The following is a 56,628-nucleotide window of genomic DNA, read 5'->3' as shown; positions in this document are numbered from 1 at the left end:
AAAGTGACGCGCTGATCGTTGCTGCAGCCGCGGACAAAGCCAAAGGCATTATCAACGCGAAGGTGCTGGAAGCGCTGGGCGCGCAGGGGTTTTTGATCAACGTGGCGCGGGGCAGCCTGGTCAATGAGCCGGACCTTGTTGCAGCGCTGGAAGCGGGATCAATTGCTGGCGCGGGGCTGGATGTGTTCGCAGACGAGCCCCACGTGCCGGATGCCCTGTTCGCCCTGAAAACCGTGGTCCTGCAACCCCACCGCGCCAGCGCCACCGTTCAGACCCGCACGCGGATGGGTGAGATGGTGCTGGCAAGTCTGGCGGATGGCCTGGCGGGGAAAGTGCCGGTGGGGAGTGTGGTTTGAAGGGCATGATTGACTAAGCTGAAGCGCGTTCCTCGCGAAGCCGGTATTCCAGCTGCCATAGATGCAGCAGATGTTCCTGCCTCTTCGCGAGCAAGCTCGCTCCCACATGATGTGCGTCATACCCAAGAATCCTGGGTTAGATCACGGCCTTGCGGGAGTGAGCTTGCTCACGAAGATGGCTTTCCAGCCGCTGGATATTCAGCGGATGGTCCTCTCTCTTCGCGAGCAAGCTCGCTCCCACAGGATCGGCGCCATACCCGAGAATTCTGGGTAGATCACGGACTTGTGGGAGTGAGCTTGCTCACGAAGATGGCATTTCAGCCGCTGAAAAATCAGCGGTTGTACCCGCTTCTTCGCCAGCGAGCTCCCGAAAGGGTAGTGTCAAAACGCCCCCGACTCAACCGACAGCTCAGCCACCAGAAAATCAATAAACGCCCGGGTCTTCATAGGCACCCGCCGGGACGAGGGATACACCGCGTTGACCGTAATCGCCGGCGCTTCCCAATCGCACAGCACCGGCACCAAGCGCCCATCCGCCACCGCGCGCTCGACGATAAAGTTGGGCAGCAGCGCGATGCCCATTCCCGCCACGGCCGCCTGCGCCAGGATGTCACCGTTGTTCGCGTGTAATGGCCCGCTCACCGTCACCCGCTGGGTTTCCTTGCCGTTGCACAACTGCAAACTCACGCCGCTCTGCAGATAGCCGTAGCTCAGGCACTTATGGTGTGCCAGATCCTTCGGCGTTTGCGGCGTGCCTTCGCGCGCCAGGTAATCGGGCGAGGCCACCATGATCCTCGGCGCCGGCGCGAGTGAGCGCGCGATCATTGATGAGTCCGGCAGGCTGGCAATACGAATGGTCACGTCGAAACCGCCCTTGACCGGATCCACCTGCTGATCGCTCAACACCACTTGCAGCTCGACGTTCGGATGCAATTCGTTGAAGCGCGGAATTAGCGGCCCCAGACGACTCAGCCCGAACGACATCGGCGCGTTGACCCGCAACACGCCGCGTATCTCACCCATGCCGGTCCGCGCCCGTTGCTCGGCTTCGTCCAGCGAAGCGATGACATCCCGACACGCGTCGTAGTACTCGGCGCCCGCTTCCGTCAGATGCAGGCTGCGCGTGGTGCGCTGCAGCAACTGCACGCCGATGGCCTCTTCCAGCGCCTGAATCTGCTTACTGATTTTCGAGCGCGGCACATCCAGCGCGCGAGCTGCTGCGGCAAAGCCGTTGGCGCCCACCGTCGCGACAAACGCGCGCATGCATTCGATACGATCCATGACCGTCCCTGAATTGGAAACAATGAGTCCCGATTCTATGGGATTGTTCCTTAAGCAGCCAATCCGTAAATTCACTCCCAAGCCAGCCGCCAAGCAACCAGCGCAGCGGCTAATCCATATCGAACTCACTGCTGACTACTAAGGAATCTACCCATGTCCATTCGCGAACTGCTGAACCCAACCAACGCTGCGCTGATCCTGATCGACCACCAGCCGCAAATGGCTTTCGGCGTTCAGTCGATCGACCGCCAGACGCTGAAGAACAACACCGTCGGCTTGGCCAAAGCCGCCAAGATCTTCAACGTGCCGACCATCTACACCTCAGTCGAAACCAAAAGCTTCAGCGGCTTCATCTGGCCTGAATTGCTGGCGGTGTTCCCGGATCAGCAGCCGATCGAGCGCACCTCGATGAACTCGTGGGAAGACAAGAAACTGGTGGAAGCGGTCAAGGCGACCGGCCGCAAGAAGCTGATCATCGCAGCGCTGTGGACCGAGGTCTGCCTGAACTTCCCGACGCTGGACGCATTGGCGGAAGGCTACGAGGTGTACATCGTCACTGACGCTTCCGGCGGCACAACCAAAGAAGCCCACGACATGTCGGTGCAGCGAATGATTCAGGCAGGCGCAGTGCCGGTGACCTGGCAGCAGGTGCTGCTCGAATTCCAGCGCGACTGGGCTCACAAGGAAACCTACGAAGCGGTCATGGAACTGGTCCTGGAACACAGCGGGGCCTACGGCATGGGCGTCGACTACGCCTACACCATGGTTCACGGCGCGCCGCAGCGTAAGTTGGGCTAAAACCCTCGGCCACAAAAAAAGCTTCGCGATTAAGGTCGCGAAGCTTTTTTCGTTTTTGCGATTTAATGCGGGTCGCGGGCCATCCGGCCACTGAGTTAAATCAATGCTGACGAGGGTCGAGGTCACCTGAAAACAGTTCGTCTTCAGCGTCCGGCGCCACCGGAATCGCATGTTCTTCCGACGCCCAGGCGCCCAGGTCGATCAGCTTGCAACGGTCCGAACAGAATGGCCGGAATTTACTCTCCGGCGTCCACTCCACGGGCGCTCCGCAGGTTGGGCAATCGACGGTCATTGGTTGGCTCATCATTGGCCTCCACGCAAAGTTAAATAAAAGTGATGCAGACGCTCGACTTCGCTTTTCAGCCAGGCCGGGTCACGGTCATTGACGATCACATCATCGGCCCTGCCCAAGCGCTCATCGCGACTGGCTTGCGCCTTGAGAATCGCCCGCACCTGCTCCTCGTTGGTCTTGTCGCGCAACACCGTGCGCTCGATCTGCACCGATTCCGGCACATCAATGACCAACACCCGCTGCACCATCTGGTGCTGAGAAGTCTCCAGCAACAACGGCGACACCAGAATTGCATAAGCCGATTCAGCGCGCGCCAGGTACTGACGGATCTCCTCGCGGATTAGCGGATGCAGCAGGCTTTCGAGCCAGACCCGCTGCTGCGGATCCTTGAAAATCAGCTCGCGCAACGCTGAGCGATTCAGCGTGCCATCGGCCTGCAACACGCTGGCGCCGAAGTGCTCGGCAATCTGCGTCAGGGCAGGGCGCCCGGGTTCGACGACCCAGCGTGCAGCGTTATCGGCGTCCACCAAATGCACGCCGAGATCGACGAAGCATTGAGCGGCCGCACTCTTGCCGCTGCCGATGCCACCGGTGAGGCCCAGAATCCAGGGTTTTGACGCAGGAGAAGTCATCTGAAACCGGCGATCTGCAAATACGAAGTGGTTATTTGATCACCCCAGAGCAAAGCGATCCACCCCGCGAGCGCCAGATAAGGACCGAAGGGGATCGGCGTGCTGGTTTCGACATTGCGCAAACGCAGCAGAATCAGGCCCAACACCGCCCCGACAATCGACGACAACAGAATCGTCAGCGGCAAAATCTGCCACCCGCTCCACGCGCCAAGCATGGCCAGCAACTTGAAATCGCCGTAGCCCATGCCTTCCTTGCCGGTGATCAGCTTGAACAGCCAGAACACACACCACAACACCAGATACCCCGCGACCGCGCCCCACAGCGCATCGGTCAGCGACGTGAACAGCCCAAACGCATTCACGATCAGGCCCAGCCACAACAGCGGCAACACGATGGCGTCCGGCAGAAGCTGGTGATCGGCGTCGATCAGACTCATCGATAGCAGGCCCCACGTCAGCACCAGCATCGCACCTGCCTGCCAGCCGAAACCGAAATGCCAGGCGATAAAGGCTGAGAGTAAGCCGCACGCCAGTTCAACCAGCGGGTAACGCTTGCTGATGGGGGCTTTGCACTGGGAACACTTGCCGCCCAGGAACAGGTAGCTCACGACCGGAATGTTTTCCCATGCGCGGATTTTGTGTGAGCAGTGCGGGCAGCGGGAGTGGGGGAGGATGAGGTTGAAGGTTTCTGGTTGCGGCTCGGGGGGGAGGTCGAGCATTTCCCGGGATTGGGTTTTCCAGTCGCGGATCATCATTTTTGGGAGACGGTAGACGACTACGTTGAGGAAGCTGCCGACTAGCAGGCCGAGGATGAGCGTGCATAAAACGAAGGCCAGCGGAGAGCTGGCCAGGAGGTCGAGGAGGGGCATGGTTAGACGACTTGTCCGAGCTGGAAAATGGGGAGATACATGGCGATTACCAAGCCGCCAACGATCACGCCAAGCACTGCCATGATCATAGGCTCCATCAGCGAGGTAAGGCTGTCGACCATGTTATCGACCTCATCCTCGTAATACGTCGCGACCTTGTCGAGCATCGAGTCGAGGGCGCCCGACTCCTCTCCAATGGCCGTCATCTGCACTGCCAGCATGGGGAAGACCCCGGTGCTGCGCATTGAGAAGTTGAGCTGCATGCCGGTGGAGACGTCTTGTTTGACTTTGTTCACTGCGTTCTTGAAAACAACGTTGCCAGTGGCGCCTGCGACTGAGTCCAACGCTTCAACCAGCGGGACGCCCGCTGCAAATGTGGTTGAAAGTGTACGGGCGAATCGTGCGACCGCTGACTTGTACAAAAGCGGTCCAATAATGGGCATTTTCAGTAACAACCGATCGATCCAATTCCGGAATCTTTCAGACTTTTTGTGAGCATTTTTGAACGCCAATACCACTGCTACCAGGCCGATCAGGAATATGTACCAATAGCTTTGAAGCGCCTCGGAAAGGCCGATCACCATTAACGTAAATGCCGGAAGTTTTGCACCGAAGCCTGCGAACACTGACTGGAACTGTGGAACTACCTTGATTAACAGGATCGCACTTACTATAAGCGCGACGATAACTACCGCAATCGGATACGTCATCGCTTTTTTGATCTTGGCCTTTAGGTATTCTGTTTTCTCTTTATAGGTAGCGACGCGATCTAAAAGTGACTCAAGCGCACCTGCTTGCTCTCCCGCGTCCACCAGATTGCAAAACAGGTCGTCAAAATATAAAGGCTTCTGCCGCAACGCTGCTGCGAAGCTGTGGCCAGCCGCGACCTCCTGTTTTACGTCGTCTATGAGCTTGCGCATATTTGGGTTGTCAGATCCCTCGCTGATGATGTCAAAGGACTGCAACAGCGGCACGCCTGCCTTCATCATCGTCGCCATCTGACGGCTGAAAAATGCGATGTGCAATGGCTTGATCTTTTTACCCGAACCAAAAATCGAGACAGCTTTTTTCTTCACCCTTGTTGGGTTGATGCCTTGTTTTCGGAGCTGCGCCTTAACCAACGCTGGGTTGTGCCCGTTGATTTCGCCTTTCTGCTTGGTGCCTTTTTTATCGATACCTTCCCAAGTGTAAACGCTGACTTTTACTACTTTGGTTGCCATGCTCAATCCTTGGTCACCCGGTTGACTTCCTCAAGGCTGGTCATACCTTGCATCGCCTTCATCAGGCCTGATGTACGCAAATCGTTAAAGCCATCCTTACGCATTTGCTCGGAGATCTCGATGGAATTTCCCTCCCCCATAATGATTCGCTCAAGGGCCGGAGTGCTTTTAACAACCTCATAGATGCCGACCCGGCCTTTGTAGCCGCCGTTGCACTGTTCGCAGCCTACCGGTGAGTAAAGCTTAAACGAGCCGATTTTCGACTCCGGGAAACCTTCCGAAATCAAAGTTTCGCGCGGGATGTCAATTTCCTTTTTGCATAGAGGACAGAGCTTCCTCGCGAGCCGCTGTGCGATGATCAGATTAATAGCAGTCGCAATGTTGAAAGCTGCGACACCCATATGGTGAAGACGCGTAAGTGTTTCCGCAGCGCTGTTGGTGTGTAATGTCGACAAAACCATGTGGCCAGTTTGCGATGCTTTGATCGCGATTTCAGCGGTTTCTAGGTCACGAATCTCCCCAACCATGATGACGTCGGGATCTTGCCGTAGAAATGCACGTAGCGCTTGAGAAAAATCCATGCCATGACGCGGGTTAACGTTGACCTGGTTGATACCCTCCAAGTTGATTTCGACAGGATCCTCAGCGGTGGATATATTTATGTCGGCCGTGTTGAGAATGTTAAGGCCTGTGTAAAGCGAGACAGTTTTTCCGGAGCCCGTTGGACCCGTGACCAAGATCATCCCCTGCGGTTTGCTCAATGCCTCCAGATAAAGCGCTTTCTGCTCAGGTTCATATCCGAGCGCATCGATCCCCATCTGGGCGCTTGTAGGGTCCAGGATCCGCATCACAATCTTCTCGCCCCACAGTGTGGGCAAGGTATTAACTCGAAAGTCGATAGCGCGGTTCTTGGAAATTCTAAGTTTGATCCGGCCATCCTGAGGTCTGCGACGCTCGGAAATATCCAGGCTCGCCATGACTTTGAGGCGGGCGGCAATTCGGGCAGCCAGGTGGATCGGCGGCTTTGCCACTTCGTGAAGAATGCCATCCGTGCGAAGCCTTACACGGAAGATTTTTTCGTAGGGTTCGAAATGCAGGTCGGATGAGCCAAGACGGATGGCATCCATCAACATTTTGTTCACGAAACGGACGACGGGTGCGTCGTCTGCATCCTGGCCGCCAATAGCCGTTTCTTTGCTTTCATCAACGGCTTCAATTTCGAGGCCCAAGTCCACGTCGGCCAAGTCTCCCATGCCATTGTGGGAGTCAAAAAACCTTTCGATTGCAGCTGTGAGCTTGTCGTCTTCAACCAAGATTGCCTCGGTCGTTAAGCCGGTGCTGAACTGAATGTCGGTTATTGCCTGATGATTGGTCGGGTCCGATATGCCGACAAACAGCTTGTTACCTCTGCGCCAAATCGGCAGAGCGCAGTGTTGACGGATGAGTTTCTCGCTTATTAGGCCCCTGGGTTGGCTTTCCTTGTCGAGATTGCTGAGGTCAAAAAAGGGAACTCCGAACTCTTCTGACGCAAGCTCGGCCAGCGTTAAGCTTTTGACCAGTTTGTTCTGTACCAAATAGCTCACCAGTGACACTTTATCCCGGCGAGCCTGCTGATACGCTTGCTGCGCAGCTTTTTCATTCAGGAGTTCAGCGAGGACAAGCTGTTTAGCCAAACCTGTAAGCACGACATCTGTCATTACAACCACCACACCCAGTCAGTGGATGATTTATAGCGCAGTCAGGCTTGAGTTCCAAATGCCTGGATGCAGAGTGACGTAAATTGTCATCTTCTGCGCCCCGTCGACATCTGCACGGAGGCTGATACCACCCGCTTGCGGATTAAGCCGGTCGCGCGATGTGGCACGGGTTGTGCTGTGTAACCAGTGAGCGGCACCTAATTGACGATCGGAGAAGTACGTTATGAATTCGCAGAAAGGTTTTACCCTTATCGAACTGATGATTGTGGTAGCAATCATTGGCATTCTGGCTGCAATTGCGCTGCCGGCCTATCAAAACTACACCACCAAGGCTAGATACTCTGAGGTCATCTCAATCGCTGAAGGCTACAAAACCGCCGTCTCTGTCTGTGCCCAGTCTCTTGGTACTCTCACGGGCTGCGCATTGAATTCGAACGGCATTCCCGATACCACAGCCACCACCTACGTCGCTAGTGTTGCTGTATCCAACGTCGGTGCGATCACCGTTACTCCCAAGGCTGCTGGTGGTCTTACTGCAGCGGCAACTTACGTTCTTACACCGACGTTGAATGCCGCCACTGGATCGATGACATGGGCGGTTAGCGGTGGCTGTACTACGTCGACACCTGCTTTGTGTACTGCCAGCAGCGGTACGTAGGATCTGTCGTAACGAAGGCGCTCCGGCGCCTTTTTTTTCGCTCACATTGCCGTTTTGGTTATCGATGGGTAATTACTTTTTTTCTGACTGGCTTAAACCTCGATGGTTTCTAACGTGCTTTGGGCTCCTGTTGTTGATCCCCGCCATTATCTTTCCGATTTCGGGTCATGACTGGCAACGGGTTGCCCTTTTTACGACCTCAACAATATGTTTTTTAAAGCTTGCAAGCCGCTCTGGAGCTCAGCTTTTTCTGTTGCCTTTCAGCGCCCGGGCGCGCTGTGTGGGCGGAGGGATTCTGGTTCTAGGGATCTTTTCAGCGTTGCTTTCTCACCATGCAGGCTGGGCGTTTGTGGAAGTCGCTCTCCTAATAACGTGCTGCTGCATCGGCATCGCTATCGCATTTGAAAGACGTGACCTAGGCGTGAAATTCGACGAGATTCTGATTTCACTTGTCGTGTTGTTGTGTGCAGTTAAGAGTATGCAGTTCATCGCTGGAGCAACTGCTGCGTTTACTAATGGCGTAGGCATACTGGATACGACGCTACTTTTCGAAGGCTTCTCAAATCGCCGTACGTACGGCCATCTTCAGACGTTTACCCTCCCGCTCTTGGCATTCCCGTTACTTAGCAAATCCATTAGCAACCGTCAAAGAAGTTGTTTGATCGCGTTGCTGATCTGCTGGTGGGTGATCGCCATAGCTGGCGGTACCCGTGGCACCTGGCTGGGCATGGGCGCAGCTGGGCTTGCTTTGTGTTTCTGCGGCCCATCGGGGCGCAGGTGGGTTGGCTGGCAAGCTGCGACAGCTCTTGTGGGATGCTTGTTCTACTGGTTGATTTTCAGCGAACTGTCGTCTTATCTGGGTATTCAGACCCTAAATCCCGCTGGTGAAAGGCTCACCACGAACCTTTCGGCGCGGGAGATAATCTGGCAGCAGGCGGTGAGTATGATAGAAACAAGGCCGCTGCTTGGCTTTGGGCCAATGCAATTCGCCGACATCGCTAATCCAATTGCAGCTCATCCTCATCAAAGCGTTCTTCAATGGGCCAGTGAATGGGGTATTCCATCGGCGCTTCTTTTGGGATGGCTTGTTCTCAAGGGGCTCAACGCTACAGTCAGTCTCATCCAGAGCACGGTACATTCCACCGAGCCCGTGAATCAGCTACGCATTTGTCTATTTGCAAGTCTTGTAGGCGCTCTTGCTCAATCCATGGTCGACGGCATTATCGTTATGCCGTACTCACAGTTGTGGCTGTGCACAGTCATTGGGTGGTTAGTCGGACTCCACCGGTGGCAACCTCTGGCTTCACCGGTAAACACGACTTACCTTAGATGCTCGCTTGCTGCGATGGGCGGGGCAGTGGTCTTTCTGGGTTTCGTAGTGGCATCCGATGTGCCCCTGCTCAAGACTAATCGTCAGCTTTACCAATCCGAGTTCGGCGGGCATTTTCAGCCTCGTTTTTGGATGCAGGGCGTGATTGCCGATACGTCGGCACAGCAGTTGCTGCACGATGAGAGTCCTGATAAGTTTTCCTCAAAGCCGAAATAGCTCAGTCGGTAGAGCAGCGCACTCGTAACGCGAAGGTCGTAGGTTCGATTCCTATTTTCGGCACCATCTCTCATCAGCGGTCACACGGAAGCCCAAACCTCAACAAGCATAGGCATCAACCTGAGCATCACTACGGTCTCGCGACCTTCCTGCGCAGTTATAAAGAAAGGTCGGTTCGTGTTACCTCCATCACTTTGCTTCATCTCTCTCATTTGCCCGACTCGCCGGTATCACGGTTCCTTCCAGAAGGTGTACGTGCAATGGAGCTAGCGCCGAGAGCCGCATTCATCAAGCAGGTTGCGCCTCTGGCGATGCAGTGGGGCGTTACCGTTTACTCCGCAGCAGTCTCCTTGGGCCTTTCGGTCTTGTTCGCGCGCAGTATGGGATCGAGCTCGTTTGGGCATTACACCTACATCTATGTGCTAGTGACTGTTCTTGTGCTGATGCAGGACGCGGGGTTCAACGTCCTTCTGATGCGAGAGCGTGCGTCGCCATCCGCTGCTCTAAGCACACGTTATTTAGAGCTGCCAAGCACGGCGCTGATGCACCTGCTGGTAACCACTTCAGTTTTCATGTTGCTGGCTGGCGCACTGCATCTCTGGGTAGACGGGCCTGCTCTCATGGCCGGCATCTTTTGCTTCGCCATGATCACTCTCACGCAATGGCAGTCCTCCTGGTTCAAGGGGGCCGGGAATTTTGAACGAGATGCCCAGTTTCTGTTTTATGGCAGGACCGTAAGCGCCTTGCTTGTACTTGGGTCGGTGCTCATCGCTGGCGCTGCTCCGATGTCGATTTTTTTCGCGTGGGGGCTTGGTCTTGGGCTGACGCTCGGATGCCATTTCAAGCACTTTCCTCCATTGCGGCGAATTGAGTGGAAGGTTCCGGTTTGGGCCTATCGCAGCTCGGTCAGTTTCTTCGCGGTTGGTCTTGCTTCCACTCTCTATCACCACATCGACATCGTTATTCTCCGGCACCTGTTGGGAGAGGTGCCTGCGACTGGTCAGTATGCGGTAGCAACACGGATTCAAGACGGCCTGATGGCGCTGGCTACGCCGGTGGCTCTGATGCTGTTTCGGAGGATGAGAATACTGGCAGTGGATGGCGAAGAGGGAAGTCGATTCAGCCGCAACTCAGTGGTTGGAGCGGCGTTCGTCGGTTTGCTTTTGGCGGTGGGCGGATGGGTACTTGGCCCTTGGGTAGTAGGCCTCTTGTTCGGAAGCGATTACTCGGATGGGGCCCACACCATCATTCGTCTGCTGTTCACCGGACTGATTTTTGCGCTGCCGAACTATGTAATGGAACAGCATGCCATCGCCACCCAGCAGGAGCGCTGGTTTGCCAAAAGCTTGATTATCGCCGTCACGGTGAATGTCGCGCTGAACTTCATATTGATTCCAGTCATGGGCGTTGATGGCGCGGCCCTTGCAACTCTCTTAACAGAGATCTGCCTTTGCATAGCTCTTTGCTGTCGGCTGCGACGTACGTTGTTCAACTAGTTATTCCCAGTTGGTGAAGTCCTCCTAAGGTATGCGCGACGCGTGGACCACATCCGACCTTAAATGCGGTGGGACAGAAAGAGGGTGAATCGCATACAGATTCATATGGACGTATCGCCGCTTAGTTTAAAGGAGGCAGCGGGGGCGTAACCGGTGTATAGTGCGCTCTGTTAGCTGAATCAAGGACGAGCCAATGGATGAGTTTTGCGATACGAGGTCCAATAGTAGCCCGACATGGGGGCTTCTTGATGTTTTGAGGTGGAAGGTTGTTCCAGAGGCTTTAGGTGGCGGTCGGGACTATATACAGCGGTTTAAAGATGCCTGGGTAGTCCACAATAAGCTAATCATCAAGGCGGTTGCGCTTAAATACGCACTTCCCGTCGAACTTGTGGCTGGGGTTTGCTGGATTGAAACCGGTGGTGATCCCAACTTTATTGATAGAGTGGCTTTTGAGGTGCGTGCGTTCGATCACATTGGTAATTTTTCAACTGTGATTACGAATCAGCCGTCAAAAACTAGCTTTGGATGGGTAAGCATTCAACTTAAAACCGCTGCGTTGACAATAGGCTTGGATCCAGAGCGGATGGATGTAAGCCAATTACGGAGTTTGTCTTATTGTCTTGAACGCGATGTGTATAACATTGACTTGGCTGCCAAGCATCTCCGAATGCTTGCCGATCACGATGGTTTTACTTCCATTGGGTTAGATGAGGTCAGAGTAATTGGTGCTCGCTACAATAGAGGCATGGCTCTGTCGTTAGATAAAATAAAAGACAACACTAGATACGGAGACTTCATCGTAAAAAACTGGCTTCGTTTTAGTCAGCTTATGATGTGAACATTATGAATATAAATAGAAATGTATTGCGCGTGATTTTATATTTTCTCTTTTTCGTTCTCTTGTTCATGTTCGCGTTATTTCATGGGTCCAAGTATGACTGGATGGACTCGCTAGACCCTGCGCAAAGCCCCGCAGGCGGCTTGGTGGAAGATGATTCTAGCAATCGTTCAGTTTTCCGGGGTGTGATTCTGGCGCTGGTAATAGGAGTGCAGTTAGTTATAGTTTCTAGATGCTCTAAGCTGGAAGCAGCGCTGACAACAGCATTGCTAGTTTTGACAGTCATAGCCTTCTGGTAATGTGAAGGTCCGCCAACGCCATTGGCGGACCTTTGCGCCGATTTTCTCAGAGGCTATCGCTGATATGTTTATGCGAAGGCTTTATTCGCTGTTCGGTCCCAGCCACCGGATACGATGCCTGCACTTCCTCCATCAACCCGTCGTTGTTGTGTATATTCGAATTTGATACGTCCGTAATTTAGGGTTATGGCTTCTACAGGCAGGCCTGCAAGTTCGGCGCCTTGACCACTTACGGTAGATATCAAGACTTCTTCTAAAACAATGTCCAGATACTTGAATTTTTCAGCACCTGCCCGGTGTATGCGAATAGTTACATGTTCGATGTGCGACCCTCTGCAACACAGTTCGAATAATTTGGGTGTGGCCCGGTCAATGTACTTGGTAACGCGAAAGTCTCCTAAGCTGACGCCTCCTGCGGATGCGCCGCCATTCGAGCTGGCAGACTGACTGATTGACTGGATAGCGTCGTAGTGATACGAGAGTAGCTCGACCCAACCCTTGTGATCAGCATCAAGCGACTCTCCTTCAATACCGTTTACCTGCATGAATGCGTCGAATGACATATTAGCTTCCTGCTCTTGACTGTTGGAGGGGGAATGCTAACTTATGATCCGCACCATTGCCAGTCATGTGACCGCACCCAGTTCAAAGCCCTTGTAAGAAAGTGAGCGTGCCCCTCAGTCTGCGAAATCACATTGCAGTCGTCTCGCAGATATCACTGTGAGGCCTACGTCGCGCTATTGGCGGGGGAATGCCGCTCAATTAGAAGTCAGCTAGCCGAATAGTTAATTTCGCGGGGTTGAGGCAACTGATTCGAATTTTCAATCAATCTGGTTATCTGAATTGGCTTCGTGACAGTGAAGTGAGATGTCGCAGTGGGCGAAACTCCGTTCGAGACGATATTGCTCTGTGTTGAGATGCCGGCTTGATTGAACGACGGCACAACCCGGTCTTGAAGACCGGGCGTTTTTGTACCAACATCCATACCATCCCGCCAGTCAACAAATCCCCGGCGGAATCCCGTCCTTATTGAAATCCTTCAACCGCTCCTTCTCCTCCTCAGTCGAGTGAGCCGGAACGTCTTCTTCAGGTTCGACAGGTTGCTTCTCGTCAGCCATCGTCATTTCCTCATTCGTCTAATCAACAATCCGATCTCAAGAACCTCGAGCTCCTAACAAGCAGAGCCCGAGCACCCGTCGCAGTTCAACCTTTAAGACGCTGCCACAACATCAGAGGCTCAGTCGCATCGACAAATCCACCGCCTTCACATCTTTAGTCAGCGTCCCAATGGAAATGTAATCAACCCCAGTCTCGGCTACGGTGCGCAACGTCGCGTCAGTCACACCCCCGCTGGCCTCCAGCTTGGCGCGACCCGCCGTGAGGCGCACAGCCTCGCGCATGTCGTCCAGGCTCAGTTCATCAAGCATGATGATGTCAGCGCCACCGTCGAGGGCCTGTTTGAGTTCGTCGAGGCTCTCCACTTCGATTTCCACGGGCTTGCCCGGCGCGATTTTGTGCGCGGCCGTGATGGCTTCCGCAATGCCGCCACACGCGGCGATGTGGTTTTCCTTGATCAGGAAGGCGTCGAACAAGCCGATGCGGTGGTTATGACAGCCGCCGCAGGTGACGGCATATTTCTGCGCCATTCTCAGGCCCGGTAGGGTCTTGCGGGTGTCGAGCAGTTTGACCTGAGTGTCGGCGACCATGTCAGCGTAGTGCTGCGCGCGGGTGGCAACGCCTGACAGCAGCTGCAGAAAGTTGAGCGCGCTGCGTTCGCCCGTCAGCAAGGAGCGGGCGGGACCTTCCAGGTGAAACAGCGCTTGATTGGGCTGCACGCGATCGCCGTCGACGATCTGCCAATGCACGGCGACGCGCGGATCAAGCTGACGGAAAACAGCATCGACCCACGCCGTGCCGGCAATCACGGCAGCGTCCCGGGAAATGACGGTGGCTTTGGCCAGTCGCTCCGCCGGAATCAGCTGCGCGGTGATGTCGCCACTGCCCACATCCTCCAGCAACGCACGGCGCACGTTGGCTTCGATTTCGGCAGTGAGGGCGTCAAGACGTAGGTTTGGCATATCAGGCTCCACGGACTAAGTGCGCCGAGTATATGGCAGACGCGTGTACCAACCTACGTACGCCAGGTGTCCACTCGAATGCATAACCTGCACTTTGTCGGTTTTTTCCTCGCTTATGCGACAGATTGTGATTTTGATGGTCTATCGCTGCACATGTCCCTTCGCCGCCTTCTATTATTCCAATTAAGGCGAAGAGTCCGCTGGCGAGCGGCCCAGATTTACCTGATACTTTCGCCTTGTATTTGACGTCATAGCGTTGACGTTAGCCTGCAACATCCCAAGGGATAAAATTTTGAGATCCGTCCGAATGGAGTCGAGTCTTCCTTCGCTGCGGGGTGTAGCTGTTGTTAAAGCAGTTGTGTCGACGGTGTGAAGGAGTCCTTGATGCAGAACGACGGTAACAAAGTGGTGCCCTTGAAGGCAGGTGCGGATCATCCCGGTTCTTCGCCTGTCGCTCGGCTGCCCGTCGTTCTGCTTCAAGTTCGTGACCGGGCCGCCCAGCAACTGAAGGAAAGCCTGCAGACGCTGTTCGACAATGCCGACGACACGCTTTTCGAAATGGCCGACCGTGCTCACAACAACGCTGAGCAGAACATCTTTTTTGAAGCCATGCGCGACTTGCGTTTGAAGCGCAAAAGCATCGAGCGCAATTTCCTCGACAAGTTCTTTGAAGCATTCCTGCGCCTGGGCCAGTACGAAGTGGCCGAGCCCCCGATGCCCGAGCCCGTTTCCTACGACAAGCTTGCACTGGTCCATAACGATGATCTCGAACGCACAGTTGCGGTTGACGCGATGGTGGTCAAGGTCATGAGTCGCGACGGTATCGCCCTCGGTCAGCTGACCACACGTTTGAACGTACTCATCCCCCAGCCGTTGACCGACGAGACCAATCCGTTGGGCCCGACGCTGCTGTGCGACTATTTCCTGCAAGCCGGGCGCAGTCTGGGCGTTGAAATCAAGGTGAAGCTGATCATTCTCAAGCTGTTTGAGAAGTACGCCTTGAGCAACGCCGATCAGCTTTATGAGGAAGCCAACCAGTTGTTAATTTCCGCAGGTGTATTGCCGGAATTGAAGGCATTGCCGTCCCGCCGCTCGACTGATCGTATTGCCAGCGTGCCGCTTTCGAGCGAAGCCGTGCGTGCCGACAACGCCGCCATCCTGCAGGCGACCGAAAGCCTCGATAAAAGCGTGCAGGACGTGTTTTCCGCGCTGCAGGGGTTACTGGTGCACGTGCGTGGTCATCTGACGCCGCGCCCTGATTCGGTGACCGATGCGCGCCCAATTTCCAGCCAGGACTTGCTGCGTCTACTGTCCCACTTGCAACAGTACGTCCCGAAAGTTGAGGAGAGCGACGATTTCGATCTGCGCGCTCAGCTTGAGCAGTTGATCAGCCGGGTCAGCGCGAGAAGCGGTAAGTTTCGCGTCGTCGGCACAATGGATGAGGACGTTATCAACCTCATCTCGATGCTGTTTGAGTTCATCCTCGACGACCGCAACCTGCCGAGTTCGCTGCGTGCGTTGATCGGTCGTTTGCAGATTCCGATGCTCAAGGTTGCGGTCATCGACAAGAGTTTCTTCAGCCGTGGCAGCCACCCTGCGCGCCGGCTGCTGAACGAAATCGCCTCTGCAGCGCTTGGCTGGGGTGGTCGCGATGACACCCAGCGCGACTCGCTCTACGCCCGCATCGATCAGATCGTCCAGCGCCTGCTCCACGATTTTGTCGATGACCCGGCGATCTTCACTGAACTGCTGGTGGATTTCCTGGCCTTTACCAGTGACGAGCGTCGTCGCAGCGAACTCCTTGAGCAGCGCACCCGTGACGCCGAACAAGGCCGCGCATTGGCCGAGTTGGCCCGGCAGCGCGTGCAGCAGGCGTTGAACGATCGCCTGCTCGGCAAGACCCTGCCGCAGGTGGTTGTTCGCCTGTTGCAGGAGGCCTGGAGCAAGGTCCTGTTGCTGACGTGCCTGAAGCACGGTGATCAGTCGAGCGAGTGGGCTTCAGGCCTCCAGGCCATGGACGATCTGATCTGGAGCGTCGAGCCCCATGATGAGCCGGAAGCGCGACAGCGTTTGCTCGAGCTGGTGCCGGGGCTGCTGAAGTCCCTGCGCGACGGCTTGAGCAGCGCCGCTTTTGATCCGTTTGCCACCAGCGAATTCTTCAGTCAGCTCGAAGTGTTGCACGTACAGGCGTTCAGCCATGTAGCGCGGACGCCAAAAGGTGATGCGGAAGGCGATCAGCCGCAGTCCGCTAACGGCCCCACGATGATGGCGGTGGTGGAGGAGATCGTGCTGGTTGGGCCGGGCGAGCAAATTCAGAACGAACCGTCGACGCAGCTGCCTGCTGACGACGAAGGTTTGTTGCAGGTCGAAAAGCTTCGTCTGGGAAGTTGGGTAGAGATCCAGGAAGACGAATCCCACAAGCTGCGTTGCAAGCTGGCGGCGATCGTCGAGCCGAGCGGGCGCTACGTGTTCGTCAATCGCACCGGCATGAAGGTCCTTGAGAAAACCCGTATGGGCCTTGCGGTGGAATTCCGTCGCGGCACGATTCGTGTTCTCGACGATGCCCTGCTGTTCGACCGCGCGCTGGAGTCGGTGCTAGGTAATCTGCGCAAGCTCAAGGGCTAAGCGCCAGATAGGTCCTACGACTTCTGCCTGCGAATCTGCGTGACCTCCAGGCTGATTCGCCATCCACATCCTTTCCAGTCGCGGGCATACTGCGCGCTGTCGTTTCACGCCCTAAGGACTTCCCATGCATCTGGACCCTGCCACCGGCTGGTGCCACGGCGCGCAACACTGCCCTTCACCCAATTTCAATGCCCGGCCGGAAAACGAAATCTCGTTGCTGGTCATCCACAACATCAGTCTGCCGCCCGCGCAGTTCAAGACCGGCAAGGTCCAGGCGTTCTTCCAGAACCGGCTGGACGTCACAGAACACCCTTACTTTGAAGGCATCGCCGAGCTGCGGGTCTCTGCGCATTTCCTGATTGAGCGCGACGGCGAGGTGACACAATTCGTATCGTGCCTCGACCGTGCCTGGCATGCGGGTGTGTCGGTGTTCGAGGGGCGCGAGACGTGCAATGATTTTTCCGTTGGCATCGAGCTTGAAGGCACTGATGATCAACCCTTCACCGACGTGCAATATGAGGCGTTGATCGAGCTGACCCGCCAGTTGCAGACGGCTTGGCCGGCGATTACGACGCAACGCATATGCGGTCACAGCGACATCGCGCCGGGGCGCAAGACCGATCCGGGTCCGTGTTTTGACTGGGCGCGGTTTCGTGCCGCCTTGGACGTTTGAAGTGAGGAACAGCTAATGAGTTTTCTGGTTTTGCTACTGGCGGTCTGGGTCGAGAAGTTCTCGGCCCTGCGCCAGCGTATTCAGCGCGACGGGCCATGGCTCACTCAATTGAGCCGGCTGGAATCCAACCCACGCTCGGCCAAACGGCCGTGGTGGATTTTGATGGTGACGGTTGTGCTGCCTTTGGTGGTCCTCGCCCTGGTATTGGTGATTGTCGGCTCGGTGGCCTATGGCTGGCTCGCGTTGCCGATCCATTTGCTGGTGCTGATTTACAGCCTGGGCCGTGGCGACGTCAAAGCCACACTCGGCTCATTTCGGGACGCCTGCCGTCGGGGCGATCAGGAAGCAGCGGTTCTGGTTGCCGAACGTGACCTGGGTGTCCGGGCCGAGAATGAAGAGCAGCTATTGGGCGGAGCTCAAACGTACCTGCTGTGGCAGATTTATCAGGGCTTCTTCACGGTGATTTTCTGGTATTTCGTGCTCGGTCCGGTCGCTGCGTTGGCGTACCGCTTGCTGGCGCTTGCCTCGGAACACGGCAAGACCCCGGCGCTGGTCGAACGCGCGACCCAGGCAAGGCATGCATTTGACTGGGTGCCTGTGCGCTTGCTGGCGGCCAGCTTTGCACTGGTGGGCAACTTCGTCGCGGTCAGCCGCGTGATGCTGAGCGAATTGCTCAACTGGAACATCAGCGCCTCGCGCCTCATCAGCAAAGTCGGCTGCGTCGCCGGCGAGGTCCCCGCGCCAGTGGTGGGCGTCGAGGGCGTCAATAGCCTGGATGTATTGTGGGAGTTGCTCATTCGCTCGGCCATCGTCTGGTACGTCGGCTTTGCGCTGATCACGCTGTTTGTTTAAAGCCGTGCCAGATTCTCCGTTTACCCGGCAGCTGCGCAGTCGCGCAGCCAACGCCGCTTAGGTGGGATTTAGCAAGCTGGCTCCCATGGTTCGATTGGCCTCCAAATTAGCGTCTGCAAAGTGAGGCCATTCAATCCCTGATCATGAAAAATGATCTTCATGGCCTAGATGCTATTCGTCATCCGGTTGATATAGATCAATGCCCCTCTTATTTCTGACGCTATCCTCTTTTGCCTCCGGTTAGATGCCGCCATCCCTCTGAACTATCAGTTCTTTCCAACGTTATTCAACCTTCCAAAACCATAACTAGCCCAAGCAAAGATGGCTTGTCGCCAGCAACTAGCGGCCGGCTGTTTCTTGATTAACAAGAATCCTTTGCTATAGCTAAACCCTCTCACTTCTTCCAAATAGGGCAACGGAATGTCAGTCGCTAAGAAAATGAGCGTGGGTCAGCTCACGATGTTGACTGCGGTCAACATGCTGGGATCCGGCATTGTGTTGTTGCCCACCAAACTCGCCGAGGTCGGCGGCATTTCCATTCTTTCGTGGCTAATCACGGCCACCGGGTCGCTGGCTCTGGCCTACGCTTTCGCGCGGTGCGGCATGCTCAGTCGCAAGACCGGCGGCATGGGCGGTTACGCGGAATATACGTTCGGCAAGTCGGGTAACTACATCACCAACTACACCTACGGTTTGTCTTTGTTGATTGCCAACGTGGCCATCAGTACCACCGCAGTTGGATATATTCAGACGCTGTTCGATATCAAGTTGGGTTCGCTTGAAGTCGGTCTCGCCACCATCGCGCTGTTATGGATCACCACGTTCGCCAACTTCGGCGGCGCGAGTATTACCGGCAAGATTGGCGCAGTAACCGTATGGGGCGTTATTGCGCCCGTCGTGCTGGTTTCGACCATTGGCTGGTTCTGGTTTGAGAGCAGCACCTATGCGGCAGGATGGAACCCCCACGACAAGACCTGGTACGAGGCCGCGGGCGCTTCGGTGGCGATTACCTTGTGGGCGTTCCTCGGTCTGGAGTCGGCGTGCGCCAACGGTGATGCAGTGGAAAACCCCGAGAAGAACGTGCCCATCGCAGTGCTCGGTGGGACCCTCGGCGCAGCGGTGATCTACATCGTGTCGACCAACGTCATCGCCGGCATCGTCGACAACGCGGAACTGGTTTCTTCAACCGCGCCGTTCGGGCTGGTGTTCGCCAAGATGTTTAACCCCATGGTCGGCGACATCATCATGGGGCTCATGGTCCTCGCGTGCATCGGCTCGCTCTTGGGCTGGCAGTTCACGGTGGCACAGGTGTTCAAAAGCTCGGCGGACACCGGATACTTCCTGCCGATCTTCGCCAAAGCCAACAAGTACGGAGTGCCGATCATCAGCATGTTGATCCTGCTGGCGATCCAGACCGCTCTGGCGCTGTTGACCATCAGCCCCGACCTGGCCAAGCAATTCGACACCCTGGTCAATCTTGCAGTGGTCACCAATCTGGTGCCGTACATCCTGTCGATGGCGACGCTGATGACCCTGCAAAAGGTCTCCAACGTGCCGCCGCAAAAAGCCCTCATCACAAACATCGTGGCCGGCATCGCGACCGCGTACAGCTATCTGGCGCTGTACAGCTCCGGCGCCGAAGCGTTGATGCTTGGCGGGGTGGCGACCATCGTCGGCTACACCCTGTTCGGTTACGTCAACACCCGCCTGATCCGGCTCGAAGCGCTGAACAACAGCGTACCCACCCAGACCGTCGCGGCGCAGCACATCGTCGGCGAGCCGATCCCCGTCAATAACCTGAAGATGGCCAACCTGGAGACTCGACCATGAGCGACAACAGACACTTGCTGGGCATGCTGGCGCTGCTGGTCAGCAGCCAGCCCGACAAACGCAGCGTGTTCGGCCGGGCCCTGATCCAGTTGATCAGCGACGTGGAAGACCGCGCCATCAGCGTGCTGACCTCCGAAAGCCTGAGCGATGCGAAGTCGATCCTCAGCTCCGATCCGGCGATCCAGTGTGTGTTGCTCAGTTGGGAAATGGACAGCAGCGACGACCACAAGGAATGCATCGATCTGCTCACCACCTTGCGTGAGCGCAACACCCGTGTGCCGGTGTTTCTGATCAGCGATCGCAGCACGGCGTCGAGTGTGCCGTTGATCGTCATGCAGCACGCCGATGACTTCATCTGGCTGCCCGAAGACACCAGCCGCTTCCTCAGCGGACGCATCATGGCGGCCATCGAACGCTATCGTCAGGCGGTGTTGCCACCGATGTTCGGCGCGCTGCTGAAGTTCGCCCGCAGCTACGAATATTCCTGGCACACCCCGGGCCACGCTGGCGGCACGGCGTTTCTGAAGAGCACCGCAGGCCGCGCGTTTTACGAGTTTTTCGGCGAGAACCTGCTGCGCTCGGACCTGTCGATTTCCGTCGGCGAACTGGGCTCGTTGCTCGACCACAGCGGCCCGATCGGCCAAGGCGAGCGTTATGCGGCAAAGGTGTTCGGCGCCCACCGCACGTACTACGTGACCAACGGCTCCTCAATGTCCAATCGCGTGATCCTGATGGCCAGCGTGACCCGCGACCAGATCGCCTTGTGCGACCGCAACTGTCACAAGTCCGCCGAGCACGCGATGACGCTGTCCGGTGCGATCCCGACCTACCTGGTTCCGACGCGCAACCGCTTCGGCATCATCGGCCCGATCCTGCCGCGGACCTTGAGCGCCGAGAGCGTCAAAGCCGCCATCGCCAGCAACCCGCTGGTCAAAAGCCACATCGACCCGACGCCGGTGCATGCCATCGTCACCAACTCCACGTACGACGGCCTGACCTATAACGTCACCCGCGTCGAAGAGCTGCTGGGGCAGAGCGTTGACCGGCTGCATTTCGACGAAGCCTGGTACGGCTATGCGCGGTTCAACCCGCTGTACAAGGACCGCTTCGCCATGCACGGCCGCCCGGAGGATCACGATCCGTCCAAGCCCACCGTGTTCGCCACGCAGTCGACCCACAAGCTGCTCGCGGCGCTGTCCCAGGCCTCAATGATTCATGTCCGTAACGGCCGCAACCCGATTCCCCACGGGCGGTTCAACGAGTCCTACATGATGCACGCGTCGACTTCGCCCAATTACGCGATCATGGCGTCGTGCGATGTCAGCTCGGCAATGATGGAAGCGCCAAGTGGCCAGATTCTGACCAACGAATCCATCGAAGAAGCCGTCGCGTTCCGTCAGGTCATTTCGCGCATGCAGACCGACATGCTGAGCCAGGACGACTGGTTTTTTTCCTGCTGGCAGCCGCCTACAGTGCAGGTCGAGGCCACGGCGATTGCGTTTCACGAAGTCGATCCGGTGCGGCTCAAGACCGATCCGAATTGCTGGGTCTTGCACCCCAACGAGGTGTGGCACGGCTTCGGCGACATCGAGGACGGCTACTGCATGCTCGACCCGATCAAGGTGTCCATCCTCAGCCCGGGCATGGGCGACGACGGCAACCTGATGGACTTCGGCATTCCGGCCTGTGTGCTCAGCGCTTATCTGGGTCATCAGGGCATCGTCGTCGAGAAGACCACGGACTTCACCATCCTTTTCCTGTTCTCCATCGGCATCACCAAGGGCAAGTGGGGCACGCTGGTGAACGCGTTGCTCGACTTCAAACGCGACTACGACAACAACCTGGAACTGGAGCTTTGCCTGCCCGAATTGCTGGCCGCGAATCAGCAGCGCTATGCCGGCATGGGGCTGAAAGATCTGGCGGAAGACATCTTTGCCGCGATGAAAGAGACCAAGACCACGGCGGCCATGTCGAAGGCGTTCGGCACGTTACCCAAGGCGGAATTCAGCCCGGTGGAAGCGTACGAGAAGTTGGTCAAGAACGAGGTGGAGCAGGTCACTTTGGAGGAGGCCGCCGGGCGTATTGCCGCGACGGGCATCGTGCCTTATCCGCCAGGCATCCCGCTGCTGATGCCTGGGGAAAACGCAGGGCCTGCGGACGGGCCGTTGCTGGCCTATCTTCGGGCGCTGGAAAGCTTCGATCGGTCGTTCCCCGGCTTCACCCATGACACCCACGGGATTGAAAGCGAAGCGGGGGTTTATCGAATGCTGGTGTTGAAATAGCTTCAGCGCTGAAGGAGGTGGGCCGGCTGGCGCACCTCCGGCTCAGTTGCTCTGCGCCTTTTGCAGCGCTTGCTGTGTCAGCGCCACACACTCACGCCCGCCATCGTCGTTGTGCCGCGCCAAGGCCGCTTCGGCGCGGTGCACGGTGGTGTCGATATCGTTTTTCACGGCGTCGCTGAGATTGGGGTTGGCGACTTTCGCGTCACGAACCTTGCTCAGGTTCATCTGGCACTGATTGTTGTCGTCGTTGGCAGTTGCCGCGAAGGGCAGGGCACAGGCAGTCAGGAGCAAGCCGGCGAGCAGGGCGTGTTTCATGTTGGCTTCCGCAGAGGTAAGTGTGTGGCTCGTTATCTGTACGAGCTTTCCGCATCAGACCTCAGATTCCGGATTTCCGCCAGTGGGTGCCAAAGCAAACGCGACTATCGATTGCCGACATAAGCTCCGATTGGCGTCCGCGGCAGGGATCAGGCAGATGCCCAAAAAGAAAAGCCACCCGTGTCGCCAAGGTCGGGGTTACCTGGCTGCAGGGGTGGCAATGTGCAAAAAACTCTATTTACAAGCTGCGCGACTGAGCTGACTGTCGAGCTTGGCGTGCAGGTCGGGCCTGTTCAACTTCCAGCAAGTGCATGGCCAGTACGTCAGTCAAAAACCGGAACTGATCGTTGAAGCCCACCACCTCATTGCTGAAGTGGTTCTCGGCCGAAGGCATCATGAAGCCGCCGAAGCGATTGTCCTCAACGAGACCGTGGCTGTTCTTGAGGGCGATGACATGTTGTGAGTAATGGTTCTTCCCGAACTTGGGAAAACTAACGTGCAAAGTGACGTCTCGGGTCATGTCGATTGCTCCGCATCTAACAGAAAGTTGAAAGCGTGAAAGGTGCTGATAAGTGTCAGCTACTTGGCCTTAGTTGGCCGGTGCCACAACACGATGATCCTCTTCGTCCGCGGTCATCACGACCGATCCCAGATCGAAGAGTTTGAGGGCGACGACGTAGCTGGTGAGAGCTGCGAGCGTCAAGCAAGTAAGGAGATGAACGATCATTTTTCCTGCCCTCGGTTCGTGTTTGGGTGTGAGGGCGATGGTACGCCCATGAGTTTTGAGCGGAAGGCATTCGCGGGAATGTTGGTTATCGATGGGAATGATGGAGGGGAGCGCGGTGGGCGCAGCAAACGCACTCAAGTGTGTCTGCTGCTTTAATCCTGCGGTTTGTCACTACGCCCGAATGGTTTCGCCATACCGATGCGTCGCCAGGCACGCCAGCAGCAAGCCACTGATCGCGACCATCCCGCCCACCAAGCCGATGTTGGCCACGCCGAGCTGGCTGATCACCACGCTGCCCAGCAGTGCGCCGCCGCCGATGCCAATGTTGTAGATGCCCGAATGCAGTGCCATTGCCACGTCCGTGGCATCCGGCGCCATCGCCAGCACCTTGGACTGCATCACCAGACCAAAGCACATGATCGCCATGCCCCAGACCACACTCAACGTACCCATCGACGAGGCATTGCCGGACAGCGGCAGCAGCAGAATCAGACACGCCGCCAGCGCGCCGATCGCGGTGATCAGCAGGCCGCGCGGGTAACGGTTGTTGTAACGGCTGAAGATCACCGACCCCACGATCCCGGCACCGCCGAATAGCAACAGGATCACGGTGGTCATGTCGCCATTCATCTTCGCCACGATCTGTGCGAACGGTTCGATGTAGCTGTAGGCCGTGAACTGCGCCGTGACCACCAGAGCGGTCAACAGATAAAGCGACATCAAGGCCGGGCGCTTGAACAGCATTGGCAGGCTGCGCAACGAACCCGAGTTCTGGCTCGGCAGCAGCGGAAGCGATTTCATCAGCACCAGAACCGTAAGGCCCGAGGCAATGGCAATCGCCAGGAAAGTCGCGCGCCACCCCAGCGCTTCGCCCAGCATGCGCCCCAGTGGAATGCCGAGCACCATCGCCAGCGCAGTGCCGGTTGCCAAGAGCCCGAGGGCTTGAACCTGTTTACCCTCCGGCGCCACTCGCACGGCCAGCGATGCGGTGACCGACCAGAACACGGCGTGGGCCACTGCGATACCGACGCGACTGACCAGCAGCATGCCGAAGCTCGACGACAGGCTCGACATCACATGGGCGGCGATGAACGTCAGAAACACAAACAACAGCAACTTGCGCCGCTCAATGTTGCGGGTCAGCAGCATCATCGGCAGCGAGGTCAGGGACACGATCCACGCATATACCGTCAGCATCAGGCCGACTTGGGCAGTGGTCATGTCGAAGCTGTGGCCGATGGCACTCAACAAACCCACCGGCACGAATTCGGTGGTGTTGAAGATGAAGGCCGCCAGGGCCAGCGCGATTACGCTTAGCCAACTTCCGGTGTGTGCGTTAGTGGTATTCATTAAAACGAATGCCCTCCTGAAGAATTCGGTTGGCCGCGTCCCCAACAAAAACGCCGACAAGCAGGAAGACCGCTCGAGGCGTTTGCCTGGGCGGTGCATGCGGTCAGCTGAATATTATAAGTATGGGGAGATGCGACGAGATGTTACGGATTCTACGCCGTTGTAAACGTTGTCACAACGCAGGCCCGGGTTGAGAGGGGCGTTCATTTGTCGCAGTCGTGGTGCAGCGCTTGCGTTGAGCAGCGGCGACAGAAGTGGGGCGTGATGAGATCCGCTTTCAACCTGAGGCGCCGCGAACGAAACCGCCCGTCTAATCCGGGGCACTTGGCGGGCTCAGGGGATTCTGATGATCATGGTGCGGATAACTCGCACGTAAACGAGGAGATTGAATCATGGCTAACGACACTTCGCTTACAGGGACCTCCACGCACACGGATCCGGACAAAGAGCTTGGCTTCAATGAAGAGTCGCCCGATGTTTCCGATCCGCAGGTAGACCCGACCGAACCCGCGCGGACCGAGAACGATCCGGTGACCGAAGAGCCAACCACTCGCCGCGGTAATGACGAGCCGCTGCCGGGGAAGGGCGGGGTTTGATCGACTCGCGCTGAACTCAAAAGCCCTGCTGACTTAAGCGGGGTTTTTTTATGGCTGACATTCGGCGCGCCATCGCGGTGTCGCGCTTCCGGGATCGCCAAGGCTTCGCGGCAGGCCTGCGAGTGCTAACGGTGTGCTGATCAACGTTGTTTGCGTTTGACCGGGATGACCCCGAGCTCATTCTGCTGATAGATCGTGAAAGGCAGGACGAGGGTATCTGCAATTCCTGAAAGCAGCATGTCAGCCGCAGCGATCGGAGCCGACTCGTGCACGCCATACCTCTCCGGCGCGTCCAGAGTGCAATACCCGTAAGCAAAGCCGCTGTAAACGCGGGGGATCTGCGAACAATACGAATGCCAACCGGCCAGATTGTCCGATGCCTTGGGCGCGTTGTAGAGCGTGATGATCGTGCCGCAGCCGGATAGCGTCGTGATCATTAATGCTGCAATCCATTGCTTCATGGGCAGTCCTTGTTTTGGGTTGCTGTGACATCTCATACTCGTTTAGCGGTATGTCGGCTTTCTCTTGTAAAGAGGGGTATTGCTGTAGTTGACTAGCTCCAGCAGTGCCGGATCCCAAGTCTTTGTCTTGGCGGCCAAGTACAGCATGCCTAGCTTGATCGGTATCTTCCCTCGCCTTTCTTTGCCCCGCCTGAATGAAAGCAGGTCGTAACCCTCAGGCACGAAATATCTGTATGGGTCATAGTCTCTGAGTTCCACTGAAAACCGCTGGAAAAACTCAGGCATCAGCACATTCGCGTCATCCCCTTCAATGCCAAGGTCCCGATTGAGGTCCGTCGAAAAACTTAAATCTTTAAACGCATTGGCGCCGAACTCCGATGCTTCTTCGATGCACTCTATTATTTTGTCCAGCAGTTCATAATCAACGTCATAGTTGTCCATTCCAGGTACCTGATCTTCGGGGAGCACATTAGCAATGGAGGTCGCCGCGATCACCTGCCTCGGTCAGCTCTCGCTTTTATATCCGTTCATCTTGGCGGCTATCAGTGCGCGCTCTTTGGAGAGCGGTGTGATCAATCCTGTAGTGCCATCCGCCGACATGTACAGAAAGTACCGACCTTCCTGATCGAGCAGAATCCGGTAGACACCTCCCGATGCGTCATAGCTTGGGACGACTGTTCGATCCACGAGAAAGGTATGGCTACTGATGCCCATACCGCTAAGCGCCGCCTCGAAGTCTGCACTGACGTCAGACTCCCATTGCTTGGTGCTGCGCAGACTGAACAGGAGTCTGATCAGCAAGGTCAGCGAGATGCTTACTACCGCAAAAATGCCCGATCCATAATCCACGCCTCTACTCCCTGTGCTGCTATAGATCTGATAAATACCGGCAATCAGCCAGTGTTTCAACACACGGTGCGTCAGACAGCAAAGTCTCACAGGGAGGGCGCAGTTCCTCACTAATGAGTCGATGAGCGTGGTCTTGCACGCTCATTACTGCCCGATGTCACACCGGGAGCAGACCAAACCGCCCATTCAGGCACAAAAAAAGCACTTGCGATAAACGCTAAGTGCTTGATTTGTATTGCGTGTTTGGTGGAGCCGGGGGGATTTGAACCCCCGTCCGCCAGTACTCCGCTTTCGGGCCTACATGCTTAGCCGTGTCTATTAAGTTAACCCTCAGCGACCCGACGGGCAGGGTGCTTTGGGCGAGCTGTGTAAGTTTTAGCCGATTCGTCCACAGCGTACTGCACGGCGATCCTGTTCTATATGACAATCACTTTGGGTTTACAGGCATCCCCTGGTGATTGCTGGAGCCGAAGCTACCAGAAGGAAGGCTAGCACCGCTTACGCGGCGAGAGCTTGTTCCCCGTAGGTTTCGTCATTGGCAACTATAGAAAGTTGCAACAGTGGATTTACGACTTCTGTTACCAAGTCGGCATGCCCCTAGAGTTTCATCACCGGCGTCGAATCCTAATCGGCCCCAATTCTGCTGCTCTAGCAGTCAGGCGGCGGAGTCTACCCGAATCAATGAGATACGTCGACCGTCCGCCTGACATTCCGCTCGCGACGGGCCTAGGCCAGTCGCGATTCGGCGAATTACTTCGCGGCGCCGCCGTCGCTGCCGTCACCGCCGGTTTTCAGCTCGGTGATTTTCTTCTGAGTGATCGAGATGCACTCTTTCTCATTGCCAGCTTTTTGCGCAGCGGTAGCATCAGCGACGGTTTTTTCAAGGTCAGTTTTGCTGTCGCCGGCCAGGTTGGTAACGGTCGACGCCTCAGCATTTTTCAGCGCTGCGATGTTCGCGCCGCACAGATCATCAGCAGCGAAAACCGGGGAACCCAACAGTGCAGCGGTAAGAAACAGTCCAGTCAGTGCAGTGCGCTTCATGTGTATCTCCTTGAGCCTGTTGACTCGGTATCGCCGGCCGATTTTGCCGGTGCCCGAGGTAGAGGAAAAAAGCGCCGAATGAGTTGTGGCGCTTAAAGAGATGGACTGCCGCTCATCGCAGGGGTTCTATATTTTTTTCACAATGCTGTGAAAAAGCCACGTTGCGAGATGTTTCGGGATCATGGGGCGATCTCCGCCCCATTTGTGTGCATCAAGCGGTTCTTGGTTGAGTCACCCGATCCACGAGATAGACCAGACCGTGGTAGTCGATACCACCGTGTTGCGTGAGCCCGATCTCGCAGGTCCGGCTGGTAGAAATCCCCTCATCACAGTACTGGACCGCCTCTTTCAGCGAGCGTAGCGCGTGGGCGTTCAGTTCGGGTGTCGTAAAGCCTTTGTCCCCCGCAAAGCCGCAGCAATGAATCCCTTCTGGCACGACCACATTCAGGCTGCACATTCGTGCAAGGTCGATCAGCGCCTCGCTCTCGCCCAAGTGTTGCGTGCTGCAAGTGACGTGAACCGCGATGGGCGCCTGTTGCGGGGTGAACACCAGTTTGTCCAGCAGATGGGTGCGGATGAAACGAACCGGGTCATACAGTTCGAGCCGGGTCTCCTTGAGGTCCTGAATCAGGCGCAACGTACAGGGGCTGGTGTCGCAATAGATCGGATCGAGCCCGCCGCGACTGGCCTTGGTCAGCGCAGCAAGCATCTGCTGGCGCTTGCCTTCCGCCTGCTCGGCGTAGCCCTTGGAGGAGAAAGGCTGGCCGCAGCACAGACTGTCCTGGTCTTCCGGAAATATCACCTGATAACCGGCTTTCTCCAGCAGCCCTCGGGTCTTGTCCATCAGCGACATCTGTTCGCGATCGCCCGGCGCAGGCCCCATGACGCGGGACACGCAGGCCGCCAGATAGACCACGCGAGGGCGCTGATCTTCAACCGGCAGGGTGAAACGAATGGCGTTCTCGGGCTGGGGCATGGCTGGCGTCCACTGAGGCACGCGGCCTGAAGACGCTTTGCTCAGCGCGCCGGAAATCTTCGCCAGCCTCGGTGCGCCCAACAGCATGCGGGCGCCATTGGCGGCATGCAGCGTAAATCGCGCGCCCTTCAACGCCGTCGCAAAGTGCTGACTGATCCAGCTAGCGGCCTTGTCGTGATGCGCTTGCTCCCCGCGAAGCTTCTTCACCAGCTCGCCCGTGTTGATGCCGACCGGGCAACGTTGCGCGCACAAACCGGTGGCCGCACAGGTGTCGATGCCGTGGTACTGATAGTCGCGCTCCAGCTGAGTGGTGTCGGTGCCTGCGCGTTTTTTGGCCTGAATGTCACGCCACATGACGATGCGTTGCCGTGGGCTCAGGGTCAGGCCCTTCGATGGACACACCGGTTCGCAGAAACCACACTCGATGCATTTGTCGATGATCCCATCGGCAGCCGGCATGGGTTTCAGGTGCTTGAGGTGCACCCGCGGATCGTCACTGAGCACGACGTCCGGATTGAGAATGCCAGCAGGATCGAGCAGCCGTTTGAGTTGCCACATCAGCGCGTACGCCTCGCTGCCCCACTCAAGCTCCACGAACGGCGCCATGTTGCGGCCGGTACCGTGTTCGGCTTTCAGGGAACCGTTGAACTCCACGGCCACCAGTTGCGTGACGTCATCCATGAACGCGGAATAACGCGCAATCTCCTGCGGATCGTTGAAGCCTTGGGTGAAGACGAAGTGCAGGTTGCCCTCCAGCGCATGGCCGAACAGGATCGCCTCGTCGTAGCGGTGCTTTTCGAACAGTTCGATCAATCGCCGAACCCCGATGGCCAGTTGCTCGACGGGGAAGGTCACGTCCTCGATGATCACCGTCGTACCCGTCTCACGCACCGCGCCGACGGCAGGAAAGGTGTCCTTGCGAATGGCCCAGAGCCGTGCGTTCTCGGCCGCGTCTTCGGTGAAATCAACCTGCTTCTCGACCGGAAAGTGCGCGATGGACGCCATGATCTGCGCCAGTTGCTCGTGCAACAACGGCTGCGTCGCAGCGCGGGCTTCGATCAACAGTGCACAGGCGCCGTCCGACAGTTCACGAACAAAGGCCGGCATGCCCGGCTTGTCCTGCACCGAGCGCATGCTGCGCCGATCAAGCAGTTCGACGGCAGCGACCGGCTGGGTTTTCAGCACCGCCACGGCGTTGCAGCAGGTTTCGATGTCGGGAAAAACAATCAGCGCCGTCGCCTTGCTCGGGTGATCGGGCACCGTGTCGTACGTCACCGCGCTGATGAAACCCAGCGTGCCCTCCGAACCCACCAGCAGGTGACTGAGGATGTCGAGCGGCTCGTCGAAATCCACCAAGGCATTCAGCGACAGGCCGCAGGTGTTCTTCAGGCGGTACTTGTGGCGAATCTTCGCGGCGAGTTCGGTGTTTGCGCGCGTCTCACGGCCCAGTTGCGCGAGGCGGTCGAGCAGCTCGGCGTGGCTGACTTTAAATGCAGCGACACTGGCGGCATTTTCCGTGTCCAGGCGGGCACCGTCGGCGAGCACCAGCCGAATGCCAGCAAGGGTGTGATAGGTGTTCTGGGCCGTGCCGCAGCACATGCCGCTGGAATTGTTGGCGACGATGCCGCCGATTTTTGCCGCGTGCATGGACGCCGGATCTGGACCGATCTTGCGTCCAAATGGCGCAAGCCAGACGTTGGCCTGTGCGCCGATTACGCCGGGTTGCAAACGGATCTGCGCGCCTTGCTCGCGTATTTCGCGGCCGTTCCAGTTGTCGCCGAGCACGATCAACACTGAGTCGCTGATGGCTTGGCCCGAAAGGCTGGTGCCGGCCGCACGAAAGGTCACCGGGACTTTATCGGCCTGCGCCAGTTTCAACAGCGCCACGACTTCGTCTTCTGATTCGACGCGGATGACCAGCTTGGGGATCAGCCGATAAAAGCTGGCGTCGGTGCCGAAGGCCAAGGTCGAGAGCGGGTCGTCGAAGCGTCTTCCGGCAGGAATGAGGCTGTTCACACCGGCCAGAAAAGCGGCGGGCAAGGTCATGCGATTTCCTCGTGGGGGCATCTCGGCGGCGCTGCGGCCTCTGTCAGGCCGCATGGCTCGGGATCAGTGCGGGTCAGGCGCCCAGTTCGCGGACCAGCGAATCGCGGGTGATCTCGCTGATCGACTTGGCGCCGGTCAAGACCATCGCCACGCGCATCTCCTTCTCGAACAGATCCAGCAGATTCTTCACCCCGGCCTCGCCGTGGGTGGCCAAGGCGTAGATGAACGCACGGCCGATCAGCACGGTGTCTGCGCCGAGGGCAATCATGCGCACCACATCCAGACCGCTGCGAATGCCGGAGTCGGCGAGAATCTTCAGATCGCCTTTTACCGCGTCGGCAATGGCGGGCAGCGCACGGGCACTGGACAACACGCCATCAAGCTGGCGGCCGCCATGGTTGGACACAACGATGCCGTCGGCGCCGAATTTCACCGCATCCCGTGCGTCGTCAGGGTCAAGGATGCCCTTGATGATCATCGGGCCGTCCCAGGAATCGCGAATCCACTCCAGGTCCTTCCACGAAATGGACGGATCGAAATTGTCGCCCAGCCACGCGATGTAATCGGTGAGACCGGTAGGGTTGCCGCGATAGGCCGACACGTTGCCCAAGTCGTGGGGCCGGCCGTTGATGCCCACATCCCACGCCCATTGCGGGTGGGTCATGGCTTGCAAGACCCGGCGCATCGGCCCGCTTTTGCCGCTCATGCCGGAATGGGCGTCACGGTAGCGGGCGCCTGGGACGGGCATGTCGACGGTGAAGACCAGTGTTTTCACACCGGCGGCTTTGGCTCGCTCCAGCGCGTTGCGCATGAAACCGCGATCCTTCAGCACATACAGCTGAAACCACATGGGTCGCTTGATCGCCGGGGCGACTTCTTCAATCGGGCACAACGACACCGTCGACAGCGTGAACGGAATGCCCTTGGCATCTGCGGCGCGGGCGGCCTGCACTTCCCCACGGCGAGCGTACATGCCGCATAGGCCAACCGGAGCCAGTGCCATCGGCATGCTCAGGGTTTCACCGAACAGTGTCGTCTCCAGACTCAGCTCGGACATGTTCTTCAGGATGCGCTGGCGCAGCGCAATGCTGGCCAGGTCGGAAACGTTGTGGCGCAGGGTGTGCTCGGCGTAGGCGCCACCGTCCGCGTAGTGGAATAGGAAGGGCGGGAGCTTGCGCTGGGCGGCGGCGCGGTAGTCGGTGGAGGCAGAAATGATCATGGGATCTCGCAGATGAGTGAGCGGGGCCACAGCCGGGCGCGCAAGCAGCACGCCCGGCGCTCGTCTGATTAATGAACCAGCATGCCGGTGAACCAGTACGCCTGGGCGTAGGTGATGCAGCCAACGATCGTGGCGAAGAAAATGCTGTGCTTGAGGGTGAAGCGGAACAGGTCGGATTCTTTACCAACCAGCCCGGTTGCCGCGCAGGCTACCGCGATCGATTGCGGGGAAATCATCTTGCCGGTTACGCCGCCGCTTGAGTTGGCTGCAACCATCAGCACGTCACTGACGCCCAACTGGTGTGCCGTGGTGGCCTGCAACGAGCCAAACAGGGCGTTCGACGAGGTGTCGGAGCCTGTCAGGAACACCCCGAGCCAGCCGAGGAATGGCGAGAAGAACGGGAAGGCGCTGCCAGTCCCGGCGAGGACCAATGCGAGCGTCGAGGACATGCCGGAGTAGTTCATGACGAAGGCGAAGGCCAGCACCATACCGATGGACACGATGGCCCAGCGCAATTCGATCAGCGTTTCTTTGAACGTGACCACACCTGTTTTAGGTGTAATGCGCAGCACGATCATCGCCAGAATCGCCGAGATCAGAATCGCGCTGCCCGAGGCTGCGAGCAGGTCAAACTTGTACACCGCAGGCATGGCCGTCGGGTTGGCGACAATCGGCGCCATCTTCATGACCAGTTGATCCAGGTGCGGCACCGGGAAGTTCATGGTCAGTGCCTGCAATGGGCCGCCCGCGGCGAACAGCGCCTTGAACGGCTTCAGCGTCCAGATCGTCACGACGACAGTCAGGATCAGGAACGGCGACCATGCCTTGATGATGGTGCCTGCCGAGTACGGCGATTTTTTGATGGTGCGCGGCTGACCAAAACCGCCCGCATTACCGGCGCCGCCGCCCATGACCGCAGCACCGCCGGACGCACCGACGATTTTTGCATCGGCCGCGCGGGCTGGCTGCCAGACTTTCAGGAAGAAGGTCAGGGACACGAGGCTGACCAGCGCCGAGGTAATGTCAGGCAGTTCCGGGCCAATGAAATTAGAGGTCAGAAATTGCACGATGGCGAAGCTGCCGCCCGCGACCAGAGCCGCTGGCCAGGTCTCCTTGACGCCTTTCACACCGTCCATCATGAACATCAGCCAGAACGGCACGAACACCGACAACAGTGGCAATTGACGACCGGCCATGGCGCCGATCTTGAACGGGTCGAGACCGGACACCTGACCGGCCACGATGATCGGGATGCCCAATGCGCCAAACGCCACCGGTGCAGTGTTGGCGATCAGGCAGAGGCCGGCGGCATACAGCGGGTTCAATCCCAGACCTACGAGTAACGCTGCGGTGATCGCCACCGGTGCGCCGAAGCCTGCCGCGCCTTCCAGGAACGCGCCGAAGCAGAATCCGATCAGCAAGACCTGCAGGCGCTGGTCATCGGTGATCGACATGACCGAGCTGCGAATGATCTCGAACTGGCCACTTTTGACCGTCAGTTTGTAGAGAAACACGGCCGCAATGATGATCCACGCGATGGGCCACAAGCCGTAGAGGAAGCCGTAGCCGGCGGACGCGACGGCCATGTCGGCAGGCATCTGGAACGCGAAGATAGCGATCAGTACGGCGAGCAGCAGCGTGATGGCTCCCGCGACGTGCCCCTTGAGCCGGAAGATCGCCAGCGCCAGAAAGAAGAAAACGATCGGAATGACAGCCACCAGCGCCGAAAGGCCCAAGCCGCCGAGAGGTGTGTAGAGCTGTTGCCAGGTTTGCATGTATGAGGCCCCTAATTGTTTTTGGTTAGGCCCGGTGTCCATGTCTTACGTGCGCGGCTCCTGCAGGTGACAACTGCGTATCTGTCGGCCTGCCGGCGCTGACGAACGAGTCGCACAGCTCACCAGCTCAAGCGTTCCGCCGTCGGGAAGTGCCTGCAACGTGGGACAGCGATAAGCCGTCCCTCGCCGGCATTGTAAATTGGTAATACCAATTTACAATGTCTTGGCGCTAGGTTAGGAGCCTTGCTGACGGTGTGTCAATTTATGACGCGTAAACTTTCGTAGCAGCTCGCCCGGATTTCATCCGCACTTCGCCTGAGAGGGAGATTTCTCCTACATCTGCCGGGTGAATGTCTGATCGCGATCAGCGAGAATATGCGCCCCGCGGCCAAGCCAGGCGGGGCAGTCGGGTTGTGGAGTGAAGGGTTATGGGCTTTGATCAGGTGCGTCAGCGCCGCTTGTCCGACGATATTGTCGAGCAGTTGGAAAGGATGATTCTGGAGGGCACGTTGCGCTCTGGCGGTCGTCTGCCGGCTGAGCGAGCGCTGGCCGAGCAGTTCGGCGTGTCGCGCCCTTCGCTGCGTGAGGCGATTCAAAAGCTGACGGCCAAAGGGCTGTTGATCAGCCGTCAAGGCGGCGGCAATTACGTGGTCGACAGTCTTGGGTCCACGTTCAGCGATCCACTGCTTCATCTGTTGGAAAGCAGCCCGGACGCCCAGCGCGACCTGCTTGAATTCCGCCATACCCTGGAAGCCTCCTGCGCCTACTACGCAGCCATACGCGCGACGGATGTTGATCGGCTGCGGCTGCGCGAGGCGTTCGATGCTCTGCAGGACTGCTACAGCCGCGCGGAGGAAGTGAGTCGTGCGGAGGAGGGCGCAGCAGACGCCAGTTTCCACCTCGCCATCGCCGAAGCCAGCCATAACGCTGTGTTGCTGCACACCATTCGCGGCCTGTTCGATCTGCTGCGGCGCAGCGTGGTCACCAACATCGGCGGCATGTACAAACAGCGCGCAGAAACCCGCGACATGCTGATTGATCAGCATCGTGAGTTGTACCTGGCGATTATCGAAGGGCGGGCAGACGATGCTCGAGAAGTGTCGAGCCGTCATTTGCTGTACGTGCAGGAGGTGCTGGAGGAAGTGCGCCAGCAAGTGCAGCGCACTGCGCGGGCTGAACGGCGCAACCGGATTTAAAGATGCTGCACGGCGCCCGACCCATCGCGGACCGTGCGCCATCAACAGACGACTTTTGGAAGCTGCCGGAAAGACTGAATCAGTCTTCCTTGCCCTTGTTTCGCACTGCGCGTTGCAGCTCGCGATTGGAATCGCGTTCGCGCTCGGTATCGCGCTTGTCGTATTCCTTCTTGCCTTTGCCCAGAGCAATCTCGCACTTGATCAAGTGCTGCTTCCAGTAAAGGGCAAGGGCCACGCAGGCATAGCCTTTTTGCTGAACAGACGACGTCAGCTTTTCCAGCTCGCGCTTGTTGAGCAACAGTTTACGGGTGCGTGTCGGGTCAGCGATGACGTGGGTACTGGCTGTCGTCAGTGGCGAGATATGGCTACCCATCAGCCAGGCCTCACCGTCTTTGAGCAACACGTAACTGTCAACCAGCTGCACCTTGTTGGCACGCAGGCTTTTTACTTCCCAGCCAGCCAGGACCAGACCGGCCTCGAACTTGTGTTCGATGAAGTAATCGTGACGCGCCTTTTTATTTTGCGCGATGGTCCCTGTGGGATGTTTCTTGAGCTTAGCCATAGGCGACGCATTATAGGGATCAACGGGCGTCTCGGCTATGGGCTCGCGCGCTGAAGCTGTGTGCTTGAGCAGGTGGAGTGAATCCCGGACAATGCGCGATCTTTTTTGCGTGTTGGACGTGTCAACGATGTCGACGGACAAGGTTTCGGTTCACGGGAGTTGGGCCAGTCGCTGGGTGTTTATCCTGGCGGCCACCGGCTCTGCCGTAGGGTTGGGCAGCATCTGGAAATTCCCCTACATGGTCGGCGTCTACGGCGGCGGCGCGTTTGTGCTGGTGTTTCTGGCGTGCATCGCCCTGATCGGGATTCCGGTGATGATCGCCGAGACGCTTATCGGGCGACGCGCACGGCAGAGTCCGGCCAACGCGCTGCGTACGCTGGCCCTGGAAGCGGGGCATTCGTCAAAGTGGTCATGGGGCGCTTTCGCCGGCATGGTCACCGCGCTATTGATCCTTTCTTTTTATAGCGTCGTCGGTGGCTGGTCGCTCGAGTACATCATCGATGTCGGCAAGGGCGACTTCAGAGGCGTAACGCCTGACGGTGTCGGTGCCTATTTTGGCGAGATGATTGCCGATCCCTGGCGTCTGGTCGGCTGGCATACGTTATTCATGTTGCTGTCGGCAATCACCATCGCCAAGGGCGTGAACGCCGGCCTTGAGCGCAGCCTGCGTATCCTGATGCCGTTGCTGTTCGTGCTGATGGTGATTCTGTTGGGCTATAGCCTGACCACCGGGCACTTCATGGAAGGGGTGCATTTCATGTTCGACTTCACCCCCGAGAGGCTCCTTGATGGCCTGCTTCCGGCCATGGGGCATGCGTTTTTCTCGCTGAGTGTGGGCGTCGGTTCGATCATGATTTACGGCGCCTACATGACCAAAGAGGCCTCGATCAGCGCGACGGTGGTGGGCGTGGCATTGCTCGACACCTTCGTGTCGCTGCTGGCGGGCCTCGCATTGTTTCCGATTGTGTTCGCGGCGGGTCTGAACCCAAGCGAAGGGCCGGGCCTGATGTTCGTTACGCTGCCGTATGCATTTGGTAACGTCGCCTTCGGTACGGTCATGGGCGTGGTGTTCTTTATCCTCGTCGCGGTCGCGGCCTGGAGCTCGGCCATTTCCTTGCTCGAACCCATGGTCGCGTATCTGGTCGAGCGCACAAAAGTTCGCCGCGGCTGGGTGACGTTCTGGCTATCGTTCATCTGCTGGTTCGTCGGGCTCGGGACGGTTTTCTCGTTCAACATCTGGAAGCAGGCCAAATTCTTCGTGAACGAAGGCGGCGGCTTCCACCTCTATCAGTGGGGAGCGTCGTCGGGGCTGGATTTCTTCGGCGTCATCGATTTCTTCACCTCACGGATCATGCTTCCGCTGGGTGGATTGTGCTTTGTGGTATTCGCAGGTTGGGTGATGGGACGCGGTGCGGTGCGCGACGAGTTGTCGGTACGCAGCCCGGTTCTGTTCGCTTTAACGTTCTTTTTGATGCGCTATGTGGCGCCGATCGGCATTGTGGTTGTCTTTGCCGCTCAGCTTTGGAAATGACGCTGACATGACTACGCATATTCAACGTTCCGCCCTTTTGCCATATCCCGCCCAGGCGCTGTACGACCTGGTCAACGACGTGAGTCGCTACTCCGAGTTTCTGCCGTGGTGTTCCGCCGGTACCGTGCTTGAGCAGAGTGATACCTCAATGCGTGCGCGTGTCGAGATCGCAAAAGGCGGCCTGAGCCAGCACTTCGTTACTCGCAACACGCTGACGCCGGGGCAAACCATCGAGATGAATCTGGAGGAGGGGCCTTTCAGTCAGCTTCACGGCGTCTGGACCTTCAAGGCCCTGAATGAAAAGGCCTGCAAGATCAGCCTCGACCTGTCGTTCGACTACAGCGGTTCGATTGTCCGCGCGACCCTGGGGCCGCTGTTCAATCAGGCCGCCAACACCTTGGTTGATGCTTTCTGCCAGCGAGCCAAAGAGCTGCATGGCTGAGCTAACGATCCGCGTCGAGGTGGTATATGCCGCCGTCGACCGCCAGGAGTTGCTGGCGCTGGACGTGCCCGTCGGAACATCGGTACGCGCTGCGGCTATTGCATCGGGCATGGCCGAGCACTTTCCTGAGCTGGACATCGTGCAGTGCCCGTTGGGCATCTTCGGCAAGCTCGTGGGCGATTCGGAGCAACGTGAGGTGGAAGCCGGCGACAGGGTTGAGATCTATCGCCCGTTGCTGGCTGATCCGAAAGAGGTGCGCCGTCTGCGTGCTTTAAAAGCAGCGGAGGCGAGAAAGGCGCAAAAACCGATTTAATTTTCTCATCGGCTTGATTGAGAGACGTAAAAAAGCCCGGAATTTCCGGGCTTTTTTATAAGGCTGATTTCAGAAGGAAGCGGTGAATCAGCGCGGGTTTGTGTCCAGTGGTTCCTGGGAAGGAACGGGCACGGTTTCGACCTTGTCGACGTCGTTCTGAATCTGCTCAAGCAATGAGCCAGGCTTCGGTGGCTCTTCCTTCGGCGGCTGCGTCCCTTGGTTTTCGGGGGCGACAGTCGTGTCGCTGCTCTTCCCGAGAATGGCCTCGTCGCGGCTGACACCCGGCTTGAAGTCACCGGACAGGCTCGCCAGCTGGTCATTGCCATTGAAGATCAGGCTGACGCGTTCCTGCTGGCGTTCGCCACCACCAGGCTGCAGGCTGTACAGATAGTCCCAGCGTTCAGGGTGAAAGGTGTCGGTCAACAAAGGGTTGCCCATGATAAACCTTACTTGCCGACGGGTCATTCCCGGACGCAACTGGTCTATCATGTCCTGCGTGACGACATTGCCCTGTTGGATGTCGATTTTATAAACCCCGGGGAATGAACAACCGGCGAGTGCGAGCAGTCCCACGAAGGTGAAACTGGTTAGCAAGAGCTTGGTGTTTTGCATCGGTGGGCGACTTCCACTATCTTGGCTGGGACAACGTAAACCCCGATCATACCTGCATTAAGAGAAGCTGCGAAGCAGCGTCTGCGAGAAAGCTGACCATGGTTGAAAATAGCGAACTACGCAAAGCCGGACTTAAAGTGACCCTGCCGCGGGTCAAGATCCTTCAAATGCTCGATTCTGCGCAGCAGCGTCACATGAGCGCGGAGGACGTCTACAAGGCGCTGATGGAGGCCAACGAAGACGTCGGTCTGGCAACGGTTTACCGAGTTCTGACTCAGTTCGAAGCAGCCGGGTTGGTGGTTCGCCACAATTTCGACGGCGGCCACGCGGTATTCGAACTGGCTGACGGAGGCCACCACGACCACATGGTCAACGTGGAATCCGGTGAGGTCATCGAGTTCTTCGACGAAGAAATCGAAAAGCTGCAAAAAGCCATTGTGAGCAAGCACGGCTTCGAGCTGGTTGACCACAATCTGGTGCTCTACGTACGCAAGCAAAAGGTGTAAGCCTTTTGTGAAGTACGACAAAGGCGACCCTCGGGTCGCCTTTGTTGTTTCTGCAGTTTGCGATCAGGGGATCCTGCCAGATCCGCGCCGCTCGGGTTAAACCGTAAAGATGATCAAGATCTGGACGCAACCACCATCTTCTTGGCGTGTGCGAGCGACTCTTTGGTCAGATCGATACCGCCCAGCATTCGCGCCACTTCCTCTACTCGCTCGTTCTTGCTCAGCTTGGACACCGCTGTACGCGTCACGTCCGCTTCCCGGACTTTATGTACAAACAGGTGTTGATGCCCTTGAGCGGCGACTTGCGGCAAGTGCGTAACGGTCATGACCTGGCCGCGTTCGCCAAGACGACGCAGCAATTGGCCGACAATTTCAGCGGTAGGGCCGCCGATACCGACGTCCACTTCGTCAAACACCAGCGTCGGAACCCGAGATGTCTGTGCGGTGATCACTTGAATCGCCAGACTGATCCGCGAGAGTTCCCCACCCGACGCCACCTTCGCCAGCGCCTTGAGCGGCTGACCCGGGTTGGCGCTGACCAGCAGCTCAACCTGCTCCAGCCCGTTGGGTGACAGCTCTCTGTCTACGTTCTCGCGCAGCTCGATATTGAAGCGTCCGCCCGGCATACCCAGCCGCTGAATTTCATGCTCGACCTTGTGGGCCAGTTCCGGCGCAGCACGGTGACGCAGGTCGCTCAGCTCGCGCGCCTTCTCTTGATAATGCCGCGCATAGGAGCCTACCTCGTGTTCCAGTCTCTCGATTGCTTCGTCGTTGGCGTTGAGGGTTTCGATCTCGTCGAGCAACTTCTGGTGCAGCGCTGCAACTTCAGTAGGCTGCACGCGGTGTTTGCGTGCCAGCGTATAGATGGTGTCGAGGCGTTCTTCAATTTGCTGCAGGCGGGCCGGGTCCGCTTCGAAGCGATCGAGGAAACGATTGATCTCGCCGACAGCCTCTTCAACCTGAATCTGCGCACTGGAGAGCAGGTTAGTCGCTTCATTCAATGCATCTGGCGTGTTGTTCACGCTGCTGAGTCGATTAAGGCTGGCGGTCAGTGCGTTCAGCGCATTGCCGGAGTCACTTTCACTGCACAGCTCCACAACTTGCCGGCAGATGCCCAGCAGGCTTTCGGCATTGGTCAGCGTGGTGTGTTCCTGTTCCAGCCGTTCGAGCTCGTTTTCGCCGAGGCTCAGGCTTTCCAGCTCTTCAAGCTGATAGCTCAGCAACTGATGCTTGGCACGCTGCTCGTCGCCGGAGTTGGAAAGGCGCTCAAGCTCCTGGCGCGTTTGCCGCCAGCGCTGGGAGGCCAGTTGCACTTGACGTGCAAGGTCGGTGGCGCCCGCGTATTCGTCCAGCAAGCGCCGATGGGTATCGGTCTTCAGCAGCGACTGATGCTCGTGCTGGCTGTGAATATCGATCACCAGCTCGCCAAGGGCTTTCAGGTCCCCCTGGGGGCAAGGCGTCCCGTTTATATAGGCGCGTGATCGGCCTTCGGCAGTAATGACGCGGCGCAGAATGCAGGGACCGTCGGTTTCGAGGTCTCGCTCCTTCAGCCATGCGCTGGCTTCAGGGATATCCGACACGTCGAAGGTCGCCAGAATGTCTGCCTTGTCGGCACCTGGCCTTACCACGCCACTGTCGGCGCGATCGCCCAGCGTGAGGCCGAGCGCGTCGAGCATGATCGACTTGCCGGCCCCGGTTTCCCCGGTGATCACACTCATGCCGCGATCAAGTTCGAGATCGAGATGTTCAACGATGGCGTAGTTATGTATGGACAGGTGGACCAGCATCAGAGCGGCTCCCAAACAATTTGTCTGGTTATTTATACAGTGTTTTGCTTTGGGCTGACAATGCCCGGCCTTAGCTCGATTTGAAAGGTCATCGCCCATTTTTAGCATCAATACTGCTTTTCGCCATCGCGCGTGGCCACCGAACCCATGTCAGAACATTTGTAGGGTTATTCAGCCGATCCTGCACCTAAACCCTTGAACCCGAGAATTACGACCCCATATAGCCGGGCAGAGGCGTGAGTTGAGCTCACGGATGTAATTAGAAGGAGAGAATTTATGGCTGACGAACAGAACCCGGACATGCAGGCTCAGGATCAGGCTGCCGACACGGCGACTTCTCAAGATGATCTGGCAACGCGTGTGCAAGTGCTTGAAGAGCAGCTGAAAGCGGCGCAGGACCAGTCTCTGCGTGTGGCTGCGGATCTGCAGAACGTCCGCCGCCGTGCCGAGCAAGACGTCGAGAAGGCGCACAAATTTGCGCTTGAGAAGTTTGCCAGCGATCTGCTGCCGATCGTTGACAGCCTTGAGCGTGGTCTGGACTTGTCCAACTCGGATGACGAGAGCATACGGCCGATGCGTGAAGGCATCGAACTGACGCTGAAAATGTTCTACGACACGCTCAAGCGCTACAACCTTGAAGCCATTGACCCTCATGGCCAGCCGTTCAACGCCGAGCACCATCAGGCGATGGCGATGCAGGAAAGCGCTGACGTGGAGCCGAATAGCGTACTCAAGGTGTTCCAGAAGGGATATCAGCTCAATGGCCGCTTGCTGCGCCCGGCCATGGTCGTGGTCAGCAAGGCGCCATCGCCTGTTTCGCCGTCTATTGACGAGCAGGCTTGAAATTAGCTGAGCGGCCCCCATTTACAGGCCAAGCGTTTAAGAATTACCGCAATTTGTAAATGCAGTTGCGGCAACCAAATTTAAGTTTCGGGAGAGTCAAAAATGGGCAAGATTATCGGTATCGACCTGGGGACCACCAACTCCTGCGTCTCGGTTCTGGAAAACGGTAAAGCCAAGGTGATCGAGAACGCCGAAGGCGCTCGTACCACCCCGTCGATCATCGCGTATGCCAACGATGGCGAGATCCTTGTAGGTCAATCGGCCAAGCGTCAGGCAGTGACCAACCCGCACAACACCCTGTACGCGGTTAAGCGTCTGATCGGCCGTAAGTTCGACGAAGAAGTCGTGCAGAAAGACATCAAGATGGTGCCTTACAAAATCGCCAAGGCTGACAACGGCGATGCATGGGTTGAAGTCAACGACAAGAAAATGTCCCCTCCTCAGATTTCGGCTGAAATCCTGAAGAAGATGAAGAAAACCGCCGAAGACTATCTCGGCGAGGCTGTTACAGAGGCGGTCATCACCGTTCCGGCTTACTTCAACGACAGCCAGCGTCAAGCCACCAAAGACGCCGGTCGTATTGCCGGTCTGGATGTGAAGCGCATCATCAACGAACCAACCGCAGCTGCGCTGGCTTACGGTATGGACAAAGCGAAGGGCGATCACACCGTCATCGTTTATGACCTGGGTGGCGGTACTTTCGACGTTTCGGTCATCGAAATCGCTGAAGTCGATGGCGAGCACCAGTTCGAAGTGTTGGCCACCAACGGCGACACCTTCCTGGGTGGTGAAGACTTCGACATCCGCCTGATCGATTACCTGGTTGACGAATTCAAGAAAGAATCCGGCATGAACCTGAAAGGTGATCCGCTGGCGATGCAGCGTCTGAAAGAGGCTGCCGAGAAAGCAAAGATCGAGCTGTCTTCGAGCAATTCGACCGACGTGAACCTGCCTTACATCACTGCAGATGCCACCGGTCCTAAGCACTTGAACGTGAAGATCTCGCGCGCCAAGCTGGAATCGCTGGTTGAAGACCTGGTTCAGCGCACCATTGAGCCTTGCCGCATTGCGCTGAAAGACTCCGGTATCGACATCGGCGCGATCAACGACGTGATCCTGGTCGGCGGTCAGACCCGCATGCCGCTGGTTCAGCAGAAGGTCACCGAGTTCTTCGGTAAAGAAGCGCGTAAAGACGTCAATCCTGACGAAGCCGTTGCCATGGGTGCAGCCATCCAGGGTGCAGTACTGGCCGGCGACGTGAAAGACGTTCTGCTGCTGGACGTCAGCCCGCTGACGCTGGGTATCGAAACCATGGGTGGCGTGATGACTGCGCTGATCGAGAAAAACACCACGATTCCTACCAAGAAATCGCAGGTGTTCTCGACTGCCGACGACAACCAGGGCGCAGTGACCATTCACGTGCTGCAGGGCGAGCGTAAGCAAGCGGCTCAGAACAAGTCCCTGGGCAAGTTCGACCTGGCCGAGATTCCACCAGCACCACGCGGCGTGCCTCAGATCGAAGTGACCTTCGACATCGACGCCAACGGCATTCTGCATGTCGGCGCGAAAGACAAGGCGACTGGCAAGACTCAGTCGATCGTGATCAAAGCCAACTCCGGTCTGTCGGACGAAGAAATCCAGCAGATGATTCGCGACGCTGAAGCGAACTCGGACGAAGACCGCAAGTTTGAAGAGCTGGCCTCTGCCCGCAACCAGGGCGATGCGCTGGTTCACTCGACTCGCAAAATGATCTCCGACGCTGGCGACAAAGTCACCGCGGAAGAAAAGACCGCTATCGAAGCTGCACTGGTTGCCCTTGAAGCCGCCGTTAAAGGCGACGACAAGGCTGCCATCGACGCCAAGATCGAAGAGCTGTCGAAGGTCTCCGCGCCGGTTGCTCAGAAGATGTACGCCGAGCAGGCCGAAAAACCTGAAGGCGGTGCTCAGGCCGCTCAGGAAGAAAGCAAGCCTGCAGACGACGTCGTTGACGCCGAGTTCGAAGAAGTAAAAGACCACAAGTAAGCGCAGGCTCACTTGATCGCCGGTTGACCGCTTTCTGGTGGTCGCTGGTAGGATGTCGCCGCGCGGGAGCTTGCTCCCGCGTTGGCGTGTCTGGAACACCCAAAATTTTCAAGCGCGCGATCCCGTATCGCGGGCTTTGTGGCAAAGCCGGATGCTCCTGCACTCCGGCTTGTTCAGCCGCTTTCCTCGGTCGATCAAAGGCCGTTGAACCAAGACCAGGATCGTTGAATTGACGTGAGTTGGGTCCGGGCCTGAAAGGGGCTCAACGAGTTCGGCAGACTCAGGAGGGTCATGCCGGACGTCCTCAAGAGTGCGGAAAATTTATGTCAAAGCGTGATTATTACGAAGTACTGGGCGTGGAGCGTGGCTCCAGCGAAGCGGACCTGAAAAAGGCGTATCGCCGTCTCGCCATGAAATATCACCCTGACCGCAACCCGGGTGACAAGGCTTCGGAAGACGCCTTCAAAGAAGCCAACGAAGCGTACGAAGTGCTTTCCGATGCCAGCAAGCGCGCGGCCTACGACCAATACGGCCATGCCGGTGTCGATCAGGGCATGGGCGGCGGCGGTTTCGGCGGCGGTGGCGCCAACTTCTCCGACATCTTCGGTGATGTTTTCAGCGACTTCTTCGGCGGCGGTCGCGCCGGCGGCGGTGGTCGCGGTGGTGCCCAGCGTGGCAGCGACCTTCGCTATACCCTCGAATTGAATCTTGAAGAAGCAGTGCGTGGCACGACTGTCAGCATCCGTGTACCGACACTGGTCAACTGCAAGCCTTGCGATGGCAGCGGCGCTAAAAAGGGCTCGTCCCCGGTGACCTGCCCGACATGCGGCGGCATCGGCCAGGTGCGCATGCAGCAGGGTTTCTTCTCTGTTCAGCAGACCTGCCCGCGTTGCCACGGCAACGGCAAGATCATTTCCGACCCTTGTGACTCCTGCCATGGCGAAGGCCGTGTCGAAGAGTCCAAGACGCTGTCGGTCAAGGTGCCGCCAGGTGTCGATACCGGCGACCGTATTCGTCTGTCAGGCGAAGGCGAGGCAGGGACGCAAGGTGGTCCAACGGGCGACCTGTACGTTGTCATCAATGTACGCGAACACGCGATTTTCCAGCGCGACGGCAAGCATCTGTATTGCGAAGTGCCGATCAGCTTCACCGACGCTGCACTGGGCGGCGAGCTGGAAGTGCCGACGCTGGACGGTCGCGTCAAGCTGAAGATCCCGGAAGGCACGCAAACCGGTAAGCAGTTCCGTCTGCGCGGCAAGGGCGTAGCCCCTGTGCGTGGTGGCGGCGCCGGCGACCTGATGTGCCGTGTGGCCGTTGAGACTCCGGTGAACCTGGGGCGTCGCCAGCGCGAGCTGCTCGAAGAGTTCCGTGCCACCCTTGAAGGCGACAGTTCTCATTCGCCCAAGGCCAGCGGCTGGTTCGAAGGCGTGAAGCGCTTCTTCGGCGATCTCTAAGGGGCAGGGCATGCGACGCATTGCTGTGATGGGCGCCGCCGGGCGCATGGGCAAGAACCTGATCGAGGCGGTGCAGGACCGTGCGCCGCTCACCGGACTGACAGCGGCAATCGTTCGTCCCGGCAGCACGATGATTGGTGCCGACGCCGGCGAACTCGCATCGCTGGGGCGCATCGGTGTTCAGTTGACCGGTAATCTGGAGCAGGTTGCCGACGAGTTCGACGTCTTGATCGACTTCACATTGCCGGACGTCATGCTGAAAAACCTGGCGTTCTGCCGTAAGGCGGGCAAGGCGATGGTCATTGGTACTACCGGCTTGAGCGTCGAACAAAAGCATCTGCTGGTGGAAGCGAGTCGGGAAATTCCCGTGGTTTTCGCGTCCAACTTCAGTGTGGGTGTGAACCTGTCGTTCAAGCTGCTGGATCTGGCGGCGCGAGTGATGGGTGAAGATTCGGACATCGAGATCATCGAAGCTCATCACCGCAACAAGGTCGACGCGCCGTCGGGTACGGCGGTCAGCATGGGTGAGGTGGTTGCCAATGCCCTTGGGCGTGACTTGAGCAAGGTTGCCGTCTACGGTCGTGAGGGGTACACCGGTGTTCGTGAGCGCGAGACGATCGGCTTCGCCACGGTCCGCGGCGGTGACGTCGTAGGTGATCACACTGTGCTGTTCGCCGCCGAGGGTGAGCGTCTGGAGATTACGCACAAGGCGTCCAGTCGCATGACCTTCGCCAAGGGCGCAGTGCGTGCCGCGCTGTGGCTAGATGGCAAGGCGCCGGGTCTTTACGACATGCAGGATGTACTTGATCTGCGCTGAGTCTTTCGGCGTCCGAGATGTGACAAGCGACAATGCGGGCAGGAGAAGGGCTTTACCTGTATCCTGCCCGCAGTTATTAGCCGTTACGCACCCGCTACGCGACGTCCGTCGCACTCCCCAGCCCTCAGGGCAATTTTAGCGGTGGATTAAAAAGACCTCTTTCTGTAAGCTACAGCTTTAGTGTGTCCACTAAAAGCGCGCAGATAATTCTACGAAAAAAGCGGGGTGACGTGTCTATACGTCATTCCGCTTTTTTACAACCTGCGATCGCCCTTTCAGGCTTTATTACGGGAGGTCTTCTTGACTAAGCCAGCCATACTCGCCCTTGCTGATGGCAGCATTTTTCGCGGCGAAGCCATTGGTGCCGACGGTCAAACCGTTGGTGAAGTGGTGTTTAACACCGCAATGACCGGCTATCAGGAAATTCTTACCGATCCTTCCTATGCCCAGCAAATCGTCACCCTGACTTACCCGCACATCGGCAACACCGGCACAACGCCGGAAGATGCCGAGTCTGACCGCGTCTGGTCGGCGGGCCTGGTGATTCGCGACCTGCCGCTGGTTGCCAGCAACTGGCGCAACAAGATGCCACTGGCCGAGTATCTGAAGGCCAGTAAAACCGTTGCGATCGCGGGCATCGATACCCGCCGCCTGACGCGCATTCTTCGCGAGAAGGGCGCTCAGAACGGCTGCATCATGGCCGGCGACAACATCTCCGAAGAAGCCGCTATTGCAGCAGCGCGAGCATTCCCTGGCTTGAAGGGCATGGACCTCGCCAAGGAAGTCAGCACCAAAGAGACCTACGAATGGCGCTCCACGGTCTGGAACCTGCAGTCCGACAGCAGTCCCGAAGTCGCCGCAGCGGACTTGAAGTACCACGTGGTTGCCTGGGACTACGGCGTCAAACTGAACATCCTGCGCATGCTGGTCGAGCGCGGTTGCCGTGTGACGGTCGTACCTGCGCAAACCCCTGCCAGTGAAGTGCTGGCGCTCAAGCCTGACGGCATCTTCCTGTCCAACGGCCCTGGCGATCCGGAACCGTGCGACTACGCCATTCAAGCGATCAAGGATGTGCTGGAGACCGACATTCCGGTGTTCGGTATCTGCCTGGGCCACCAGCTGCTGGCGCTCGCTTCCGGCGCTCGGACCATCAAGATGGATCTGGGCCACCATGGCGCCAACCACCCGGTCCAGGACCTGGACACCGGCGTGGTCATGATCACCAGCCAGAACCACGGTTTTGCGGTGGACGAAGCGACCTTGCCAAGTAACGTTCGCGCGATTCACAAGTCGCTGTTCGATGGCAGCCTGCAGGGCATCGAGCGCACCGACAAAGACGCGTTCAGCTTCCAGGGTCACCCTGAAGCGAGCCCGGGCCCGACTGACGTCGCGCCGCTGTTCGATCGCTTCATCACAGCCATGGACAAGCGCCGCTAAGGCTGCCTTGCGACTGTAGCGAGCAGGTGACCGCGGCGGGCCGGATCAGATCCGACAGCCCGCCCGGCACCTGAGATGTTCAAGACGGCTTGCCGACTGACACAGGATTCGAGTGACAACCCATGCCAAAACGTACAGACATTAAAAGCATCCTGATTCTTGGTGCTGGCCCGATCGTGATCGGCCAGGCCTGCGAATTCGACTACTCCGGCGCCCAGGCCTGCAAGGCCCTGCGCGAAGAGGGTTACCGCGTCATTCTGGTCAACTCGAACCCGGCTACCATCATGACCGACCCGGCCATGGCGGACGCGACCTACATCGAGCCGATCAAATGGGCGACCGTCGCCAAGATCATCGAAAAAGAACGCCCCGATGCGCTGCTGCCAACCATGGGCGGCCAGACCGCACTGAACTGCGCGCTGGACCTGGAGCGCGAAGGCGTTCTCGAGAAGTTCGGCGTTGAAATGATCGGCGCCAATGCCGACACCATCGACAAGGCTGAAGACCGCTCGCGTTTCGACAAGGCCATGAAGTCCATCGGCCTGGCGTGCCCGCGTTCCGGTATCGCCCACAGCATGGAAGAGGCCAATGCGGTCCTCGAAAAGCTGGGCTTCCCCTGCATCATTCGTCCGTCCTTCACCATGGGCGGCACCGGTGGTGGCATCGCGTACAACCGTGAAGAGTTCGAAGAAATCTGCGCCCGCGGTCTCGACCTGTCGCCGACCAAAGAGTTGCTGATCGACGAGTCGCTGATCGGTTGGAAAGAATACGAAATGGAAGTTGTCCGCGATAAAAAGGACAACTGCATCATCGTCTGCTCCATCGAAAACTTCGACCCGATGGGCGTCCACACCGGCGACTCCATCACGGTCGCGCCGGCGCAGACCCTGACCGACAAGGAATACCAGATTCTGCGTAATGCCTCGCTGGCGGTCCTGCGCGAGATCGGCGTCGAAACAGGCGGCTCGAACGTTCAGTTCGGTATCTGCCCGGACACTGGCCGCATGGTCGTGATCGAGATGAACCCACGTGTCTCTCGTTCTTCTGCGCTGGCCTCCAAGGCTACCGGCTTCCCGATCGCGCGAGTGGCAGCCAAGCTGGCTGTCGGCTACACGCTGGACGAGTTGCAGAACGAAATCACCGGCGGCAAGACCCCGGCGTCGTTCGAGCCATCGATCGACTACGTTGTCACCAAGCTGCCACGGTTTGCGTTCGAGAAGTTTGCCAAGGCCGATGCGCGTCTGACCACACAAATGAAGTCGGTCGGCGAAGTCATGGCCATCGGCCGTACCTTCCAGGAATCCTTGCAGAAAGCACTGCGCGGCCTTGAAGTGGGTGTCAGCGGTCTCGATCCGAAGCTGGACCTGAGCAATCCGGAAAGCATGAGCATTCTCAAGCGCGAACTGACGGTTCCGGGTGCCGAGCGCATCTGGTACGTCGCCGACGCTTTCCGTGCCGGCATGACAGTTGAACAAATTTTCGGCATGAACATGATCGACCCTTGGTTCCTGGTGCAGATCGAAGATCTGATCAAGGACGAAGAGAAGGTCAAGACCCTCGGTCTTTCGGCAATTGATCGCGACCTGATGTATCGCCTCAAGCGCAAGGGCTTCTCCGATGCACGCCTGGCCAAGCTGGTCGGTGTGACCGAGAAAAACCTGCGCACGCACCGTCACAAGCTGGACGTGCTGCCGGTCTACAAGCGCGTCGACACCTGCGCTGCCGAGTTCGCGACCGACACCGCGTACATGTACTCCACGTACGAGGAAGAGTGCGAAGCCAATCCGACGAATCGCGACAAGATCATGATTCTGGGTGGCGGCCCGAACCGCATTGGCCAGGGCATCGAGTTCGACTACTGCTGCGTCCACGCTGCACTGGCGCTGCGTGAAGACGGGTACGAGACCATCATGGTCAACTGCAACCCGGAAACCGTATCGACCGACTACGACACCTCCGACCGTCTGTACTTCGAGCCGGTGACCCTGGAAGACGTGCTGGAAATCGTCCGCGTCGAGAAGCCGAAAGGCGTGATCGTTCAGTACGGCGGCCAGACGCCTCTGAAACTGGCGCGCGCACTGGAAGCGGCAGGCGTGCCGATCATCGGCACCAGCCCGGACGCCATTGACCGTGCAGAAGACCGCGAGCGCTTCCAGCAAATGGTCGAGCGACTGAACCTGCGTCAGCCGCCAAACGCTACCGTGCGCAGCGAAGACGAAGCCATTCGGGCCGCGGCGAAGATCGGCTACCCGCTGGTGGTTCGTCCGTCCTACGTACTGGGCGGCCGTGCGATGGAGATCGTCTACGAAGAAGACGAACTCAAGCGCTACCTGCGTGAAGCGGTTCAAGTGTCCAACGACAGCCCGGTGCTGCTGGACCACTTCCTCAACTGCGCCATCGAGATGGACGTTGATGCGGTTTGCGACGGTACCGACGTGGTAATCGGCGCGATCATGCAGCACATCGAACAGGCCGGCGTTCACTCGGGTGACTCGGCATGCTCGCTGCCACCGTATTCGCTGCCTGCCCACATCCAGGACGAAATGCGTGAGCAGGTCAAGAAAATGGCCCTCGAGCTCGGCGTTGTCGGTTTGATGAACGTGCAGTTGGCATTGCAGGGTGAAGACATCTACGTCATCGAAGTGAACCCGCGCGCCTCGCGTACGGTACCGTTCGTTTCGAAGTGCATCGGTGTCTCGCTGGCGATGATTGCGGCTCGCGTCATGGCCGGCAAAACCCTGAAAGAACTCGGCTTCACCAAAGAGATCATCCCGAACTTCTTCAGCGTGAAAGAAGCGGTGTTCCCATTTGCCAAATTCCCGGGTGTAGACCCGATCCTCGGCCCAGAGATGAAGTCGACGGGCGAAGTCATGGGGGTTGGCGACACCTTCGGCGAAGCTTTCGCGAAAGCCCAGATGGGCGCCAGCGAAGTGCTGCCAACTGGCGGCACGGCGTTCATCAGCGTGCGTGATGACGACAAGCCCCTGGTGGCAGGTGTTGCACGCAGCTTGATCGAGTTGGGCTTCGACATCGTTGCAACCGCCGGCACGGCACGTCTGATCGAAGAGGCTGGTCTGAAAGTTCGCCGCGTCAACAAGGTGACCGAGGGCCGTCCACATGTGGTCGACATGATCAAGAATGACGAAGTCACGCTGATCATCAACACCACTGAAGGTCGTCAGTCGATCGCCGACTCCTACTCTATTCGCCGCAATGCCCTGCAGCACAAGATTTACTGCACCACGACCATTGCCGCGGGCGAGGCCATCTGTGAAGCGCTGAAGTTCGGCCCTGAAAAAACCGTGCGCCGCTTGCAGGATCTACACGCAGGACTCAAAGCATGATCAAGTACCCAATGACCGTTCAGGGCGCTCGCGCCCTGGAAGAAGAACACGCACACCTGACCAAGGTCGTTCGTCCCAAACTCAGCCAGGACATCGGGACTGCGCGTGAGCTGGGCGATCTCAAGGAAAACGCCGAATACCATGCCGCCCGCGAACAGCAGGGCATGGTCGAAGCGCGTATTCGCGACATCGAAGGCCGAATCCAGAATCAGGTGATCATCGACGTCACTACGATCCCTCACACCGGCAAAGTGATCTTCGGCACCACTGTCGAAATCGCGAACGTTGAGACGGACGAGCGCGTCACCTACCACATCGTGGGTGAGGACGAAGCTGACTTCAAATTGGGCAAGATCTCGGTGGGTTCGCCGCTTGCTCGCGCGTTGATTGGCAAGGAAGAAGGCGATGTCGTCGCTGTGAAAACACCGAGCGGTGTGATCGAGTACGAAATCGTGGAAGTGCGTCACGTTTGATGATCGACACCCGCTTTGCGCGGGTGGTGATTCAGCCAGCGGGTTCGAAGGTCATTGACTGACCTTTCGAACCGGCGGTCGCATGTCCGGTCTGACCGAGTCTGCGCTCATCTTTCCGGGTGAGCGCCGAGTCGGAAGGTCAGCGCTTATTCACCCTGACCCGACAGGATCAGTTGAAGCGGTGGACGTTGGAAAGCTGCTTGTTTACCTTAGGGTTCTTGCGGTAAATCAGCGCCATTTTGCCGATCACCTGCACCAGATCGGCCTTACCGACTTTGCACAGTTCAGCGATGGCTGCCAGGCGGCTCTCGCGGTCGAGGATGTTGAGTTTGATCTTGATCAACTCGTGATCGCCCAACGCGCGCTCCAGTTCGGCCAACACACCTTCAGTCAGACCATTGTCCGCCACCATCAACACCGGTTTCAGATGGTGACCAATGGATTTGTATTGTTTCTTCTGCTCTTGAGTGAGCGGCATAATCTGACCTCTGCGTCTGATCTTGTAAAAAGCGGCGGCCAGTTTACCCGAGCGAGTCCGGGACCGCCCGGTTAATCGCGACTCGTCCTAATTTTTTGAGGTGCTCCGTGGCACGTTCCAAAACCAGCCATAACTGGCTTAAAGAACACTTCGACGACAAGTACGTCAAAATGGCGCAGCGGGACGGTTACCGTTCCCGCGCCAGTTACAAGCTTCTCGAGATTCAGGAGAAGGACAAGATCATCCGTCCTGGCATGACGGTGATCGACCTGGGTGCAGCGCCAGGTGGCTGGTCGCAGGTGACCAGTCGTCTGATTGGTGGTCAGGGCCGTTTGATTGCATCGGACATCCTGGAAATGGACAGCATCCCCGACGTGACCTTCATCCAGGGGGATTTCACCCAGGACGAAGTGCTCGCTCAGATCCTCGAAGCTGTTGGTAATACGCAGGTCGACCTTGTGATTTCCGATATGGCCCCCAATATGAGTGGATTGAGCGCCGTGGACATGCCGCGCGCAATGTTCCTTTGTGAGCTGGCGCTGGATCTGGCCGGCCGCGTGCTGCGTCCTGGTGGCGATTTCCTGATCAAGGTCTTCCAGGGTGAGGGCTTTGATGTGTACCACAAGGACATCCGCAAGCTGTTCGACAAGGTGCAGATGCGCAAGCCGTTGTCGTCACGAGACCGTTCCAGGGAGCAGTATTTGTTGGGTCGCGGGTTTCGCGGCATAGAGGGATCGGCGAGCGATGAGCGCCTTTGATCAAGCGATAGCTTTTTTCAAATAGCTTAATCAAGGGAGCGTAACCAACATCGCGTAGTCAAAGTTTCACAAAGGGTTACAGACGCCGCCTGCCACGCCTGTAGGATCTGTAGTACGTTAGGCCGGTAAATATCATGCGAGGCACGCTCCAGCGTGGAGCTTGCTTCAGAGGGTAGCTAATTGAACGATATGGCAAAGAATTTGATCCTGTGGTTGATCATCGCGGCGGTTCTCGTGACCGTGATGAACAACTTCTCCAGTCCTAACGAGCCGCAGACCCTCAACTATTCCGAATTCATCCAGCAGGTGAAGGACGGCAAGGTCGAGAAAGTTGCCGTTGACGGATACGTCATTACCGGCAAGCGCAGCGATGGCGACTCTTTCAAGACCATCCGACCGGCTATCCAGGATAACGGCCTTATTGGCGATCTCGTTGATAACAACGTCGTTATCGAAGGCAAGCAACCTGAGCAGCAAAGCATCTGGACTCAGCTTCTGGTCGCCAGCTTCCCCATCCTCGTGATCATTGCCGTTTTCATGTTCTTCATGCGCCAGATGCAAGGTGGCGCAGGCGGCAAGGGCGGCCCGATGAGCTTTGGTAAAAGCAAAGCACGTCTGCTGTCTGAAGATCAGGTGAAAACAACACTGGCTGACGTTGCCGGTTGCGACGAAGCTAAAGAGGAAGTCGGCGAGCTCGTCGAGTTCCTCCGCGATCCGGGCAAGTTCCAGCGGCTGGGTGGTCGTATTCCTCGCGGCGTGCTGATGGTAGGCCCTCCGGGTACCGGTAAAACCTTGTTGGCGAAGGCCATCGCGGGTGAAGCCAAGGTGCCGTTCTTCACGATTTCCGGTTCCGACTTCGTTGAAATGTTCGTCGGTGTTGGTGCAAGCCGTGTCCGTGACATGTTTGAGCAGGCCAAGAAGCATGCGCCTTGCATCATCTTCATCGACGAGATCGATGCTGTAGGTCGCCACCGTGGCGCCGGCATGGGCGGCGGTCACGATGAGCGTGAGCAGACGCTCAACCAGTTGCTGGTTGAGATGGACGGCTTTGAAATGAACGACGGCATCATCGTCATTGCCGCTACTAACCGTCCAGACGTCCTTGACCCTGCGCTGCTGCGTCCGGGCCGTTTCGACCGTCAGGTGGTCGTGGGCTTGCCCGACATCCGCGGTCGTGAACAGATTCTCAAAGTACACATGCGCAAAGTGCCAATGGGTGACGACGTTCAGCCAGGCGTGATTGCGCGTGGTACTCCGGGTTTCTCTGGTGCTGATCTTGCAAACCTGGTCAACGAGGCGTCGCTGTTCGCGGCTCGCACCGGTAAGCGCATCGTCGAGATGAAAGAATTCGAATTGGCGAAAGACAAAATCATGATGGGCGCCGAGCGCAAATCGATGGTCATGTCCGACAAAGAGAAGCGCAACACCGCTTATCACGAAGCCGGTCATGCGATTGTTGGTCGCGTCGTACCTGAGCATGATCCGGTCTACAAAGTGTCAATCATCCCGCGCGGTCGTGCGTTGGGTGTCACCATGTTCCTTCCCGAGGAAGATCGCTACAGCCTTTCCAAGCGTGCATTGATCAGTCAGATCTGCTCGCTGTACGGCGGTCGAATTGCGGAAGAAATGACGTTGGGCTTCGATGGCGTGACCACCGGCGCTTCTAACGACATCATGCGGGCCAGCCAGATCGCTCGAAACATGGTCACCAAGTGGGGCCTGTCCGAGAAGCTGGGTCCGTTGATGTATTCGGACGAAGACGAAGGCGGGTACCTCGGTCGTGGCGGTGGCGGTCAAAGCTCCAGCCTGTCGGGTGACACGGCACGTCTCATCGACTCTGAAGTGCGCAGCATCATCGATCAGTGCTACGGCACGGCCAGACAGATCCTCACGGATAATCGTGACAAGCTGGAAGCGATGGCCGACGCGCTGATGAAGTACGAAACCATCGACGCCGAGCAAATCGATGACATCATGGCAGGCCGCACACCCCGCGAGCCTCGCGATTGGGAAGGCGGTTCCGGAGATTCCGGCACCCCGATCGCACCTGTAGGTCCGCGTCCGGAATCGCCAATTGGCGGCCCAGCTGCTGAACACTAAGGTCTGACATGACTTCTGCGCTTCACCCGACCCGGTTGCCTTGCGGCAACCGGGTTCTTGATTTATCCCGCACGCACGTGATGGGGATCCTCAATATCACCCCCGATTCGTTCTCGGACGGCGGCCGTTTCGCGCAGCGCGACCTGGCGCTGCGTCATGCCGAAGCGATGATGCTGGCGGGTGCGACCTTGATCGATGTAGGGGGCGAGTCAACGCGTCCCGGTGCACGATCTGTTTCTCCTGTCGAAGAGCTGGAGCGTGTGGCGCCTGTCGTCGAGGCGATCAGCGCCGAGCTGGACGTGATCATTTCGGTAGATACCTCCACGCCGGCCGTCATTCGTGAGACTGCGCGCCTGGGGGCAGGGCTCATTAACGATGTTCGCTCGCTGCGTCGTGACGGTGCACTGGACGCCGCTGTGGCGACGGGTTTGCCGGTCTGCCTCATGCACATGCGCGGCGAGCCTACGGACATGCAGAATGATCCCCACTACACTGACTTGATCGGTGAGGTCAGTGCCTTCTTGCGCGAGCGCCTTGAGCAATGCGTCGCGGCGGGAATTCCGCCCGAAATGATCATCCTCGATCCAGGATTCGGCTTTGCCAAGACCCTCGAGCACAACCTGAGCCTGTTCAAGCACATGGAAGCACTTCATGCGCTGGGCCGTCCGCTGCTGGTAGGTGTCTCTCGCAAGAGCATGATTGGCAAGGTGCTCGACAAGCCTGTTGATCAGCGTCTGCATGGCGCCCTCGCGCTTGCCGCCATGGCCATGGTCAAAGGCGCAAAAATTCTACGTGTGCACGACGTCTCTGAGACGGTTGACGTCGTGCGTATGATTGCTGCTGTTGAATCAGCAAAATAAGAAATCTGGAGCACCCATGACCACTAAAAAATACTTCGGTACCGACGGTATCCGCGGACGTGTAGGCCAATTCCCTATCACCCCTGATTTTATGCTGAAGTTGGGATGGGCAGCAGGGATGGCGTTCCGGAAAATGGGCGCGTGCCGAATCCTGGTTGGCAAGGACACTCGCATTTCGGGCTACATGTTCGAGTCGGCGCTTGAAGCCGGGTTATCCGCTGCGGGTGCGGATGTGATGCTGCTCGGCCCGATGCCGACACCTGCGATTGCCTACCTCACGCGTACGTTTCATGCCGAGGCGGGCATCGTGATCAGCGCGTCGCACAATCCGCACTACGATAACGGCATCAAGTTTTTCTCCGGGCAGGGCACCAAGCTGCCCGATGAAATCGAACTGATGATCGAGGAACTGCTCGATTCACCGATGACCGTCGAGGAGTCCGAAAAGCTTGGCAAGGTGTCGCGAATCAATGACGCCGCGGGCCGTTACATCGAATTCTGTAAGAGCAGTGTTCCGACCAGTACTGATTTTGACGGGTTGAAGCTCGTTGTCGATTGCGCCCATGGCGCCACGTACAAAGTGGCGCCAAACGTGTTCCGTGAGCTTGGCGCCGAGGTGACCGTGCTGTCGGCGGCCCCCAACGGGCTCAACATCAATGACAACTGCGGCTCCACCCACATGGGAGCGCTGCAGGCCGCCGTTGTCGAGCATGGCGCTGACCTGGGCATCGGTTTCGATGGCGACGGCGACCGTGTGCTGATGGTCGACCACACTGGCGCAATCGTCGATGGTGATGAACTGCTTTACATCATTGCGCGAGACCTTCAAGAGCGCGGTCAGTTGCAGGGAGGTGTCGTTGGCACCCTGATGAGCAATCTCGGGCTGGAGCTGGCACTTGCGGATCTAAACATCCCGTTCGTGCGCGCCAACGTCGGCGACCGTTATGTCATCGCGGAGCTGCTGGAGCGTGACTGGCAAGTGGGCGGCGAGAACTCGGGCCATGTCGTGTGCTTCCGTCACACCACAACCGGGGATGCGATCATCGCCGCCCTGCAGGTGCTGCTGTCGATGAAGCGTACAGGCATGAGCCTCGCACAATCGCGTTCAGGTTTGAAGAAATGCCCTCAGGTATTGGTCAATGTGCGCTTCGAGGGTGGAGGCGTTGATCCGGTCAAACATCCCGCCGTTATTGAAGCGTGTGATCGCGTGACCGCCGCCATGGGCGGGCGCGGACGTGTGCTTCTGCGCAAGTCCGGTACCGAGCCGCTTGTGCGGGTAATGGTCGAGGGCGAGGACGAAATCCTGGTCCGCGGGTATGCCGATGAACTGGCAACACTGGTTGCTGAAGTTTGCGCCTGATTTCGGCTTGCCAGTGTTGAAACTGTTGGGTAACATCTGCGCCCACTTTGACCGAC

Annotated in this window: 51 protein-coding genes, 1 tRNA gene and 1 other RNA gene (1 of these 53 running past the window's edge); 29 read left to right on the top strand and 24 right to left on the bottom strand. The window is 57.8% G+C overall.

What is annotated here, in order from left to right:
• On the top strand, positions 1–356 hold the 3' end of the coding sequence (locus AC07VF_RS16790; RefSeq protein WP_495009230.1) for a 2-hydroxyacid dehydrogenase. Its footprint begins 598 nt before the window's first position; only the last 356 of its 954 coding nucleotides appear in the window; the start codon falls outside the window, past its left edge; the stop codon is at positions 354–356.
• Positions 357–737: 381 nt separating this feature from the next.
• Here AC07VF_RS16790 and AC07VF_RS16785 read toward each other — a convergent pair whose 3' ends face one another.
• Positions 738–1,637 carry a LysR family transcriptional regulator gene (locus AC07VF_RS16785; RefSeq protein ID WP_495009231.1) on the bottom strand — a complete coding sequence of 300 codons (900 nt, stop codon included), beginning with the start codon at positions 1,635–1,637 and terminating at the stop codon, positions 738–740.
• Positions 1,638–1,790: 153 nt separating this feature from the next.
• Between AC07VF_RS16785 and AC07VF_RS16780 the strand changes: the two genes are divergently transcribed.
• Positions 1,791–2,435, top strand: a complete 645-nt coding sequence (locus tag AC07VF_RS16780; RefSeq protein WP_122535388.1) for a hydrolase — start codon at positions 1,791–1,793, stop codon at positions 2,433–2,435.
• Between the two features lie 100 nt (positions 2,436–2,535).
• On the opposite strand, the gene yacG is transcribed toward AC07VF_RS16780, so the two are convergent.
• The 5 genes from yacG to pilB are packed head-to-tail and all read right to left on the bottom strand — an operon-like array spanning position 2,536 to position 7,145.
• Positions 2,536–2,739: a DNA gyrase inhibitor YacG gene (yacG, locus tag AC07VF_RS16775; protein WP_074888353.1), complete on the bottom strand. Its 204-nt coding sequence runs from the start codon at positions 2,737–2,739 to the stop codon at positions 2,536–2,538.
• On the bottom strand, positions 2,739–3,359 hold the full coding sequence (gene coaE, locus AC07VF_RS16770; RefSeq protein ID WP_346629255.1) for a dephospho-CoA kinase: 621 nt from the start codon (positions 3,357–3,359) through the stop codon (positions 2,739–2,741). Before coaE ends, yacG begins: the two co-directional genes overlap by 1 nt.
• Entirely contained in the window at positions 3,356–4,228 is an 873-nt protein-coding gene (locus tag AC07VF_RS16765; protein ID WP_346629254.1) for a prepilin peptidase, read from the bottom strand. The genes coaE and AC07VF_RS16765 overlap by 4 nt, the downstream gene beginning before the upstream one ends.
• A gap of 2 nt (positions 4,229–4,230) precedes the next feature.
• Entirely contained in the window at positions 4,231–5,448 is a 1,218-nt protein-coding gene (locus AC07VF_RS16760; RefSeq protein WP_346629253.1) for a type II secretion system F family protein, read from the bottom strand.
• 2 nt (positions 5,449–5,450) lie between these two features.
• Positions 5,451–7,145: a type IV-A pilus assembly ATPase PilB gene (gene pilB, locus AC07VF_RS16755; RefSeq protein WP_346629252.1), complete on the bottom strand. Its 1,695-nt coding sequence runs from the start codon at positions 7,143–7,145 to the stop codon at positions 5,451–5,453.
• A gap of 223 nt (positions 7,146–7,368) precedes the next feature.
• Between pilB and AC07VF_RS16750 the strand changes: the two genes are divergently transcribed.
• From AC07VF_RS16750 to AC07VF_RS16730, 5 genes are all read left to right on the top strand, one after another.
• Positions 7,369–7,803, top strand: coding sequence for a pilin (locus AC07VF_RS16750; protein WP_346629251.1), 435 nt, complete (start codon positions 7,369–7,371; stop codon positions 7,801–7,803).
• A 136-nt stretch (positions 7,804–7,939) separates the two neighbouring features.
• The gene (locus AC07VF_RS16745) at positions 7,940–9,349 is read left to right on the top strand and encodes an O-antigen ligase family protein (RefSeq protein WP_495009283.1); all 1,410 of its coding nucleotides are present in this window, start codon (positions 7,940–7,942) and stop codon (positions 9,347–9,349) included.
• A tRNA-Thr gene (locus tag AC07VF_RS16740) sits at positions 9,340–9,415 on the top strand. Before AC07VF_RS16745 ends, AC07VF_RS16740 begins: the two co-directional genes overlap by 10 nt.
• A gap of 194 nt (positions 9,416–9,609) precedes the next feature.
• Complete coding sequence (locus tag AC07VF_RS16735) at positions 9,610–10,845, top strand: oligosaccharide flippase family protein (RefSeq protein WP_346629249.1); 1,236 nt, start codon at positions 9,610–9,612, stop codon at positions 10,843–10,845.
• A gap of 193 nt (positions 10,846–11,038) precedes the next feature.
• Complete coding sequence (locus AC07VF_RS16730; RefSeq protein WP_346629248.1) at positions 11,039–11,683, top strand: hypothetical protein; 645 nt, start codon at positions 11,039–11,041, stop codon at positions 11,681–11,683.
• A 367-nt stretch (positions 11,684–12,050) separates the two neighbouring features.
• On the opposite strand, the gene AC07VF_RS16725 is transcribed toward AC07VF_RS16730, so the two are convergent.
• Both AC07VF_RS16725 and nadC read right to left on the bottom strand, forming a co-directional pair.
• Positions 12,051–12,545, bottom strand: a complete 495-nt coding sequence (locus AC07VF_RS16725; protein WP_346629247.1) for an Hcp family type VI secretion system effector — start codon at positions 12,543–12,545, stop codon at positions 12,051–12,053.
• A gap of 666 nt (positions 12,546–13,211) precedes the next feature.
• Positions 13,212–14,060, bottom strand: a complete 849-nt coding sequence (gene nadC / locus AC07VF_RS16720) for a carboxylating nicotinate-nucleotide diphosphorylase (protein ID WP_495009232.1) — start codon at positions 14,058–14,060, stop codon at positions 13,212–13,214.
• Positions 14,061–14,444: 384 nt separating this feature from the next.
• Between nadC and AC07VF_RS16715 the strand changes: the two genes are divergently transcribed.
• The 5 genes from AC07VF_RS16715 to AC07VF_RS16695 all read left to right on the top strand — a co-directional run bounded on the left by AC07VF_RS16715 (position 14,445) and on the right by AC07VF_RS16695 (position 22,322).
• Entirely contained in the window at positions 14,445–16,685 is a 2,241-nt protein-coding gene (locus tag AC07VF_RS16715) for a DUF1631 domain-containing protein (RefSeq protein WP_495009233.1), read from the top strand.
• 124 nt (positions 16,686–16,809) lie between these two features.
• Positions 16,810–17,358, top strand: a complete 549-nt coding sequence (ampD, locus tag AC07VF_RS16710; RefSeq protein ID WP_346628400.1) for a 1,6-anhydro-N-acetylmuramyl-L-alanine amidase AmpD — start codon at positions 16,810–16,812, stop codon at positions 17,356–17,358.
• 15 nt (positions 17,359–17,373) lie between these two features.
• On the top strand, positions 17,374–18,210 hold the full coding sequence (ampE, locus tag AC07VF_RS16705; RefSeq protein WP_495009234.1) for a regulatory signaling modulator protein AmpE: 837 nt from the start codon (positions 17,374–17,376) through the stop codon (positions 18,208–18,210).
• Positions 18,211–18,630: 420 nt separating this feature from the next.
• Positions 18,631–20,040, top strand: coding sequence for a putrescine-ornithine antiporter (gene potE / locus AC07VF_RS16700; protein WP_495009235.1), 1,410 nt, complete (start codon positions 18,631–18,633; stop codon positions 20,038–20,040).
• Complete coding sequence (locus tag AC07VF_RS16695; protein ID WP_495009236.1) at positions 20,037–22,322, top strand: Orn/Lys/Arg family decarboxylase; 2,286 nt, start codon at positions 20,037–20,039, stop codon at positions 22,320–22,322. The genes potE and AC07VF_RS16695 overlap by 4 nt, the downstream gene beginning before the upstream one ends.
• A gap of 42 nt (positions 22,323–22,364) precedes the next feature.
• Here the strand turns inward: AC07VF_RS16695 and AC07VF_RS16690 are convergent, their stop codons facing one another.
• The 4 genes from AC07VF_RS16690 to AC07VF_RS16675 form a co-directional block, all read right to left on the bottom strand.
• The gene (locus AC07VF_RS16690; protein ID WP_346629240.1) at positions 22,365–22,637 is read right to left on the bottom strand and encodes a PA2433 domain-containing protein; all 273 of its coding nucleotides are present in this window, start codon (positions 22,635–22,637) and stop codon (positions 22,365–22,367) included.
• 238 nt (positions 22,638–22,875) lie between these two features.
• Entirely contained in the window at positions 22,876–23,157 is a 282-nt protein-coding gene (locus AC07VF_RS16685) for a hypothetical protein (RefSeq protein ID WP_346629239.1), read from the bottom strand.
• A gap of 69 nt (positions 23,158–23,226) precedes the next feature.
• Positions 23,227–23,502 carry a hypothetical protein gene (locus AC07VF_RS16680; protein WP_346629238.1) on the bottom strand — a complete coding sequence of 92 codons (276 nt, stop codon included), beginning with the start codon at positions 23,500–23,502 and terminating at the stop codon, positions 23,227–23,229.
• Positions 23,503–23,535: 33 nt separating this feature from the next.
• Positions 23,536–24,714: a sugar transporter gene (locus AC07VF_RS16675; protein ID WP_192173350.1), complete on the bottom strand. Its 1,179-nt coding sequence runs from the start codon at positions 24,712–24,714 to the stop codon at positions 23,536–23,538.
• A gap of 392 nt (positions 24,715–25,106) precedes the next feature.
• On the opposite strand from AC07VF_RS16675, the gene AC07VF_RS16670 reads away from it, so the two are divergent.
• On the top strand, positions 25,107–25,310 hold the full coding sequence (locus AC07VF_RS16670) for a DUF6021 family protein (RefSeq protein ID WP_192173349.1): 204 nt from the start codon (positions 25,107–25,109) through the stop codon (positions 25,308–25,310).
• A 140-nt stretch (positions 25,311–25,450) separates the two neighbouring features.
• Here the strand turns inward: AC07VF_RS16670 and AC07VF_RS16665 are convergent, their stop codons facing one another.
• The 8 genes from AC07VF_RS16665 to AC07VF_RS16630 all read right to left on the bottom strand — a co-directional run bounded on the left by AC07VF_RS16665 (position 25,451) and on the right by AC07VF_RS16630 (position 33,677).
• Positions 25,451–25,771 carry a YceK/YidQ family lipoprotein gene (locus AC07VF_RS16665; protein ID WP_346629237.1) on the bottom strand — a complete coding sequence of 107 codons (321 nt, stop codon included), beginning with the start codon at positions 25,769–25,771 and terminating at the stop codon, positions 25,451–25,453.
• Positions 25,772–25,813: 42 nt separating this feature from the next.
• Entirely contained in the window at positions 25,814–26,212 is a 399-nt protein-coding gene (locus AC07VF_RS16660) for a DUF1493 family protein (protein WP_346629236.1), read from the bottom strand.
• Positions 26,213–26,275: 63 nt separating this feature from the next.
• Positions 26,276–26,620 (bottom strand): hypothetical protein, encoded by a 345-nt coding sequence (locus AC07VF_RS16655; RefSeq protein WP_346629235.1) that lies wholly within the window; start codon positions 26,618–26,620, stop codon positions 26,276–26,278.
• A 244-nt stretch (positions 26,621–26,864) separates the two neighbouring features.
• Positions 26,865–27,256: a transfer-messenger RNA gene (gene ssrA, locus AC07VF_RS16650) on the bottom strand.
• Positions 27,257–27,370: 114 nt separating this feature from the next.
• Positions 27,371–27,661, bottom strand: coding sequence for a PA2433 domain-containing protein (locus AC07VF_RS16645; RefSeq protein ID WP_346629234.1), 291 nt, complete (start codon positions 27,659–27,661; stop codon positions 27,371–27,373).
• 211 nt (positions 27,662–27,872) lie between these two features.
• Positions 27,873–30,683: an FAD-binding and (Fe-S)-binding domain-containing protein gene (locus tag AC07VF_RS16640; protein WP_346629233.1), complete on the bottom strand. Its 2,811-nt coding sequence runs from the start codon at positions 30,681–30,683 to the stop codon at positions 27,873–27,875.
• Positions 30,684–30,756: 73 nt separating this feature from the next.
• Positions 30,757–31,902, bottom strand: a complete 1,146-nt coding sequence (gene lldD, locus AC07VF_RS16635) for an FMN-dependent L-lactate dehydrogenase LldD (protein WP_346629232.1) — start codon at positions 31,900–31,902, stop codon at positions 30,757–30,759.
• 68 nt (positions 31,903–31,970) lie between these two features.
• Positions 31,971–33,677, bottom strand: a complete 1,707-nt coding sequence (locus tag AC07VF_RS16630) for a lactate permease LctP family transporter (protein WP_495009237.1) — start codon at positions 33,675–33,677, stop codon at positions 31,971–31,973.
• A gap of 428 nt (positions 33,678–34,105) precedes the next feature.
• Here AC07VF_RS16630 and AC07VF_RS16625 point away from each other — a divergent pair, with 428 nt between their 5' ends.
• A complete protein-coding gene (locus AC07VF_RS16625) occupies positions 34,106–34,873 on the top strand; it encodes a GntR family transcriptional regulator (protein WP_192173318.1) in 768 nt (255 codons plus the stop codon).
• 79 nt (positions 34,874–34,952) lie between these two features.
• Here the strand turns inward: AC07VF_RS16625 and smpB are convergent, their stop codons facing one another.
• Entirely contained in the window at positions 34,953–35,435 is a 483-nt protein-coding gene (gene smpB, locus AC07VF_RS16620) for an SsrA-binding protein SmpB (protein ID WP_065987620.1), read from the bottom strand.
• 127 nt (positions 35,436–35,562) lie between these two features.
• Between smpB and AC07VF_RS16615 the strand changes: the two genes are divergently transcribed.
• The 3 genes from AC07VF_RS16615 to AC07VF_RS16605 are packed head-to-tail and all read left to right on the top strand — an operon-like array spanning position 35,563 to position 37,721.
• Complete coding sequence (locus AC07VF_RS16615; RefSeq protein WP_346629230.1) at positions 35,563–36,966, top strand: sodium-dependent transporter; 1,404 nt, start codon at positions 35,563–35,565, stop codon at positions 36,964–36,966.
• A gap of 7 nt (positions 36,967–36,973) precedes the next feature.
• Positions 36,974–37,408 (top strand): type II toxin-antitoxin system RatA family toxin, encoded by a 435-nt coding sequence (locus AC07VF_RS16610; protein WP_133776812.1) that lies wholly within the window; start codon positions 36,974–36,976, stop codon positions 37,406–37,408.
• Entirely contained in the window at positions 37,401–37,721 is a 321-nt protein-coding gene (locus tag AC07VF_RS16605) for an RnfH family protein (protein ID WP_346629229.1), read from the top strand. The genes AC07VF_RS16610 and AC07VF_RS16605 overlap by 8 nt, the downstream gene beginning before the upstream one ends.
• Positions 37,722–37,808: 87 nt before the next feature.
• Here the strand turns inward: AC07VF_RS16605 and AC07VF_RS16600 are convergent, their stop codons facing one another.
• Complete coding sequence (locus AC07VF_RS16600; protein ID WP_346629228.1) at positions 37,809–38,333, bottom strand: outer membrane protein assembly factor BamE; 525 nt, start codon at positions 38,331–38,333, stop codon at positions 37,809–37,811.
• Positions 38,334–38,431: 98 nt separating this feature from the next.
• Here AC07VF_RS16600 and fur point away from each other — a divergent pair, with 98 nt between their 5' ends.
• Positions 38,432–38,839, top strand: coding sequence for a ferric iron uptake transcriptional regulator (fur, locus tag AC07VF_RS16595; protein WP_065987616.1), 408 nt, complete (start codon positions 38,432–38,434; stop codon positions 38,837–38,839).
• Positions 38,840–38,952: 113 nt separating this feature from the next.
• On the opposite strand, the gene recN is transcribed toward fur, so the two are convergent.
• Positions 38,953–40,626 (bottom strand): DNA repair protein RecN, encoded by a 1,674-nt coding sequence (gene recN, locus AC07VF_RS16590; protein ID WP_346629227.1) that lies wholly within the window; start codon positions 40,624–40,626, stop codon positions 38,953–38,955.
• Between the two features lie 276 nt (positions 40,627–40,902).
• Here recN and grpE point away from each other — a divergent pair, with 276 nt between their 5' ends.
• The 7 genes from grpE to greA all read left to right on the top strand — a co-directional run bounded on the left by grpE (position 40,903) and on the right by greA (position 51,016).
• Positions 40,903–41,469: a nucleotide exchange factor GrpE gene (grpE, locus tag AC07VF_RS16585; protein WP_065987614.1), complete on the top strand. Its 567-nt coding sequence runs from the start codon at positions 40,903–40,905 to the stop codon at positions 41,467–41,469.
• Positions 41,470–41,571: 102 nt separating this feature from the next.
• Positions 41,572–43,491: a molecular chaperone DnaK gene (dnaK, locus tag AC07VF_RS16580; RefSeq protein WP_192173314.1), complete on the top strand. Its 1,920-nt coding sequence runs from the start codon at positions 41,572–41,574 to the stop codon at positions 43,489–43,491.
• A gap of 323 nt (positions 43,492–43,814) precedes the next feature.
• Complete coding sequence (gene dnaJ, locus AC07VF_RS16575; protein WP_192173313.1) at positions 43,815–44,945, top strand: molecular chaperone DnaJ; 1,131 nt, start codon at positions 43,815–43,817, stop codon at positions 44,943–44,945.
• 10 nt (positions 44,946–44,955) lie between these two features.
• A complete protein-coding gene (gene dapB / locus AC07VF_RS16570; RefSeq protein ID WP_192173312.1) occupies positions 44,956–45,762 on the top strand; it encodes a 4-hydroxy-tetrahydrodipicolinate reductase in 807 nt (268 codons plus the stop codon).
• Positions 45,763–46,062: 300 nt separating this feature from the next.
• A complete protein-coding gene (carA, locus tag AC07VF_RS16565) occupies positions 46,063–47,199 on the top strand; it encodes a glutamine-hydrolyzing carbamoyl-phosphate synthase small subunit (RefSeq protein ID WP_495009238.1) in 1,137 nt (378 codons plus the stop codon).
• 122 nt (positions 47,200–47,321) lie between these two features.
• Complete coding sequence (carB, locus tag AC07VF_RS16560; RefSeq protein WP_282366994.1) at positions 47,322–50,543, top strand: carbamoyl-phosphate synthase large subunit; 3,222 nt, start codon at positions 47,322–47,324, stop codon at positions 50,541–50,543.
• Complete coding sequence (greA, locus tag AC07VF_RS16555; protein WP_122535420.1) at positions 50,540–51,016, top strand: transcription elongation factor GreA; 477 nt, start codon at positions 50,540–50,542, stop codon at positions 51,014–51,016. Before carB ends, greA begins: the two co-directional genes overlap by 4 nt.
• A gap of 169 nt (positions 51,017–51,185) precedes the next feature.
• On the opposite strand, the gene AC07VF_RS16550 is transcribed toward greA, so the two are convergent.
• A complete protein-coding gene (locus AC07VF_RS16550; protein WP_074888472.1) occupies positions 51,186–51,494 on the bottom strand; it encodes a YhbY family RNA-binding protein in 309 nt (102 codons plus the stop codon).
• A 107-nt stretch (positions 51,495–51,601) separates the two neighbouring features.
• Between AC07VF_RS16550 and rlmE the strand changes: the two genes are divergently transcribed.
• The 4 genes from rlmE (at position 51,602) to glmM (ending at position 56,572) form a co-directional block, all read left to right on the top strand.
• A complete protein-coding gene (gene rlmE, locus AC07VF_RS16545) occupies positions 51,602–52,252 on the top strand; it encodes a 23S rRNA (uridine(2552)-2'-O)-methyltransferase RlmE (RefSeq protein ID WP_065987607.1) in 651 nt (216 codons plus the stop codon).
• A gap of 189 nt (positions 52,253–52,441) precedes the next feature.
• Positions 52,442–54,352 (top strand): ATP-dependent zinc metalloprotease FtsH, encoded by a 1,911-nt coding sequence (ftsH, locus tag AC07VF_RS16540; protein WP_282366985.1) that lies wholly within the window; start codon positions 52,442–52,444, stop codon positions 54,350–54,352.
• A gap of 8 nt (positions 54,353–54,360) precedes the next feature.
• Positions 54,361–55,212 (top strand): dihydropteroate synthase, encoded by an 852-nt coding sequence (gene folP / locus AC07VF_RS16535; protein WP_192173308.1) that lies wholly within the window; start codon positions 54,361–54,363, stop codon positions 55,210–55,212.
• 16 nt (positions 55,213–55,228) lie between these two features.
• The gene (glmM, locus tag AC07VF_RS16530; RefSeq protein WP_495009239.1) at positions 55,229–56,572 is read left to right on the top strand and encodes a phosphoglucosamine mutase; all 1,344 of its coding nucleotides are present in this window, start codon (positions 55,229–55,231) and stop codon (positions 56,570–56,572) included.
• Positions 56,573–56,628 lie beyond the last annotated feature (56 nt).

Source organism: Pseudomonas sp. GW821-FHT02H06 (assembly GCF_059421525.1).
This window is presented reverse-complemented; position numbering and strand designations above follow the sequence as displayed.

What these genes read in the sequence shown, in the direction of transcription:
- AC07VF_RS16550 (WP_074888472.1), bottom strand. Translation starts at nt 51,494, where the DNA reads ATGCCGCTCACTCAAGAGCAGAAGAAACAATACAAATCCATTGGTCAC.
- folP (WP_192173308.1), top strand. Translation starts at nt 54,361, where the DNA reads ATGACTTCTGCGCTTCACCCGACCCGGTTGCCTTGCGGCAACCGGGTT.
- AC07VF_RS16640 (WP_346629233.1), bottom strand. Translation starts at nt 30,683, where the DNA reads ATGACCTTGCCCGCCGCTTTTCTGGCCGGTGTGAACAGCCTCATTCCT.
- AC07VF_RS16605 (WP_346629229.1), top strand. Translation starts at nt 37,401, where the DNA reads ATGGCTGAGCTAACGATCCGCGTCGAGGTGGTATATGCCGCCGTCGAC.
- AC07VF_RS16715 (WP_495009233.1), top strand. Translation starts at nt 14,445, where the DNA reads ATGCAGAACGACGGTAACAAAGTGGTGCCCTTGAAGGCAGGTGCGGAT.
- AC07VF_RS16735 (WP_346629249.1), top strand. Translation starts at nt 9,610, where the DNA reads ATGGAGCTAGCGCCGAGAGCCGCATTCATCAAGCAGGTTGCGCCTCTG.
- AC07VF_RS16750 (WP_346629251.1), top strand. Translation starts at nt 7,369, where the DNA reads ATGAATTCGCAGAAAGGTTTTACCCTTATCGAACTGATGATTGTGGTA.
- ampD (WP_346628400.1), top strand. Translation starts at nt 16,810, where the DNA reads ATGCATCTGGACCCTGCCACCGGCTGGTGCCACGGCGCGCAACACTGC.
- AC07VF_RS16615 (WP_346629230.1), top strand. Translation starts at nt 35,563, where the DNA reads ATGTCGACGGACAAGGTTTCGGTTCACGGGAGTTGGGCCAGTCGCTGG.
- AC07VF_RS16690 (WP_346629240.1), bottom strand. Translation starts at nt 22,637, where the DNA reads ATGAAACACGCCCTGCTCGCCGGCTTGCTCCTGACTGCCTGTGCCCTG.
- lldD (WP_346629232.1), bottom strand. Translation starts at nt 31,902, where the DNA reads ATGATCATTTCTGCCTCCACCGACTACCGCGCCGCCGCCCAGCGCAAG.
- potE (WP_495009235.1), top strand. Translation starts at nt 18,631, where the DNA reads ATGTCAGTCGCTAAGAAAATGAGCGTGGGTCAGCTCACGATGTTGACT.
- AC07VF_RS16630 (WP_495009237.1), bottom strand. Translation starts at nt 33,677, where the DNA reads ATGCAAACCTGGCAACAGCTCTACACACCTCTCGGCGGCTTGGGCCTT.
- AC07VF_RS16645 (WP_346629234.1), bottom strand. Translation starts at nt 27,661, where the DNA reads ATGAAGCGCACTGCACTGACTGGACTGTTTCTTACCGCTGCACTGTTG.
- AC07VF_RS16760 (WP_346629253.1), bottom strand. Translation starts at nt 5,448, where the DNA reads ATGGCAACCAAAGTAGTAAAAGTCAGCGTTTACACTTGGGAAGGTATC.
- greA (WP_122535420.1), top strand. Translation starts at nt 50,540, where the DNA reads ATGATCAAGTACCCAATGACCGTTCAGGGCGCTCGCGCCCTGGAAGAA.
- AC07VF_RS16670 (WP_192173349.1), top strand. Translation starts at nt 25,107, where the DNA reads ATGGCTAACGACACTTCGCTTACAGGGACCTCCACGCACACGGATCCG.
- carB (WP_282366994.1), top strand. Translation starts at nt 47,322, where the DNA reads ATGCCAAAACGTACAGACATTAAAAGCATCCTGATTCTTGGTGCTGGC.
- AC07VF_RS16660 (WP_346629236.1), bottom strand. Translation starts at nt 26,212, where the DNA reads ATGGACAACTATGACGTTGATTATGAACTGCTGGACAAAATAATAGAG.
- grpE (WP_065987614.1), top strand. Translation starts at nt 40,903, where the DNA reads ATGGCTGACGAACAGAACCCGGACATGCAGGCTCAGGATCAGGCTGCC.
- smpB (WP_065987620.1), bottom strand. Translation starts at nt 35,435, where the DNA reads ATGGCTAAGCTCAAGAAACATCCCACAGGGACCATCGCGCAAAATAAA.
- dnaJ (WP_192173313.1), top strand. Translation starts at nt 43,815, where the DNA reads ATGTCAAAGCGTGATTATTACGAAGTACTGGGCGTGGAGCGTGGCTCC.
- AC07VF_RS16610 (WP_133776812.1), top strand. Translation starts at nt 36,974, where the DNA reads ATGACTACGCATATTCAACGTTCCGCCCTTTTGCCATATCCCGCCCAG.
- AC07VF_RS16675 (WP_192173350.1), bottom strand. Translation starts at nt 24,714, where the DNA reads ATGAATACCACTAACGCACACACCGGAAGTTGGCTAAGCGTAATCGCG.
- AC07VF_RS16600 (WP_346629228.1), bottom strand. Translation starts at nt 38,333, where the DNA reads ATGCAAAACACCAAGCTCTTGCTAACCAGTTTCACCTTCGTGGGACTG.
- yacG (WP_074888353.1), bottom strand. Translation starts at nt 2,739, where the DNA reads ATGAGCCAACCAATGACCGTCGATTGCCCAACCTGCGGAGCGCCCGTG.
- fur (WP_065987616.1), top strand. Translation starts at nt 38,432, where the DNA reads ATGGTTGAAAATAGCGAACTACGCAAAGCCGGACTTAAAGTGACCCTG.
- glmM (WP_495009239.1), top strand. Translation starts at nt 55,229, where the DNA reads ATGACCACTAAAAAATACTTCGGTACCGACGGTATCCGCGGACGTGTA.
- pilB (WP_346629252.1), bottom strand. Translation starts at nt 7,145, where the DNA reads ATGACAGATGTCGTGCTTACAGGTTTGGCTAAACAGCTTGTCCTCGCT.
- AC07VF_RS16695 (WP_495009236.1), top strand. Translation starts at nt 20,037, where the DNA reads ATGAGCGACAACAGACACTTGCTGGGCATGCTGGCGCTGCTGGTCAGC.
- ftsH (WP_282366985.1), top strand. Translation starts at nt 52,442, where the DNA reads ATGGCAAAGAATTTGATCCTGTGGTTGATCATCGCGGCGGTTCTCGTG.
- AC07VF_RS16785 (WP_495009231.1), bottom strand. Translation starts at nt 1,637, where the DNA reads ATGGATCGTATCGAATGCATGCGCGCGTTTGTCGCGACGGTGGGCGCC.
- AC07VF_RS16685 (WP_346629239.1), bottom strand. Translation starts at nt 23,157, where the DNA reads ATGACCCGAGACGTCACTTTGCACGTTAGTTTTCCCAAGTTCGGGAAG.
- dnaK (WP_192173314.1), top strand. Translation starts at nt 41,572, where the DNA reads ATGGGCAAGATTATCGGTATCGACCTGGGGACCACCAACTCCTGCGTC.
- AC07VF_RS16780 (WP_122535388.1), top strand. Translation starts at nt 1,791, where the DNA reads ATGTCCATTCGCGAACTGCTGAACCCAACCAACGCTGCGCTGATCCTG.
- AC07VF_RS16665 (WP_346629237.1), bottom strand. Translation starts at nt 25,771, where the DNA reads ATGAAGCAATGGATTGCAGCATTAATGATCACGACGCTATCCGGCTGC.
- dapB (WP_192173312.1), top strand. Translation starts at nt 44,956, where the DNA reads ATGCGACGCATTGCTGTGATGGGCGCCGCCGGGCGCATGGGCAAGAAC.
- AC07VF_RS16725 (WP_346629247.1), bottom strand. Translation starts at nt 12,545, where the DNA reads ATGTCATTCGACGCATTCATGCAGGTAAACGGTATTGAAGGAGAGTCG.
- nadC (WP_495009232.1), bottom strand. Translation starts at nt 14,060, where the DNA reads ATGCCAAACCTACGTCTTGACGCCCTCACTGCCGAAATCGAAGCCAAC.
- AC07VF_RS16730 (WP_346629248.1), top strand. Translation starts at nt 11,039, where the DNA reads ATGGATGAGTTTTGCGATACGAGGTCCAATAGTAGCCCGACATGGGGG.
- AC07VF_RS16625 (WP_192173318.1), top strand. Translation starts at nt 34,106, where the DNA reads ATGGGCTTTGATCAGGTGCGTCAGCGCCGCTTGTCCGACGATATTGTC.
- ampE (WP_495009234.1), top strand. Translation starts at nt 17,374, where the DNA reads ATGAGTTTTCTGGTTTTGCTACTGGCGGTCTGGGTCGAGAAGTTCTCG.
- coaE (WP_346629255.1), bottom strand. Translation starts at nt 3,359, where the DNA reads ATGACTTCTCCTGCGTCAAAACCCTGGATTCTGGGCCTCACCGGTGGC.
- recN (WP_346629227.1), bottom strand. Translation starts at nt 40,626, where the DNA reads ATGCTGGTCCACCTGTCCATACATAACTACGCCATCGTTGAACATCTC.
- AC07VF_RS16765 (WP_346629254.1), bottom strand. Translation starts at nt 4,228, where the DNA reads ATGCCCCTCCTCGACCTCCTGGCCAGCTCTCCGCTGGCCTTCGTTTTA.